Annotated in this window: 44 protein-coding genes and 1 other RNA gene (2 of these 45 running past the window's edge); 36 read left to right on the top strand and 9 right to left on the bottom strand. The window is 64.9% G+C overall.

The features are described from left to right. The 3 genes from C8348_RS09635 to C8348_RS09625 form a co-directional block, all read right to left on the bottom strand. Positions 1 to 676: the beginning of a methyl-accepting chemotaxis protein gene (locus C8348_RS09635; RefSeq protein WP_106753099.1), read on the bottom strand. It extends 1,082 nt beyond the left edge of the window; only the first 676 of its 1,758 coding nucleotides appear in the window; its start codon is at positions 674 to 676; its stop codon lies beyond the left edge, outside the window. A 272-nt stretch (positions 677 to 948) separates the two neighbouring features. Then, complete coding sequence (locus C8348_RS09630) at positions 949 to 1,281, bottom strand: hypothetical protein (protein ID WP_106753098.1); 333 nt, start codon at positions 1,279 to 1,281, stop codon at positions 949 to 951. An 85-nt stretch (positions 1,282 to 1,366) separates the two neighbouring features. Continuing rightward, complete coding sequence (locus C8348_RS09625; protein ID WP_425270815.1) at positions 1,367 to 1,825, bottom strand: winged helix DNA-binding protein; 459 nt, start codon at positions 1,823 to 1,825, stop codon at positions 1,367 to 1,369. A gap of 236 nt (positions 1,826 to 2,061) precedes the next feature. Here C8348_RS09625 and C8348_RS09620 point away from each other — a divergent pair, with 236 nt between their 5' ends. Both C8348_RS09620 and arsC read left to right on the top strand, forming a co-directional pair. Continuing rightward, the gene (locus C8348_RS09620) at positions 2,062 to 5,673 is read left to right on the top strand and encodes a hydantoinase B/oxoprolinase family protein (RefSeq protein WP_106753097.1); all 3,612 of its coding nucleotides are present in this window, start codon (positions 2,062 to 2,064) and stop codon (positions 5,671 to 5,673) included. A gap of 130 nt (positions 5,674 to 5,803) precedes the next feature. Beyond that, on the top strand, positions 5,804 to 6,220 hold the full coding sequence (arsC, locus tag C8348_RS09615; protein ID WP_106753096.1) for an arsenate reductase (glutaredoxin): 417 nt from the start codon (positions 5,804 to 5,806) through the stop codon (positions 6,218 to 6,220). Positions 6,221 to 6,229: 9 nt separating this feature from the next. Here arsC and C8348_RS09610 read toward each other — a convergent pair whose 3' ends face one another. Continuing rightward, entirely contained in the window at positions 6,230 to 8,485 is a 2,256-nt protein-coding gene (locus tag C8348_RS09610) for a putative bifunctional diguanylate cyclase/phosphodiesterase (RefSeq protein WP_106753095.1), read from the bottom strand. A 189-nt stretch (positions 8,486 to 8,674) separates the two neighbouring features. Between C8348_RS09610 and C8348_RS09605 the strand changes: the two genes are divergently transcribed. The 3 genes from C8348_RS09605 to C8348_RS09595 all read left to right on the top strand — a co-directional run bounded on the left by C8348_RS09605 (position 8,675) and on the right by C8348_RS09595 (position 11,140). Continuing rightward, on the top strand, positions 8,675 to 9,367 hold the full coding sequence (locus tag C8348_RS09605) for a J domain-containing protein (RefSeq protein ID WP_106753094.1): 693 nt from the start codon (positions 8,675 to 8,677) through the stop codon (positions 9,365 to 9,367). Further along, on the top strand, positions 9,364 to 10,125 hold the full coding sequence (locus tag C8348_RS09600) for an N-acetylmuramoyl-L-alanine amidase (protein WP_244293973.1): 762 nt from the start codon (positions 9,364 to 9,366) through the stop codon (positions 10,123 to 10,125). The genes C8348_RS09605 and C8348_RS09600 overlap by 4 nt, the downstream gene beginning before the upstream one ends. A gap of 334 nt (positions 10,126 to 10,459) precedes the next feature. Beyond that, on the top strand, positions 10,460 to 11,140 hold the full coding sequence (locus tag C8348_RS09595) for a lytic transglycosylase domain-containing protein (protein WP_244293972.1): 681 nt from the start codon (positions 10,460 to 10,462) through the stop codon (positions 11,138 to 11,140). 250 nt (positions 11,141 to 11,390) lie between these two features. Here C8348_RS09595 and C8348_RS09590 read toward each other — a convergent pair whose 3' ends face one another. Next, on the bottom strand, positions 11,391 to 12,062 hold the full coding sequence (locus tag C8348_RS09590; RefSeq protein ID WP_106753093.1) for a pyridoxamine 5'-phosphate oxidase family protein: 672 nt from the start codon (positions 12,060 to 12,062) through the stop codon (positions 11,391 to 11,393). 113 nt (positions 12,063 to 12,175) lie between these two features. Between C8348_RS09590 and pdxR the strand changes: the two genes are divergently transcribed. Further along, a complete protein-coding gene (gene pdxR / locus C8348_RS09585; RefSeq protein WP_106753092.1) occupies positions 12,176 to 13,621 on the top strand; it encodes a MocR-like pyridoxine biosynthesis transcription factor PdxR in 1,446 nt (481 codons plus the stop codon). 14 nt (positions 13,622 to 13,635) lie between these two features. On the opposite strand, the gene C8348_RS09580 is transcribed toward pdxR, so the two are convergent. Then, positions 13,636 to 14,301, bottom strand: coding sequence for a 3-oxoacid CoA-transferase subunit B (locus tag C8348_RS09580; protein ID WP_106753091.1), 666 nt, complete (start codon positions 14,299 to 14,301; stop codon positions 13,636 to 13,638). Positions 14,302 to 14,304: 3 nt separating this feature from the next. Next, positions 14,305 to 14,958, bottom strand: a complete 654-nt coding sequence (locus tag C8348_RS09575; RefSeq protein ID WP_106753090.1) for a CoA transferase subunit A — start codon at positions 14,956 to 14,958, stop codon at positions 14,305 to 14,307. Positions 14,959 to 15,157: 199 nt separating this feature from the next. Between C8348_RS09575 and C8348_RS09570 the strand changes: the two genes are divergently transcribed. From C8348_RS09570 to ligA, 23 genes are all read left to right on the top strand, one after another. Next, on the top strand, positions 15,158 to 16,681 hold the full coding sequence (locus tag C8348_RS09570; RefSeq protein ID WP_106753089.1) for an AMP-binding protein: 1,524 nt from the start codon (positions 15,158 to 15,160) through the stop codon (positions 16,679 to 16,681). Between the two features lie 670 nt (positions 16,682 to 17,351). Further along, positions 17,352 to 20,162: a DUF2339 domain-containing protein gene (locus C8348_RS09565; protein ID WP_106753088.1), complete on the top strand. Its 2,811-nt coding sequence runs from the start codon at positions 17,352 to 17,354 to the stop codon at positions 20,160 to 20,162. 32 nt (positions 20,163 to 20,194) lie between these two features. After that, positions 20,195 to 20,620: RNase P RNA component class A (rnpB, locus tag C8348_RS09560), an RNA gene on the top strand. A 373-nt stretch (positions 20,621 to 20,993) separates the two neighbouring features. Further along, on the top strand, positions 20,994 to 21,440 hold the full coding sequence (locus C8348_RS09555) for a division/cell wall cluster transcriptional repressor MraZ (protein ID WP_106753087.1): 447 nt from the start codon (positions 20,994 to 20,996) through the stop codon (positions 21,438 to 21,440). Further along, positions 21,437 to 22,477, top strand: a complete 1,041-nt coding sequence (gene rsmH, locus C8348_RS09550) for a 16S rRNA (cytosine(1402)-N(4))-methyltransferase RsmH (protein WP_106753086.1) — start codon at positions 21,437 to 21,439, stop codon at positions 22,475 to 22,477. The genes C8348_RS09555 and rsmH overlap by 4 nt, the downstream gene beginning before the upstream one ends. 3 nt (positions 22,478 to 22,480) lie before the next feature. Then, a complete protein-coding gene (ftsL, locus tag C8348_RS09545) occupies positions 22,481 to 22,864 on the top strand; it encodes a cell division protein FtsL (RefSeq protein ID WP_106753085.1) in 384 nt (127 codons plus the stop codon). A gap of 10 nt (positions 22,865 to 22,874) precedes the next feature. Continuing rightward, positions 22,875 to 24,590 (top strand): peptidoglycan D,D-transpeptidase FtsI family protein, encoded by a 1,716-nt coding sequence (locus C8348_RS09540; protein WP_106753084.1) that lies wholly within the window; start codon positions 22,875 to 22,877, stop codon positions 24,588 to 24,590. A gap of 89 nt (positions 24,591 to 24,679) precedes the next feature. Next, on the top strand, positions 24,680 to 26,173 hold the full coding sequence (locus C8348_RS09535; RefSeq protein WP_106753083.1) for a UDP-N-acetylmuramoyl-L-alanyl-D-glutamate--2,6-diaminopimelate ligase: 1,494 nt from the start codon (positions 24,680 to 24,682) through the stop codon (positions 26,171 to 26,173). After that, positions 26,170 to 27,600 carry a UDP-N-acetylmuramoylalanyl-D-glutamyl-2,6-diaminopimelate--D-alanyl-D-alanine ligase gene (locus tag C8348_RS09530; RefSeq protein ID WP_106753082.1) on the top strand — a complete coding sequence of 477 codons (1,431 nt, stop codon included), beginning with the start codon at positions 26,170 to 26,172 and terminating at the stop codon, positions 27,598 to 27,600. Before C8348_RS09535 ends, C8348_RS09530 begins: the two co-directional genes overlap by 4 nt. 9 nt (positions 27,601 to 27,609) lie before the next feature. Beyond that, positions 27,610 to 28,695 (top strand): phospho-N-acetylmuramoyl-pentapeptide-transferase, encoded by a 1,086-nt coding sequence (gene mraY / locus C8348_RS09525; protein ID WP_106753081.1) that lies wholly within the window; start codon positions 27,610 to 27,612, stop codon positions 28,693 to 28,695. Positions 28,696 to 28,702: 7 nt separating this feature from the next. Next, positions 28,703 to 30,103, top strand: coding sequence for a UDP-N-acetylmuramoyl-L-alanine--D-glutamate ligase (gene murD, locus C8348_RS09520; RefSeq protein WP_106753080.1), 1,401 nt, complete (start codon positions 28,703 to 28,705; stop codon positions 30,101 to 30,103). Then, the gene (locus C8348_RS09515) at positions 30,103 to 31,275 is read left to right on the top strand and encodes an FtsW/RodA/SpoVE family cell cycle protein (RefSeq protein ID WP_106753079.1); all 1,173 of its coding nucleotides are present in this window, start codon (positions 30,103 to 30,105) and stop codon (positions 31,273 to 31,275) included. The genes murD and C8348_RS09515 overlap by 1 nt, the downstream gene beginning before the upstream one ends. Beyond that, on the top strand, positions 31,272 to 32,372 hold the full coding sequence (gene murG, locus C8348_RS09510; protein ID WP_106753078.1) for an undecaprenyldiphospho-muramoylpentapeptide beta-N-acetylglucosaminyltransferase: 1,101 nt from the start codon (positions 31,272 to 31,274) through the stop codon (positions 32,370 to 32,372). The genes C8348_RS09515 and murG overlap by 4 nt, the downstream gene beginning before the upstream one ends. Positions 32,373 to 32,385: 13 nt before the next feature. Continuing rightward, positions 32,386 to 33,804: a UDP-N-acetylmuramate--L-alanine ligase gene (gene murC / locus C8348_RS09505; protein WP_106753077.1), complete on the top strand. Its 1,419-nt coding sequence runs from the start codon at positions 32,386 to 32,388 to the stop codon at positions 33,802 to 33,804. After that, complete coding sequence (gene murB / locus C8348_RS09500; RefSeq protein WP_106753076.1) at positions 33,801 to 34,754, top strand: UDP-N-acetylmuramate dehydrogenase; 954 nt, start codon at positions 33,801 to 33,803, stop codon at positions 34,752 to 34,754. Before murC ends, murB begins: the two co-directional genes overlap by 4 nt. A 466-nt stretch (positions 34,755 to 35,220) precedes the next feature. After that, on the top strand, positions 35,221 to 36,147 hold the full coding sequence (locus tag C8348_RS09495; protein WP_106753075.1) for a D-alanine--D-alanine ligase: 927 nt from the start codon (positions 35,221 to 35,223) through the stop codon (positions 36,145 to 36,147). After that, a complete protein-coding gene (locus tag C8348_RS09490) occupies positions 36,135 to 37,049 on the top strand; it encodes a cell division protein FtsQ/DivIB (RefSeq protein ID WP_198646985.1) in 915 nt (304 codons plus the stop codon). Before C8348_RS09495 ends, C8348_RS09490 begins: the two co-directional genes overlap by 13 nt. Beyond that, a complete protein-coding gene (gene ftsA, locus C8348_RS09485; RefSeq protein WP_106753074.1) occupies positions 37,046 to 38,368 on the top strand; it encodes a cell division protein FtsA in 1,323 nt (440 codons plus the stop codon). Before C8348_RS09490 ends, ftsA begins: the two co-directional genes overlap by 4 nt. 102 nt (positions 38,369 to 38,470) lie before the next feature. Next, positions 38,471 to 40,234 carry a cell division protein FtsZ gene (ftsZ, locus tag C8348_RS09480; protein WP_106753073.1) on the top strand — a complete coding sequence of 588 codons (1,764 nt, stop codon included), beginning with the start codon at positions 38,471 to 38,473 and terminating at the stop codon, positions 40,232 to 40,234. Between the two features lie 278 nt (positions 40,235 to 40,512). After that, positions 40,513 to 41,466, top strand: coding sequence for a UDP-3-O-acyl-N-acetylglucosamine deacetylase (gene lpxC / locus C8348_RS09475; RefSeq protein WP_106753072.1), 954 nt, complete (start codon positions 40,513 to 40,515; stop codon positions 41,464 to 41,466). A gap of 1,008 nt (positions 41,467 to 42,474) precedes the next feature. Beyond that, a complete protein-coding gene (locus tag C8348_RS09470; RefSeq protein ID WP_106753151.1) occupies positions 42,475 to 43,326 on the top strand; it encodes an outer membrane protein assembly factor BamD in 852 nt (283 codons plus the stop codon). A 38-nt stretch (positions 43,327 to 43,364) separates the two neighbouring features. Continuing rightward, positions 43,365 to 45,035: a DNA repair protein RecN gene (gene recN, locus C8348_RS09465; protein ID WP_106753071.1), complete on the top strand. Its 1,671-nt coding sequence runs from the start codon at positions 43,365 to 43,367 to the stop codon at positions 45,033 to 45,035. A 43-nt stretch (positions 45,036 to 45,078) separates the two neighbouring features. Then, positions 45,079 to 47,226, top strand: coding sequence for an NAD-dependent DNA ligase LigA (gene ligA / locus C8348_RS09460; protein ID WP_106753070.1), 2,148 nt, complete (start codon positions 45,079 to 45,081; stop codon positions 47,224 to 47,226). Positions 47,227 to 47,748: 522 nt separating this feature from the next. Here the strand turns inward: ligA and C8348_RS09455 are convergent. Beyond that, a complete protein-coding gene (locus C8348_RS09455) occupies positions 47,749 to 48,033 on the bottom strand; it encodes a GIY-YIG nuclease family protein (protein WP_106753069.1) in 285 nt (94 codons plus the stop codon). 173 nt (positions 48,034 to 48,206) lie between these two features. Between C8348_RS09455 and C8348_RS09450 the strand changes: the two genes are divergently transcribed. The 4 genes from C8348_RS09450 to C8348_RS09435 all read left to right on the top strand — a co-directional run bounded on the left by C8348_RS09450 (position 48,207) and on the right by C8348_RS09435 (position 53,786). Beyond that, positions 48,207 to 50,678 (top strand): ATP-dependent helicase, encoded by a 2,472-nt coding sequence (locus C8348_RS09450; protein ID WP_106753068.1) that lies wholly within the window; start codon positions 48,207 to 48,209, stop codon positions 50,676 to 50,678. Between the two features lie 42 nt (positions 50,679 to 50,720). Further along, entirely contained in the window at positions 50,721 to 51,482 is a 762-nt protein-coding gene (locus C8348_RS09445; protein ID WP_106753067.1) for a response regulator, read from the top strand. Further along, positions 51,479 to 52,804 carry an ATP-binding protein gene (locus C8348_RS09440; RefSeq protein WP_106753066.1) on the top strand — a complete coding sequence of 442 codons (1,326 nt, stop codon included), beginning with the start codon at positions 51,479 to 51,481 and terminating at the stop codon, positions 52,802 to 52,804. The genes C8348_RS09445 and C8348_RS09440 overlap by 4 nt, the downstream gene beginning before the upstream one ends. A gap of 88 nt (positions 52,805 to 52,892) precedes the next feature. Beyond that, complete coding sequence (locus C8348_RS09435) at positions 52,893 to 53,786, top strand: 50S ribosomal protein L11 methyltransferase (RefSeq protein WP_106753065.1); 894 nt, start codon at positions 52,893 to 52,895, stop codon at positions 53,784 to 53,786. 99 nt (positions 53,787 to 53,885) lie between these two features. On the opposite strand, the gene C8348_RS09430 is transcribed toward C8348_RS09435, so the two are convergent. Then, positions 53,886 to 54,110 carry a hypothetical protein gene (locus C8348_RS09430; RefSeq protein ID WP_106753064.1) on the bottom strand — a complete coding sequence of 75 codons (225 nt, stop codon included), beginning with the start codon at positions 54,108 to 54,110 and terminating at the stop codon, positions 53,886 to 53,888. Positions 54,111 to 54,342: 232 nt separating this feature from the next. Between C8348_RS09430 and C8348_RS09425 the strand changes: the two genes are divergently transcribed. The 3 genes from C8348_RS09425 to C8348_RS09415 all read left to right on the top strand — a co-directional run. Beyond that, positions 54,343 to 56,157, top strand: a complete 1,815-nt coding sequence (locus C8348_RS09425; RefSeq protein ID WP_106753063.1) for an aminopeptidase P family protein — start codon at positions 54,343 to 54,345, stop codon at positions 56,155 to 56,157. A gap of 127 nt (positions 56,158 to 56,284) precedes the next feature. After that, a complete protein-coding gene (locus tag C8348_RS09420) occupies positions 56,285 to 57,319 on the top strand; it encodes a phytanoyl-CoA dioxygenase family protein (RefSeq protein ID WP_106753062.1) in 1,035 nt (344 codons plus the stop codon). Positions 57,320 to 57,441: 122 nt separating this feature from the next. Continuing rightward, on the top strand, positions 57,442 to 57,671 hold the 5' end (the start) of the coding sequence (locus C8348_RS09415; protein WP_106753061.1) for an FAD-binding oxidoreductase. Its footprint extends 1,183 nt past the window's final position; the window shows 230 of its 1,413 coding nt (coding positions 1-230); the start codon lies at positions 57,442 to 57,444; its stop codon lies beyond the right edge, outside the window.

Below are 57,671 nucleotides of genomic sequence, written 5' to 3'. Positions count from 1 at the left end.
CGAGCCCGATCCCGGCGATAGACACGGTAACTAGCAGGTTGAGACCGGCGGTCTCGTGTTCGTGCGCCGATTTCGCGGCCAGTGCCGTCGCTGAACTGAGGTCGCTCATCAGGCCCATCAGCGCCGTGTCCAGACGATCCTGCTCCTCTTCAAGCTTGCGCGCCAGCGCTGTCGCTTCGGTGATCTGCCCCGCCTTGATGAAGGCCTTTACCTCGCCCGCGTGCTGTTCATAGAGCTTGTGCTCTTTTTCGATCACTTTGAGATTGCTTAGAATTTCATTGGCTCGGCGCGCATGGTCCTCATCCGGTGCGGCCTTGAGCGCGGCTTCCGCCTTTACTTCGGCGTCAAGGATCTCGCCCTCGACCTTCTTGCTGAGCTGGTCAAACTTGCGGATGTAGCTGTCCAGTTCACTCACTTCGCCGGGGATCTGCGCGATGCGCAGGATCCGCTCCATCAGCACCGCCTGCTCGAGCTGGTGCGCGGTGACATCTGTGACGGTGGCGGTGAGCGGAATGTTCTGGTCCGCGATTTCCGTCAATTCCTCTCCGATGGACGCCATCTGGAGAAGGCCGACGGTGGCAATGGTGACCATCACTCCGGCAAGGAACAGAACGATGGAGAGAATCTTGGCTGATACGGAGCGCAGTGTGGGTGGCTGCGGCAGGATGTCTTTCATTTGGTCTGAATCCCATCGGCTGCATAAAAAAAAGCCTTTTGCGCCCCGGTTTGATCGCCCTTTACGGGTGGTCAGAACAGCGGGACGCGCTTTGCCTCTTAAATATTCCGTCCTGCGAAAATAATAGATCAAGTTAATTAATAAAATTGTATCGAAATTGCCCCTCGCTGATGGTTCGTGCCCCGTTTGATTAATTTTATGTTTGTGCTCCTGAATAAAAAATGGTCGGCGCAAGTATTGCGCCAACCTGTTATTTTTACGAATGCTGTGGCTTAACGCCAGACGACATCCTTGTTGCGGACCGTGATCACGGAGCTTTCGCAGTAGTTGATGTCGGCATCGACGTAAGTATTGTCGCTGAAGTCGATGCGTGTGCGAACGGTGCACTCACCTTCGTCGGACCCGAAGTCCATGTCGAAAGTCTCGCCCGGTGCGACGTTTTCCGGCAGCCAGTTCTGGCTCCAGCTGCCATCTTCCTGGGTACGGAACGAGGTCACATGCGCCTCGGACTTGTTCTCCAGGTTGAACACCCAGCTGCCAGCAGAGGCGAGGCTGGCACTTGCCATCAGAAGAGCCACAGCGGTCCCAACGGTGACGAACTTCATTCTAATCTCCTGAATGCGAATACTCGCGTTGTCCGCGCCATGCGGACAGCCCATATAATCACATTTTGTTTTTGAAATAAGTGATTTACATCGCAGCCGCGGCGCGTGCGGCCTGCTCATAGTTGCCCGATATCGTCCGCAATGCTGCCGCCAGACGGGAAAGTTCCGCCTCGTCGAGGCCAATGGATTTCACAGGTTGCACCAATAGGGCTTCGCGCAATCTGCGATACTCAAGGCAGGCCCGTTCACCTTCCCTTGTGATGGAAACCGTTTTCTCCTTGCCGCGCTTGCCCGAGACGATCAGTCCGCCCTGTTCCAGCTTCTTCAGGGCATACGTCACCGTGTGTGTATCTTCGATGTTCAGCACCAGGCACACATCCGCCAGCGTCTTCTCGCGGCCCCGGTGATTGACCTGATGCAGCACCTGCACTTCCAGCGGGCTCATGGCCGGAACACCGGCAGCCGCCATGCAGCGCACCATCCAGCGCTGATAGGCGTTGACCATCATCGTGACGGCAAACTCGATCTCGGACAGGGCCGGCATCGCGCCTGAGGCGAGGTGCGAGGCCGATACGATGGGGCCGATCGGCGGCAGGTCGGGCTTGTCGTCTTGCTCTGTCATCGCGGTCTGGTCCGTGTCGCTGTCTGATTTGCGCATTATCGCATCTTATCGATATTTTATCGACAAATTCTTTTTGTCGCGCTACGCTCCCCTCACAATCCCGGCTGCGGGCGACGGAAGCCGCGCCGGGAAACCGGTTTTGCATTTGGGAGGATGGCATGAGCGGGCAGATCGCAGGTCAGGCTGACGGTCAGTGGGATTTCTGGATCGACCGCGGTGGCACCTTCACCGACATCGTCGGCCGGGCGCCGGACGGCAGCATCCACGCCCACAAGGTCCTGTCGGAGAACCCGGAGGCTTATCGCGATGCCGCCGTTCAGGGCATCCGCGAGCTGATGGGCCTTTCCGCCGGGGCGCCGATCCCCTCCGGCCGCATCGCCACGGTGAAGATGGGCACCACCGTCGCCACCAACGCGCTGCTGGAGCGCAAGGGCGAGCGCACGGCACTGGTCACCACGCGCGGCTTCCGCGATGCGCTGGCCATCGGCTATCAGGCCCGGCCAGAGATCTTCGCCAAGGAAATCATCAAGCCGGAGCTGCTCTACGAGCGGGTCTACGAGATCGCCGAGCGCCTGCGCGCCGATGGTACGCTGGAACTGCCGCTGGACGAGGCCGGCGCTCGCGCCGCGCTGGAGGCCGCCTTTGCGGACGGCATCCGCTCGGTCGCCATCGTCTTCATGCATGCCTATGCCTATCCGGATCACGAGCGGCGCGTTGCCGCCATGGCGCGGGCCATCGGCTTCCCGCAGGTCTCGGTCAGTCACGAGGTCTCGCCGCTGATGAAGCTGGTGGGGCGCGGCGACACGACCGTGGTCGATGCCTATCTGTCGCCGATCCTGCGCCGCTATGTGGCGCAGGTGCAGGAGGAGCTGGGCGCGGGGCCGCGTCTCATGTTCATGCAGTCTTCCGGTGGCCTGACGGCGGCAGACCTGTTCCAGGGCAAGGATGCCATCCTGTCCGGCCCGGCCGGCGGCGTGGTCGGCGCGGTCGAAACGTCGAAGCTCGCCGGCTTCGAGAAGGTGATCGGCTTCGACATGGGCGGCACCTCCACCGATGTCTGCCATTTCGACGGCACCTATGAGCGGGCCTTCGAGACGGAAGTGGCCGGCGTGCGCATGCGCGCGCCGATGATGATGATCCACACGGTGGCGGCCGGTGGCGGCTCGATCCTGCATTACCGGGACGGCCGCTTCCAGGTCGGACCGGATTCGGCCGGCGCCAATCCCGGCCCGAAATGCTACCGCCGGGGCGGGCCGCTGGCGGTCACCGATGCCAATGTCATGACCGGCAAGCTGCTGCCCGACTTCTTCCCGAAGATCTTCGGCCCCGGCCGCGACCAGCCGCTGGACACCCAGGCGGTGCAGGTGGCCTTTGCCGAGCTGGCCGAGCGCATCGGCGATGGCCGCACGGCGGTCGAGGTGGCGGACGGGTTCCTGCGCATCGCCGTCGAGAACATGGCCAACGCCATCAAGAAGATCTCGGTCCAGCGCGGCTATGACGTGACCGAATATGCCCTGACCTGCTTCGGCGGCGCGGGCGGTCAGTCGGGCTGCATGGTGGCCGACACGCTGGGCATGACCACGGTCATCGTGCATCCCTTCTCCGGCATTCTGTCGGCCTATGGCATGGGCCTTGCCGACATCCGCGCCAACCGGCAGCAGGCGGTGGTCAAGCGGCTCGATGCCGCCCTTCTGCCGGAACTCGCCCGGCTGACCCAGCGGCTCGCCTCGGAGACGGAGGCCGAGCTGGCAGGGCAGGGCGTTGCTGCCGCTGACCGCCAGACGCTGTCCCGCGCGCATCTGCGCTACGAGGGCACGGACACGCCGATGCCGGTGCTGCTGTCGTCGGTCGTGGAGATGCTCGCAGCCTTCGAGGAGGCGCACCGCAAGCAGTTCGGCTTTGCCTACGAGAACAAGCCCGTGGTGGTCGAGGCGGTTGAGGTCGAGAGCTTCGGCGGTGGCGCCGGCATTGCCGAACCCGACTGCACGCTGGCAAGTGGCACGGCCACGCCCGCCCGCATGACCCGCTTCTATGCCGCTGGCGCCTGGCATGATGCCGTTGTCTATGCCCGCGCCAGCCTTGCCCCCGGCATGAGCGTCGACGGGGCGGCGCTGATCATCGAGCCGCACCAGACCATCGTTGTCGAGCCGGGCTGGCGCGCGACCATCAACGCCAAGGACCACGTGATCCTGACCCGGGTTGTGCCGCTCGACCGGGCGGCTGCCATCGGCACCCATGCCGACCCGGTCATGCTCGAGGTCTTCAACAACCTCTTCATGTCCATTGCCGAGCAGATGGGCGTGACGCTGCAGAACACCGCCTATTCGGTCAACATCAAGGAGCGGCTGGACTTCTCCTGCGCGGTGTTCGACCGCACCGGCGCGCTGGTGGCCAATGCACCGCACATGCCGGTGCATCTCGGCTCCATGGACCGCTCGGTCGAGACGGTGATCAAGCTGAACGCGGGCAACATCCGCCCCGGCGACGTCTTTGCCCTCAACGCGCCCTACAACGGCGGCACCCACCTGCCGGACATCACCGTGGTCTCGCCCGTCTTCGATGACGAAGGCCAGGAGATCCTGTTCTGGGCCGCCAGCCGCGGCCACCATGCCGACGTCGGCGGCTCGGCTCCGGGCTCCATGACGCCGCGCGCGACCACGGTCGACGAGGAGGGCGTGCTGATCGACAACTTCAAGCTCGTCGACCAGGGCCGCTTCCGCGAGGCGGAGCTGGTGGAACTGCTGACCTCGCATCCCTATCCGGTGCGCAACGTGCACCAGAATGTCGCCGACCTGAAGGCGCAGATCGCCGCCAACGAGCGCGGCATCCAGGAGCTGCGCAAGATGGTCGACCACTTCGGTCTCGACGTGGTCACGGCCTACATGGGCCATGTGCAGGACAATGCGGAGGAAAGCGTCCGCCGGGTGATCTCGGCGTTGAAGGACAGTTCCTGCGAGTATCCGACCGACCAGGGCTCGGTGATCCGGGTGAAGATCACCGTCGACCGGGACAAGCGCGAGGCGACGGTCGACTTCACCGGCACCACCGGCGTCAAGCCGAACAACTTCAACGCGCCCGAACCCGTGACCCGTGCCGCCGTGCTCTACTGCTTCCGCGTCATGGTCGATGGCCACATCCCGATGAATGCCGGCTGCCTGAAGCCGATCCACATCATCATCCCGGATGGCTCGATGCTCAAACCGGCCTATCCGGCGGCGGTCGTGGCCGGCAACGTCGAGACCTCGCAGCATGTCACCAACGCGCTCTTCGCCGCGCTGGGCGCCATGGCCAATGCGCAAGGGTCGATGAACAACCTGACCTTCGGCAACGCGACCTACCAGTATTACGAGACCATCTGCTCCGGATCGCCGGCCGGTCCCGGCTTCAACGGCACCGACGGCGTGCACACGCACATGACCAACTCGCGTCTGACCGATCCGGAGGTGCTGGAGTTCCGCTTCCCCGTCCTACTGGAGGACTTCCACATCCGGCCGGGGTCGGGCGGGCAGGGCAAGTGGTCGGCCGGCGGCGGCACCCGGCGCACCCTGCGCTTCCTCGAGAAGATGGACTGCGCCATCCTCGGCTCGCACCGCACCCTGCCGCCGAAGGGCATGATGGGCGGCGCTGACGGCACGATCGGGCGCACGGAGGTGCGGCGGCTGGATGGACGCATTGAGGTGCTGGCGAGCTGCGACCAGACGGTGCTGGAGGCCGGCGATGCGGTCACCGTCATCACGCCGACGGCTGGCGGCTGGGGCGCGGCGGACTGATCCGCCGCCAGCAACACACATTCTTCAGCCTGTTGCGTCGGCGTGGCAGGCTGAACTGTAGCGTGTTTGACGTTCTTGTCTGCTAAGGGCCTGTGATTGGAGAGCAACCGGTCGCTGGAGGCCTTTGCAATTGACCATCACCATCTACCACAATCCGGCCTGTGGCACGTCGCGCAACACGCTGGCGATGATCCGGCGCTCAGGCGAGGAGCCGCGCATCGTCGAATATCTGCAGACGCCGCCGGATCGGGGCGCGCTGGTCGACCTGATCCGCCGGGCTGGTCTCTCGGTCCGCCAGGTGCTGCGCGAAAAGGGTACGCCCTATGCAGAACTCGGCCTCGGTGATCCGAGACTGAGTGACGATCACCTGCTGGATGCCATGATGCAGCATCCGATCCTGATCAACCGGCCGCTGGTCGTAACGCCGAAGGGCGTACGGCTTTGCCGTCCGTCGGAAGTGGTGCTGGAAATTCTACCAAATCCGGCCATCGGCACCTTCATCAAGGAGGATGGTCAGGTGATCGAGGCCCCGAGGCACGGCGGCTGACCGGTCACGTCACTGCAGCGCGGATGTTTTCGCCAGTGCTTCGTCGACCGTCTCCGGCAGCGGCGCCAGGATCGTGCCATCTGAAGCGATGCCTGCGTCATCGGCGTCAACCACTGTTGTCTTCGCTGAAATCTCAAGCGTCCACTCACGTACGTCGGCGTCCTCGGCAACAGTCTCGCTGTCCGATGGGGTCGAGAAGGCGCGTGACAGCGGCGCTTCGGCAGCGCTCATGGTTGATTGTCCCTGGCGCACGGCGCCAGGCCGGCCGAACAGGAAACCCTGCACCAGATCGCAGCCCGCAGCACGCAGGAGCGTCACCTGGTCCTGGTTCTCGACCCCCTCCGCCGTGATTTCGACATTCAGCGACCGGCCGAGCCCGATGATCGAGGTAACGATGGCATCCGTGCCGATGTCGCGCCCCAGATTGCGGATGAAGCTGCGGTCGATCTTGATCTTGTCGAACGGGAACCGGCTCAGGTAGCTGAGCGACGAGTAACCCGTGCCGAAGTCGTCCATGGCGATGGTGACGCCGAGTGCATGGATCGCCTCAAGCGTCTCGACGACGGCTTCGGTGTCGGCAATCAGCAGGCTTTCGGTAATCTCGATTTCCAGCCGGCGCGGGTCGATACTGGACTCGGCAATCGCCTTGGCCACCTTCTTCTGCGTTTCGCCGGCCCGGAACTGCGCGGCCGAGAAATTCACTGCCACGCGCAGGCTTTTGTCGTCCCAGGCAGCGGCTTCCTTGCAGGCGCGGCGCAGCACCCAGTCGCCGATGTCCTCGATGAGGCCGGTGTCCTCGGCAACCGAAATGAACACATCGGGTGCAATCGTGCCCTTGGTCGGATGTTCCCAGCGGATCAGCGCCTCATAGGCCTTGAGGCGATTGTCATGCAGGGAGAACTGCGGCTGGTAGACCAGCTCGAACTGATCGAACTTCAGCGCCTTGATGAGACCGGCCTCGATTTCCTTGCGGCGCTGGGCTTCGGCGTCCATCTCCGGATTGTACCAGATGAAGGTCGAACGGCCCGAGTGCTTGGCCCGGTACAGTGCAAGGTCGGCGCAGTGCAGGAGACGCGAGGCCCGCCAGCTGCCGTCATTGGCGCGCGCCAGGCCCATCGACAGCGAAATCTGGATCTCGATGCCGTCGATGACGCAAGGGGCCTTGGTTGCCGCGATCATGTCGCCTGCCATCTTGGTCATCCGCGCCACGTCGGAATGGCTTGTGACCATGACCGCAAATTCGTCGCCTGACAGGCGCGCCACCAGATGCTGGCCGAACACCGAGCGCAGCCGGTCGGCGATGATCTGCAGAAACACATCGCCGGTGCCATGGCCGTAGGTGTCATTGATGGCCTTGAACTTGTCGACGTCGATCAGCACCACGGCGATGTTGCTTGCCTTGGCATGGGCAAGCCGCAGGGCTTCGTTCAGCTTGGCGCTGAAGACGGCGCGGTTCGGCAGCCCGGTCAACGGATCATGGTGGGCGAGAAATTCGATATTCTGGTTGGTGCGCACGACATCGCGAAACCGGACCCACAAGACGAAGATCGCCGAACAGAAGGACAGAGCGCTCAGCGTCGCCATGATGGCGCTGACGGTCAGCACGAGCCGGTTGGCCGAGGCGATTACAGGAGAGACATCCAGCAGCAACAGACCGCTGCCATAGAGGTGACCGGCGCGGCGCAGCGGCGTTGCAATGATCGCCAGCGGCTCGACCCCGCCCCACCAGGTGCGGAATACGGTGAGGCGCGGCGTTCGGGCTTCGTGCAACTGCAGGAATGTTTCGGTCAGTTGCTGCTGCGTCACCGGCGGCACCAGAAACGCCTCTGGCAACTGGGCCGTCATTTCAGCCGCGCGAGCGCTCGACCAGGCCATCATGTCGGGGAACAGGATCTGCGCCCGGGCCCGCAGGCTGTCGGAACCGATCTCCGCCGTTGCTGCGTTGGCAATGCGGTCAAGATAGGCGGTGCCATTTTCGAGCAATGGGCTTGCGGCCGCGTCCTGCGGGATCTGGGCATAGGTCTCGGACAGGGTTGTCAGCCGCAAGCCAAGGCCGGACACGGACAATGCATCATCCGTCCCGGTTGTCCCGCCGAGCCCGACGGAGACCTGGCTCCAGCCTGTAAGAGCCGATTCGAGGCTGTGGACAACCAGCCAGCGCGCCAGCAGCCGGTTGCTGGCAAACAGCCCTGCGGCAAGCAGGGTCGTCAGGAGCAAGAGGGCAACGACCATGGCGAGATTCCGCCGGCGGGAAAGCTGGGTCATTGTCGGGAAATCGCCTTTTCTCACGTCCTGTTTGGCGGCACTTTAGTCATGAGAGGTTTCAGCCAAGTTTATGCAGCCTGTCCGGTGACGGCCGGGACTTGCGAAGGAACGGCAAGTCCCTGTAGTCCATGGGTGTTCGGGTCGGTGCTTGTGCGAAGGCGTCCGTCCCTGAAGGAATGGAGCAGGCGGTTGAACATCTGGAGCAGCATCGGCGCCATCGTGTCTGCCATCGGCGCAGGTGGGGCCCAGCTCATCGACCGACTGGTGCAGCTCGTTCTGGCGCGGCCGGAGGGCACCAGTTCCGTCGGCTTCACGGTCGCGATGATTGCGCTTTCGGCCAAGATGGCCAAGGCGGACGGGGTGGTGACCACCGATGAGGTGCTGGCCTTCCGCGACCTGTTCGAAGTGCCCGCCGGCGAGGAGGCCAACGTCGCCCGCCTGTTCGACCTCGCCAAGCAAGACATCGCCGGCTTCGAGACTTACGCCAAGAAGCTGGCCGACCTGTTCCCTTATGACCGCAAGACCCTGCTCGACATCCTCGATGGCCTGTTCTACATCGCCAAGGCGGACGGGGTCGTGCATGAGGATGAGCTGAGCTTTCTGGAGCGGGTCAGCGAGATTTTCGGCCTCGATGCGCGCGAGTTTTCCAAGGTGCTGGCCCGGCATGTGCGCGAGCGCGGCAATCCCTATGCGGTTCTCGGCATCTCTCCCGATGCCAGCCCCGAGGACATCAAGGCGCAATACCGCCGCGAAGTCCGCGAGACGCATCCGGATGTGATGATCGCGCGGGGTGTCCCGGAAGAGTTTGTTCGTATCGCCAATGACCGGCTGGCTGCGCTCAATGCAGCCTATGCCCAGATCAATGCGGAGCGTGGCCTGTGAGTGTCCGGACAGATTGCAGCGTCAGCGCGAAGGTGCATCCCTCTCCCAATCACAATGAGCGGCGCGATGCGGCGACCATCGACATGCTGGTGCTGCATTACACCGGCATGCAGGACGGGACCAGCGCGCTGCAGCGCCTGTGCGATCCGCGTGCCGAGGTCTCGGCGCATTACCTCGTCGAGGAGGATGGCTCGATCCTGCAATGCGTGCCGGAAGCCCGCCGGGCGTGGCATGCGGGCAAGTCGTTCTGGAAGGGTGTCACCGATATCAATTCCTGTTCCATCGGCATCGAGATCGTCAACCCTGGCCACAACTGGGGCTATCGGCCCTTTCCCGAAGCCCAGATCGCAGCCGTGATCGCGCTGTGCGCTGACATTTGCGCCCGTCACCGCATCACGCCCTGGCGGGTTCTTGCCCACTCCGACATCGCGCCCGAGCGGAAGGAAGATCCGGGTGAACTGTTCCCCTGGGACCGTCTCGCTGCCCATGATATTGGCCATTTCGTCCCGCCTGTTCCGGTGACCGGCGGACGCTTCTTCCAGCAGGGGGAGAGCGGACAGCCCATTGAGGCGTTGCAGTCCATGCTGGCAATCTACGGCTACAACATCGCCGTGAATGGCGAATACGACGCCCAAACCACGACCGTCGTCACCGCGTTCCAGCGTCATTTCCGGCCCGAGCGCGTCGATGGCATCGCCGACGCCTCGACGATTGCGACCCTGCATGCGCTGCTGACGAGCCTGCCTGATCTTGGCTGACGTGCGCTCGTGACGATCTGTCCCGTCTGTCTGTCTGCTCCGGCGCAGCGCAACGTACCTGGCGTCAGACCGGCAACCTGAAATCTCCGGAAGTCAAAAAAGGCGGGTTTCAGGCTGTCCTCATCCCTGCCGCAATAAGTCACAGTATTGCCCGATTTTCGCCAAACTTCGCAGAAAATGACGAAAAATTGCCAGTGATTTCGTAGTAATAGAGTTAATAGCTGTAACATTTCGTGATTGATCCGGGCCCATTCTGGCCCCAGGTCGCCGTCATTTCTCTGCGCCTCGTTTTTGCCGATGGCTGACAAAGAACAACAAGACGGAGTTTGACCGCATGTCTCAATCGCGCACACCATTGCGCCGGGTGGCTTTTGCCTTTTTTGCCCTTCTTATTTCTTTGGCTGCGTCAGCCTCACCAGGTCTCGCCAGTGGCGGCCGCGTGCTGCTGCCCAAGCCGGGCGCCGAAGCCAGCAAGAGCAAGGACAAGCCCGAGATGCGGGAAGTGCTGGTCGAGGATGATTCCGGCCTGCTGCGTCCGGCCTGGCGCCCGGTCGATGAGCCGGTGGCCGCTGGTCTGCTCATGCCGCGCAAGGGCAAGAGCCCTGAGGCCTCTGTCACGGCCAAAGCGGCAGGTTCCTCGCAGGCCCGGTTCAAGGACCTGATCGACGCCGCCGCGCGCAAGCACGGTGTTCCGCTCGCGCTGGCCCATGCCGTCGTCCGTGTGGAAAGCAATTACAACCCGGGCGCCCGTGGCAGTGCCGGTGAAGTCGGGCTCATGCAGATCAAGCCGGCGACCGCGCGCGGTCTCGGCTTTCGGGGGTCCGTCAAGGCGCTCTACGATCCAGCAACCAACCTGGAATGGGGCATGCGTTACCTTGCTGCCGCGCACAAGCTCGCCTCGGGCGACACTTGCGGCACCATCCTGCGCTACAACGCCGGCCACTTTGCCAAGCGCATGAACCCGGTCAGCAAGCGTTACTGCGGCAAGGTCAAGGTCATCCTCGCCTCGGCCTGATCGACGGGGGGACTGCCACCGGTCCTCTGCACCGCTATCGAACCAGCCCTCTGCAGCCACTCTGGCACATCCTCCACTTGGGCACGCACGCTGACACGCACGTCTCACCGTGCTGTCCCGGCCTTGAGCCGGGACCTGTAAGGTGTGATCGCAGAAAGGCGGCTAGGTGGTTCGGACGCATGACAGGTCCCGGCACAAGGCCGGGACAGCGCGAAACCGGCCTGTCAGCCCTTTAACCCAACCCGTGTCCTCACAGGAACTTGCGCCGGCTTGCTGTCAGCGATGCCGGCACGCGAACCTCCGGGCGGGTGGTGCTGTCGGCAAGGGGCACGCCAACGGCGGTCATGACCGGGACCACGCCGGACCAGATCGGCAGGTCGAGATCGTCCTTGTCGTCAACGGGCGGGCCAGCCCGGTGCTTGGCTGCGGCATGTTCCACCTCGATGGCGACAATGCCTGTGGCCTTCAGTTCCTTTTCGGTCATCTTGCGGCTTTCGGCCCAGCGGCCGGGCAGCAGGTGATCGGTGATGACCGCCAGCGCGGTTTCGGCCTCCTGCAGCTCCGTCACCGGCCGGGCACGGCCGTGCACCACCACCGAACGATAGTTGACCGAGTTGTGGAACGCCGAACGGGCGACGACGAGGCCGTCGATGATGGTCACCGTCATCGTCACCGGTGCGCCCTCCGGCAGCGCCTTGACGATCCGCGCGGCGCTTGCCCCATGGATGTAGATGGTCTCGCCATCGCGGCCATAGGCCATCGGGATCACCATGGGCCGGTCCTCGCTGATGAAGCCGACATGGCCGACCATGCCGGCATCCAGCACCGCATGGACGGCATCCCGGTCGTAGTCGGCGCGCAGGCCGTTGCGGATCCTGGCGTGGCGGGGCAGGGACTTCGGGTCGAAAACGATATCGTTCATGGCAGGTGTCTGTCCGGTTGGGCCTCAGCGAAGCGGGCTTTTCGCGTGTGATCAGGATGTGCTATCGACTGGAGCCTTGCCAGAGCCACTCCTGCGCAAAATGAGAGGTCCAGTTGCTCGACGCCCTGATCACCCTCGATCGCACATCGCCGCGCAGCCTGCCGCAGCAGATCTATGCTGCCCTGCGCGTCGCCGTGCTCGATGGCACGCTGAAGGCGGGTCTGCGCCTGCCGTCCTCGCGGCAGCTGTCCGACGCTCTCGAGGTGTCGCGCAACACCGTCAATCTCGCCTATGAGCTGCTGGCAGCCGAAGGCGTCATCGAGGTCCGCCCCGGCGCCGCGCCCCGGATCAGCGGTCCGGTGCGGCCCGAGGGCTCGGACAAAGTTGCCACGCCCGCGGCCCGCCCCGTCGCCCTGTCGGCGCGCGGCGTGCGCCTGACCACCGATCCGCGTGGCCCGGACTGGATCACCCGCCGCGGCGCGCTGCAGGCGGGCCTGCCGGATCCGGCCCTGTTTCCGACCGAACTCTGGGGCCGTGCCCTGCGCCGGGCCGCAAGGTCGCTCCGCACCGGCATCCTCTACGACGAGGCTGCCGGTCTTCCCGTGCTGCGCGAGGCGCTTGCCGATTATCTCTCCGCCGAGCGCGGCGTCCGGGCGTCGCCGTCACAGATCGTGATCGTCTCCTCGATGCAGGCAGCCCTTTCCGCCCTTGCCCAGGCCTTCGCCGATCCGGACGATGCCGCGCTGATCGAGAATCCGGGCTACATCGGTGCCCGCACGGCGTTTCTCGGGGCTGGCCTCACCGTGCATCCCCTGCCGGTGGACGAGCGCGGCGCCGATATCTCACGCCTTGCGCCCGGCACGCCCGCGCCGCGCCTCATCTATGTCACCCCGTCGCAGCATTACCCGCTCGGCGGCCGCATGACCCTTGACCGCCGCCTGGCCCTGATCGAGGCGGCGCGGCAGGCGGGGGCGCTGATCCTGGAAGACGACTACGACAGCGAGTTCCTGTTCGAGGGCCGGCCCATCGCCGCGTTGCAGGGCCTGGCTGACCAGGGCGAGGTGATCTATCTCGGCACCTTCTCCAAGAGCCTTTTGCCCGGTTTGCGGATTGCCTATTGCGTTGTGCCGGAAGCGATGGCGCGGCCGCTGACCCTGCTGCTGCGCAACACCGGCCGCCAGGCAAATGCGCATGTCCAGGCGGCGCTGGCCGATTTCTTGAGCGAAGGGCATCACCGTGCCCATCTCAAGCGCGTGCGCGAGGTCTATGCCGGGCGCGGCCATGCGCTGCATGCGGCACTGACGGCGCGGCTGGGCAACCGCATCCGCGTCGCCCCGCCCACCGGCAACATCCAGCTTGCCCTGCGCTTCAACGAGCCGGTGGACGATCAGTGGCTGGCCGGCGCGCTTCACAAGCGCGGCTTTGCCCCGTCCGCGCTCAGCTCCAGCTATCTCGGGCCGGAGCGCGAAAGCGGGCTGATCCTCGGCTACGCCAGCGCGACGCAGGCGGACATCGATCGCTGCGTGGCCGCCATCGATGACCTCCTGCGCAGTCTCTGACGACCCGATCCTGATCAGGCCAGCCGCATTTCCGGCACGGTCCCGGCCGATCCGCCGGGGATGATCAGCGGCGCGCCGGTTGCCGCCAGGATCGTGTCAACATCGACCCCCGGTGCCCGTTCGCGCAGTTCGAGGCCCGCGTCGGTCGGTGCTATGACGGCAAGGTCGGTGACGACCAGATCCACCCGGCGCATCGCGGTCAGCGGCAGGCTGCATTCGGTCACCAGCTTCGGCTCGCCCTTGGCGCTGTGGATCATCGCCACCACGACGCGCCGCGCCCCGGCGACGAGATCCATCGCCCCGCCCATCCCCGGCACCATCTTGCCTGGCACCATCCAGTTGGCGAGATAGCCGCGCGCATCCACCTGCAGGCCGCCCAGCACGGTCATGTCGAGATGCCCGCCGCGGATCAGGCCGAAGCTCATGGCGCTGTCGATGGAGGCGGCCCCCGGAACGGCGGTCACAAAGCTGCCGCCGGCATCCGTCAGGTCCGGATCCTCCATGCCTTCCTCCGGCCGCGAGCCGAGGCCGATGACGCCGTTTTCCGCCTGGAAGAACACATGCACGTCCTTCGGCAGGAAATTGGCAACAAGGCTGGGCAGGCCGATGCCGAGATTGACCAGCGTGTTCGGCTTGACCTCCAGCGCCACGCGCCGGGCGATGAGTTCCTTGGCGTCCATGGCTCAGACCTCCCGTGCCAGAATGTGATCAACCAGAATGCCCGGGGTCTTCACCGCATCCGGCGGAATGACGCCAACGGGCACGATCACCTGCGGTTCGGCGATCACCAGCGTGGCGGCCAGCGCCATGATCGGGTTGAAGTTATGGGCGGTCAGCGAATAGTCGAGATTGCCGACGTAATCGGCCTGACGCGAGGCAATCAGCGCCACATCGGCATGGATCGGGCGCTCCAGCAGGAAGGGGCGGCCATCCACTTCGATGACCTCCTTGCCCTCGGCCACCAGCGTGCCGATGCCGGTCGGCGTCAGCACGCCGCCGAGCCCGGTGCCGCCGGCCCGGATCCGCTCCACCAGCGTGCCCTGCGGCACCAGCTCCACCTCCAGCGTCCCGGCGATCATCTGCGCCTGGGTCTCCGGGTTGAGGCCGATATGCGAGGCGATTACCTTGCGCGCCGCGCCGGCACTGATCAGCTTGCCGATGCCCTTGCCCGGCATGGCGGTGTCATTGGCGATGATGGTGAGATCCCGCGCGCCGCGCGCCACCAGAGCGTCGATGAGGCGATGCGGCGATCCGACGGCCATGAAACCGCCGATCAGCACGCTTGCGCCATCGGGAACCATTGCGGCCGCTTCCTCGGCCTTGATCGCATGTTTCATGGGTTGCGCCAGCTCCCTGCTGCCCGCTGCCCCTTCGGCAGCCCGTGGACGCTACCGCTTTGCAAACCGCTGAACCAATGAAGTTTTTGCGACGCAGCATCTCCTGTCCTACCTCCTAGCCTCATCCTTCGAGTGACTTGCCAGCGGCGGCAAACCGGGCTTGTCTGGGACAAAATCGCCAGAGCCCGGGGGAGGAGACATGAACGTTGCCGAATGGCTGGCCCGCGCGGGCCGGGTGATGCCGGAGCGGCCAGCGCTCTATCAGGGAACCCGCCTTGTCGCCAACTACGCCACCTTTGCCGCAAGGGTGCGCCGCCGCGCCTTTCACCTGCGGTCCGTTGAAGGGCTCAAGCCCGGCGCGCGCGTGGCGATCTTTACCGAGAACTGCCCGGCCTACCTTGAGCTTCTCTACGCCGGCTGGCACGCGGGCCTTGCCATGGTGCCGGTCAATTACAAGCTGCATGTCCGCGAGGCGGCCTTCATTGCCCGCGACAGCGGTGCCGACCTGATGCTTGTCGCCGATCCGGGCGACACGGATCTTGCCGCCGCGCTCCTGGAGGCTGGAGCCGCCACCCGGCTTGCCGGCCTTGATCTCGGTCTGACCGCCGATGACGACCATGCCAGCCCTGCGCCACGCGGGCGCGATGATCTCGCCTGGCTGTTCTACACCTCCGGCACCACCGGCAAGCCGAAGGGGGTGATGATCACCCACGGCAACCTGATGGCCATGACGCTCAGCTACTTCTGCGATGTCGACGAGGTCCGGCCCGAGGACGCCGCCCTTTATGCCGCGCCGATGTCCCACGGCGCCGGCATCTACAACTTCATGCATGTCATTCGCGGTGCCGGCCATGTCGTGCCGGACAGCGGCGGCTTCGAGCCTGCGGAGATCCTGGCGCTGGGCCGGGCCTTCGGCAGCCTGCACCTCTTCGCCGCCCCCACCATGGTGCGCCGGCTGGTGGAGCGCGCCCAGGCCGACGGCGTCACCGGCGAGGGCCTTCGCACCATCGTCTATGGCGGCGGGCCCATGTATGTCGCCGACATCGAGGAGGCCGTGGCGGTCATGGGGCCGCGCTTCGTCCAGATCTACGGCCAGGGCGAGTGCCCGATGACCATCACCGCCTTGCCGCGCCATCTGGTGGCAGACCGCAGCCATCCTTCCTGGCGCGAAAGGCTTGGCTCCGTCGGCACGCCGCATTCCTGCGTCGAGGTGCGCATCGCCGGTCCGGACGGGGCACCGCTCGGGCCGGGAGAGGACGGCGAGATCCTGGTTCGCGGCACGCCCGTCATGGCCGGCTACTGGAACAATCCGGAGGCAACGGCCAAAACCCTCGCCGGCGGCTGGCTGCACACCGGCGACGTCGGCCGCCTGTCCCCCGACGGCTTCCTGACGCTCACCGACCGCTCCAAGGACGTGATCATCTCCGGCGGCAGCAACATATATCCGCGTGAGGTCGAGGAGGTGCTGCTCACCCATCCGGCTGTGCGGGAAGTCTCGGTCATCGGCGCTCCCGACCCGGACTGGGGCGAGGTGGTGGTGGCTTTCGTGGTGGCTGATCCAGGCGTCACGGTTTCCGATCTCGACGCCCACTGCCTAGCCGCGCTCGCCCGTTTCAAGCGGCCAAAGGCCTGGCACTTCGTCGCCGAATTGCCCAAGAACGCCTATGGCAAGGTCCTCAAGACCGACCTCCGCCAGCGTCATGCGGCAACCGGGCCGGACTGACAACCCGCCCCCCTGCCGTCAACATCGCCCCCGTACCCCCCCGCCGTCATGCCATGACTTGATCATGGCATCCATGCCGTTCCCTCTCGGTCCGCACGGACCCGAAATAGGCCACCCGACCAGCCGTCCACATGGATGCCAGTGCCGGGCCGGCAGGTCACGGCATGGATGCCATGGTCGAGCCATGGCATGACGAAGAAACTGTTGCTGTATATGGCGCTGCCGCTGTTCTGCCCGGTCCGACAGGAGTTCCGGCCCCGTACCCCCTGCCGTCAACATCGCCCCCATACCCCCTGCCGTCATGCCATGACTTGATCATGGCATCCATGCCGTTCCCTTTCAGCCTACACGGACCCGAAAAAGGCCACCCGACCAGCCGTCCACGCGGATGCCGATGCCTGACTGCCAGGTCACGGCATGGATGCCATGGTCGAGCCATGGCATGACGAAGAAAATTTCAGCCGAGCGTGACATCCGCTGCCACAGGTTTCCTGATCCGGCTGCAGAGCCGCCCCTCGGTCCGGCCGTCGTTCAGGCCCCCGCCCCCCTGCCGTCATGGCATGACGAAGATAACTGTCCCTCTCGTCGTCCATGGCATCGCGCTGCTGCATCCTGTAGGACTCTGGCAGTGCGGGTGTCCTGCACCTGAGGCCCGGATCAGGAGAACGACATGGACGAGTTGGCTACCCTTGCAATTCTCGGCCTGGGCCTCGGCTTCATTGCATTCGTGCTGCCGATCATCCTTTATTTCCGGGTCAGTGAGTTGAAGCGACGCGTTGCCACGCTCGAACGCGCGCTGACGCCCGGGCTGGATGTCCGCTCGGTCGCGCAGACCATTCCAGGTCCCGATGGCGAGGTGGAGGATTATTTTCTGTCCGCCGCGCCTGAAGACAAGACACCGGCGGAAGCAGCCACCGGAAGCCCCGCATATGCCGCCGCTGAGGCTGCCGACCTGCCGCAACCCGATGCAGATGCGCCCCTGTCCGGCCCCTTTGCCCATCTGCCACGCCGCGACGAGGCCCCGCAGGCAAACCCGGTGGAACCATCGACCAGACCCGCCATCGACCGGGAACGCGAGATTGGCGGCAAGTGGACTGTCTGGGCCGGGGGCATCGCGCTGGCCATCGGCGGCGTGTTCCTCGTCAAATACGCGATTGATAACAATCTCTTCGGTCCTGAGGTGCGGATCCTTCTCGGGGCAATCCTCGGGCTTGGCCTGATGGCAGCGGGCGAGTTCACCCGGCGCTGGCCGAGTGTCTTCTCCGTTCCAGGCTTTGAGACAGCCAACATTCCTGCAACGCTGACGGCCGCCGGCAGCCTGACGCTGTTTGCCGATCTTTATGCTGCCCACGCGCTCTACGGCTTGCTTGGTCCGGCATCGGCCTTTGTCGCGCTTGGGGCCGTTGCAATACTCACGATGCTCGCGGCGCTGCTGCACGGGCCGGCACTGGCCGGGCTGGGCGTCGCCGCCAGCTACGCCGTGCCGCTGCTGGTGTCCTCGCGCGAACCAGCGCTTGTGCCGGCCATGACCTATGTCCTATTCGTCTCGGCAGCCGCCATCGGTATCGGCCGCACGCGGTTCTGGCTCTGGCTCGCCGGCCTTGCCGTCGCCGGGCTCTGCGCCTATGGCTTCCTGTTCGGCTTTGCGGCCGGGCAGGGGGACCGGCTGGCGCTGGTGCTCTATCTGCTGGCGGCAACGGCTCTTGTCCTCGCCGGCTTCGTCTATCGCCTGCACCGCAATGCCCCGGCCTTCCCGGTTTCCGTGGACTGGGTTGCCACTGCTGCGCTCTCCACCGTCCTGCTGCCGCTCGTCCTCACCTTGCAGTTCCCGACTAGCCTGGGGTTCAGTCTGGTCGAGGCTGGCCTGTTGCTTGTCCCGTTCGTACTCGCCTGTCAGGCACCGGCGCTGCGCTATGCCGTCATTGCGCCGCTCCTGGTGCTGCTGCTGCTCGCCTTCGGCTTTGGCGAGGGCCTGAGGCTGGATGACCTCACCCGCATGACGCTGACGGGCGATGCGGCGGCGGTGATCACACCAGTGCCGGCGGAGGCGACCGAACGGCTCGCCACATTCCGCCTGCTGATCGGCATCGAGGGCCTGGTGCTGTTTGCGTTGGCGTTTTACGCCTCGCTGCGGTCGGCTGCGCGTGGCCCTGTCACCGGCGCGGCGCTCGCAGGCGTCGTCGGCCTTGTCGGCATCGCCTGGATCCGTCTTGAAGACTGGCAGGTTTCGCTGCGCTTCGGTCTGCTCGCCTTGTCCCTTGCCTTGCTCTGCCTTGCCATGGCCGAGCATTTCACCGCCCGCTTCGGTCGGCGCCAGTCGTCTCAAGCCGCGCCCTTTGTTCCGGGCGGCGAGGCGGCCCTGGCCGGCTGGGTCATTGCCGGCCTCACCCTCGCCGTGCTCGCCGCCTGTTTCAGCCTTGGCTCGGCCGCGCTCACGGTCGCGCTGGGCCTCTTGCCCCTGATCGTCGCGGCAACCGGACTACGGCACAGGCTTGTGGCGCTGCGCTGGCTGGTTCCGCTCAGCGTCCTTCCCTATGCCGCCCGGCTGATGTGGGATCCTTTCATCGTCGGCGATCAGCTCGGGACGACGCCGCTGTTCAATGCCTTGCTGCCGGGTTACGGCCTGCCAGCGCTTGGCCTGACCGGTGCGGCGGTGCTCCTCAGCCTTCGCGCCCGTGACCTGCCGGCGCTGGGCACCCAGGCGCTTGCGATCCTGTTTGGCGTTCTTGCCCTCGCCATGCTGGCGCTGCATGCCGTGGATCCGGTCTTCCGCTTCTCCGGCAATGGCATGGAACTGCAGGCCAGCGCCGTGCTGGTGCTGATCGGCGGCGCGGTTGCCCTCGGTCTCACCCGGCTCGGCCGCAACACGGTGTCTCCGGTCCTTACCTGGGGCGCCATGGCGGTCAGTCTCGCCGGCATGGGATTTGGCGCTATGAGCCTCGCCGCGCTGGTCAATCCGTTGATGACGGGTGAATCGGTCGGGACGGGACGTGTCTTCAACTGGGTGACCTATGCCTACGGGCTTCCGGCGCTGCTTTACGCGGTGCTGGCTGTCGCCGCGGCCCCGGTGCGCCCGCGCCGCTATGTCCAGGTCACAGCGCTTTTTGCCGCCCTTCTTGGCTTCTGGTTCGTCAATCTCACCATTCGTCAGGCGTTCAGTCCGGACTATCTCGATGCAGCCCCGGTCAGCGAACTGGAAACCTATGTCACGTCGCTGGTCTGGCTGGTGATCGGCGTCGGTCTGCTCGGCTTCGGCTTCCTGCGTGCCTCGCTTGGTCTGCGCAAGCTGTCCGGCGTGGTCATTGCCGCCGTGGTGCTGAAGGTATTCCTGATCGACATGGCCTCGCTCGAAGGTGTCATGCGGGCGCTGTCCTTCGTCGGTCTTGGCCTCACGCTGATGGGGATCGGCGTTGCCTATCAGCGGCTTGTCCTGCGGCTGCCGGCCCCGCCGCCTGCAGCCGATGACACCGCTCGTCCTTGACCCGGCTCCGTTTCGTCCGTAAGGGGGGCGGGTCAGTCGGCCGGACGGCTGCTGCCGCGAGACCCGAAAGGGTGCGGGAGAGGAAAGTCCGGGCTCCAAGGAGACACGGTGCCGGGTAACACCCGGCGGGGGCGACCCCAGGGAAAGTGCCACAGAAAGCAAACCGCCTTCGTCCCCCGCGTCCCCGGATGCGGACCAGGGCCTGAGGTAAGGGTGAAAGGGTGGGGTAAGAGCCCACCGCGCGACCGGTAACGGAAGCGGCACGGTAAACCCCACCGGGAGCAAAACCGAATAGGGATGGCGCAGGTTCCCGCAAGGGCGCCGGGTTGGTTTCCAGGCCGGCCATCCGGGTAGGTTGCGCGAGGCGTCTGGCAACAGGCGTCCCAGATGAATTGCCGTTACGTGGGCCGGTTCGCCGGCCTGCCTTACAAAACCCGGCTTACAGGCCGACTGACACCTTTTCCCCTTCCTTCGCTCAAGCCACGCCGCCCGACCGGCGCCGGTTCGCCCTGTCGTGCCGGCTGAGACCGGCTCTGCGACATGGATCCCAGACCTGCCAGTTCAGCCCCGGTAACACTCGCTTAACCCTGCTGATGTTTCTGGGGACAGGCGGTGTCATTGCGGGACGCCATGGGCTGTATGGCGGGTGATTCCATTGACGCCCATGCCATCCCATGGTATCCCATAATGACCCGGAAATGATGGATGGACCGCGGTTTTCCGCGCCACGTGAATGTCCCCGGCATGGGACGGCACGCAGTGTCATTTGAGTTCATTCAGTGATTTCCGAGGGTTCGGGGCTCACGCCAGAAGGCGTGTTGAAAGGGAATTATGGCCGGCTTCGTCTCGCATTTTGTCAACCGGCTGGATTCGAAGGGTCGCGTGTCCATTCCCGCGCCGTTTCGGGCTGTGTTGGCGCGGGATGGTTTCGAGGGGCTGTACTGCATCGCCTCTCCCCACGCTCCGGCAGTTGATGCGGGTGGCAATGCGCTTGTTGGCGAGATCGAGACCCGCCTTGCCGGCTTTGCCAAGCTGTCTGCCGACCATGATGCGCTGGCCTTTGCCCTGTTCGGCGCCAGCGAGACGCCGAAGGTCGACGCGGAGGGCCGCATGATGTTGAGCGACATGATCCGCGAGCAGACCGGCATCACCGATGAAGTCGCCTTCGTTGGTTTGGGCTACAAGTTCCAGCTCTGGCAGCCGCAGGCGTTCCGCGCCCATCGCGCCGAGGCGCAGAAGCGCGCGCTGGCCATGCTGACGGCAGGAGGTCCGGCATGACGGATGATCTTTCAGCCGTGATCGACGAAGCCTCCGGCGCCCCCGTGCGCCATGTTCCCGTTCTACTGGACGCCGTGCTTTCCGCCATGGCGGCTCAGCCCGGCGAGCTGATTGTTGATGGCACCTTTGGCGCTGGCGGCTATTCGCGGGCGCTGCTGGCGGCCGGGGCGCATGTCATCGGCATCGACCGCGATCCGGATGCGATTGCCGGCGGTCAGGCGCTGGTCGCCACCGCCAAGGGCGCGCTTCGTCTGGTGCCGGGCCGCTTTGCCGATCTTGCCTCCCATATCGAGGCTCTCGGCGTCGAGGCGGTCGATGGCGTCGTGCTCGATCTCGGCGTTTCCTCGATGCAGCTGGATGAAGCCGATCGCGGCTTTTCCTTCATGCGCGACGGGCCGCTGGACATGCGCATGGAACAGGCGGGTCCCTCCGCCGCCGATGTGGTCAACACGCTGCCGGCGCGTGACCTGACCCGCATCATCGGCCTCCTTGGCGAGGAAAAGCGCGCCGGTCAGGTCTCCCGCGCCATCGAGGCCCGGCGCAAGCTGGAGCCGTTCACCCGGACGTCTGATCTGGCGGCGCTGATCGAGAAGGTCGTCGGCCGTTCGCCGAAGAAGATGCACATCCATCCGGCCACACGCACCTTCCAGGCGCTGCGGATCTATGTGAACAGCGAGCTGCATCAGGCCGCCGAGGTGCTTGCGGCGGCTGAGGCGGTCCTGCGTCCCGGTGGCCGGCTGGTGGTCGTCAGCTTCCACAGCCTCGAAGACCGCATCGTCAAGAAATTCTTTGCCGACCGCTGCCGCGTCACGGCTGGCGGCTCGCGCCACATGCCGGAGCAGGACGTGCCGCCGGCGACATTCGAACTGCTGGTCAAGGGTGGCCAGGAGCCGGACGAGGCCGAGACGGCCGTCAATCCGCGCGCGCGCTCGGCGCGCCTGCGCGCTGGCCGCCGCACCACGGCCCCGGCCCGCAGCCTCGACATTCACGCGATCGGCGTGCCGCATCTGGCGGCATTCCAGGGACTTGGAGGATAGGCAATGCTTGGCCGCTATCTCAATCTTGTCTTCGTGATCGCCGTCGTGATCGGCGCTGCCACCGTCTTCGACATGAAGATGGCAGCTGAGCGCTCGGCCGAGCGAGTGGCTGAACTCAAGCGCAAGATCGAGGATGAGCGCGAGGCCATCCGCCTTTTGCGGGCCGAATGGAGCCTCCTGAACCAGCCGCAGCGACTGCAGGGGCTGGTTGAGCGCTACAGCGACTTCCTTCAGCTGCAGCCGCTGGAGCCGAAGCAGATCGTCAGTCTCGATACGCTGCCTGTGAAGCCGGTGATGCTGGAGCCTGTCGGTATCGACAGCCTCATCGACGGTTTTGCTGCGGCCCCGGTTGCCACCACCACGGCTGCAACCGCAACCATCCAGTAAGGGCAAAGCCATGAGCCAGGCGAGCGAGCCTCTGTCCTTCCTGCAGTTCCAGCGCAGCCAACCCAAGCCGACCTACGGCTCGGTGTCGACCGGGACCGTCCGCTCGCGCGTCTATCTGTCCATGGTTGTCTTCGCGCTGATCTTCTCCGTCATTACAGGCCGGCTTGCCCAGCTGGCGCAAATGGAAGAGCAGCCGACCAAGGAGTTCATATCGGCGCAGGATGCGGTCGCCGCCTCCCGTCCAGATCTTGTCGATCGCAACAGCGAGATCCTGGCCACCGATATCAAGACCGCCTCGGTCTATGCCGAGCCACGCAAGATCCTGGATGTCGAGGAAGTGCTTGAGGGCATCGGCAGCGTCTTCCCGGATCTGAACAACGAAACCATGCGCAAACGCCTGTCCAGTCGCGCCGGGTTCATCTGGCTGAAGCGCGAGATCACGCCGGCACAGCATCAGGCAATCCACCGCCTCGGCCTGCCGGGCATCGGCTTTCTCTGGGAGAAGCAGCGCTTTTATCCGGGCGGGCCGATTGCGTCCCATATCGTCGGCTCGGTCAATATCGACAACCAGGGTATCGCCGGCATCGAGAAATACGTCGATGACGCCTGGTTGGCCGACTTGCAGAAGCTCGGTTTCGCCTCGGACCGCTCGATGGAACCTGTCAAGCTGGCGGTTGACCTGCGGGTCCAGCATGTCGTGCGTGACGAACTGCAAAAGGGCATCGAGCGCTATCGTGCCATTGCCGGCGTTGGCATCGTGCTTGACGTGAACACCGGTGAAGTCGTCGCCATGGCCTCGCTGCCGGACTACGATCCGAACAACCGGGGCGAGGCGCTGGAAGCAGACCGGATGAACCGCGCCACTGGCGGTACGTTCGAAATGGGTTCGGTGTTCAAGGGCTTTACCACGGCCAATGCCTTGGCCTCCGGCAAGGTCTCCATGTACGACAGCTTCGATGCCACCCGCCCGATCCGGGCTGGCGGGCGAACCATTTCCGACTTCCACGGCAAGAAGCGCATCCTCTCGGTCCCGGAAATCTTCATCTATTCCTCGAACATCGGCACAGCCAAGATGATGCTGACCACAGGCATCGAGGAACAGAAGCGCTTTTTTGGCGATATAGGCTTTACCTCGCGCACGGTGACGGAACTCCCCGAAAATGCCGCGCCCCAGGTCCCCAAGCGCTGGGGTGAACTGGCTGCCATCACCATGTCCTTTGGTCATGGCATTTCGGTGACGCCGATGCAGACGGCGGTTGCGGCTGCGGCGCTGGTCAATGGCGGCCGCTATATTCCGCCGACCTTCCTGCCTCGTGACGAGGCCACCGCAAACAGCCTTGCGCGTCAGGTGATCCCGCCGAAGGTCAGCCAGGCTCTGCGTTATCTCTATCGTCTCAACGTCATCAGCGGGTCAGGCAGGCGGGCGGATGTTCCCGGCTATCTGGTCGGCGGCAAGACCGGCACGGCCGAGAAGGTCGAGAAGGGACGCTACAATCCGAACAAGCGCCGCAATTCCTTCCTGTCCGCATTCCCGATGGACGATCCGCGCTATGTGGTTCTGGTCGTCCTGGATGAGCCCAAGCCTGAGAAGGAGGGGATGGCCGCGACCGCCGGTCTCAACACGGCCCCGATGGTTGCAAATATCGTTCGTCGTGCCGCTCCCATGCTGGGCGTGATGCCCCGGCCAATTACCGAAGGGACACAGACGATCGAAATAGCCTATTAAGGGCCGCTGCGGGGAGAATACGGGATGGGGTCGCAGCCAGTTTCCCGCTCTCGCCGAATCCGACGACGCACAAGCGAACCTGGGATGACATGCATCTGAGCAACCTGATGGCGGACCTTGCCGGTCTTGCCTCCTATTCTGATCTGACGATCACCGGCCTGACCTCGGACAGCCGCGCGGCCCGTCCGGGTTTTCTGTTTTTCGCCCTGTCTGGCGTCAAAGTGCATGGCGCAACGTTTGCGGCCAGGGCCATCGCAGAGGGCGCGGTCGCGGTTGTGACGGACGCAGCCGGGGCAGAGCTGCTGGCGGCGCAGGCGGTGGCGGGTCCGGTTTTCGCGGTCCCTAACCCGCGTCTTGCGCTGGCGCAAATGGCCGCGCGCTTCCACGCTCCGCAACCCGCCACAATGGTCGCGGTCACCGGAACGGCCGGAAAGACCTCCGTCGCCCATTTTGTCCGCCAGATCTTTGAGCGCTGCGGCCATGCAGCCGCCAGCCTCGGCACCCTTGGAACCATCACCTCGAACGGCAAGAGCTATGGCGGGCTGACGACGCCGGATCCGGTGACGCTGCACCGGGACCTCGCACGCCTTGCCGCCGATGGCATCACCCATGCGGCCATGGAAGCCTCAAGCCATGGGCTCGACCAGTTCCGCCTCGATGGCGTGCAACTGGCTGCCGCCGGCTTCACCAACCTTGGCCGGGACCACATGGACTACCATCCGACGGTCGAGGACTATCTCGCCGCCAAGCTGCGCCTGTTCACCGACCTGTTGCCAGCCGGCGGCATCGCGGTCGTCGATCCGCTGGAGCCGTATGCCGACCGCGTGGTCGCCGCCTGTGAGGCGCGCGGCCTCAAGCTGCTGACAGTCGGCGAGCGCGGCGTCGACCTGCGCCTCACCGGACTGAAGCACAGCGGCTTCAGCCAGGTCCTGACCATTGCCACCGAGCGAGGCGATTACAAGGTGTCGCTGCCGCTCGCCGGCCGCTTCCAGGTCTCCAATGCCCTGATCGCCGCCGGCCTTGCCATCGCCGCCGGAGAGCAGCCGGGTGCCGTCCTGCGGGCGCTCGAAGACCTTGAAGGCGCACCGGGCCGGCTGGAACTGGTCGGCCACAAGGAAAACGGCGCGCTCGCCTTTGTCGACTATGCCCACAAGCCGGACGCGCTCGACAATGCGCTGGCGGCACTGCGTCCCTTCACCAAGGGCCGTCTTGTCTGTGTCGTTGGTGCCGGCGGGGACCGCGATCCCGGCAAGCGTCCGATCATGGGTGAGGTCGCCACACGCCGTGCCGATGTCGTCATCATCACGGACGACAATCCTCGGACCGAAGATCCCGCCCTGATCCGCAAGGCCATGCTCGCCGGGGCCCCTGGGGCGCTGGAAATTGGTGATCGTCACGAAGCCATCGAACGGGCTGTGGCGATGCTGGAAGACGGGGATGTCCTTTGTGTTGCGGGCAAAGGCCACGAAACGGGCCAAATCGTCGGTGACACGGTGTTGCCCTTTTCAGACCACGACGCAGTTCGCGCTGCGCTCGGCCATGCGGTGCCTGACGCCGCGCGCGACAGGAGAGACCCGGCATGAGCCTGCCGCTCTGGACCCTTGAAGAATTTGCCACTGCCGTCAGCGGTTCTGTCGTCGGCACACCCACCGAGGCGATCACTGGCGTTTCCATCGACAGCCGCACGCTTCAGCCCGGCGAAGCCTTCATCGCCATTGCCGGCGACAGGTTCGATGGCCATGACTTTGTCGAGGCCGCTCTCAAGGCCGGTGCATCGCTGGCCCTCGTCGCGCGTGATCGCCTGGCCAGCCTGCCGGCCGATGGCCGTTACGTGGTGGTGGACGATGTTCTGGAAGGCCTGCGCTGCCTTGGCCGCGCCGCCCGTGCCCGCGTCAATGCACGGATTGTCGCGGTTACCGGCTCGGTCGGCAAGACCGGAACCAAGGAGGCGTTGCGCCTTGCCCTGACGCGGGTCGGCAAGACCCATGCCTCTGTCGCCTCGTTCAACAATCACTGGGGCGTGCCGCTGACGCTGGCGCGCATGCCGAGGGATGTCGACTACGGTGTCTTCGAGATCGGCATGAACCACGCCGGCGAGATCACGCCTCTGGTCCAGATGGTCCGCCCGCATGTCGCGATCATCACCACGGTTCAGCCGGTTCATCTCGAGTTCTTCGATTCTGTCGAGAGCATTGCCAAGGCGAAGGCAGAGATCTTCGCCGGACTGGAGCCGGGCGGTGTGGCCATTCTCAACCGCGACAATGACCAGTTCGATCTCCTGACCTTCCTTGCCAAGACCGCCGGCGTCCCGACCATCCGCACCTTTGGCGAGACGGCCGGCGCGGATGGCAAACTGCTTAAACTCGTCACCCAGACCGGAACGTCGGTTGTCCAGGCCCGCATCCTGGGAGAGGAGATCACCTACAAGATCGGCGCGCCGGGCCGGCACTTCGTCATGAACAGCCTCGCGGTCCTGCTCGCCATTGTGGAAATGGGCGCGGATCTCGCCTTGGCAGGACTGGCGCTCGCCGAACTCTCCGCTCCAAAAGGACGCGGTGCCCAGACCCGTCTGACGCTCGCTGGCGGACCGGCCATTCTGATCGACGAGAGCTACAACGCCAATCCGGCGTCCATGCGTGCGGCGCTCAGCCTTCTGGGGGACGCGCAAGTAAGTGTCCCCGGACGCCGGCTCGCTGTTCTTGGCGACATGCTGGAACTGGGCGCGACGTCGCCGGCACTGCATGCCGAGCTTGCCCAGCCGATCGCGGCCGCAAAGGTCGACGCCGTTTATTGCTGCGGTCCGATGATGCATGAACTGTGGCAGCGTCTACCGGCAGGCCAGCGCGGGCTCTACGCAGACACATCCGCCGGTCTTCTCGATCGACTTCGCGAAGATATCCGGCCGGGAGATGTCGTCATGATCAAGGGATCTCTGGGCAGCCGGATGGGCCCCCTTGTGGAAGCGCTCAAGCAGGACTATGCGGCAGCGGATGAAACCGTAGCGGTTTAAGGATTCCCCATGTTCTATCTTCTCGGCGAACTCTCCGGCCAGTTGTCTGCGCTCAACGTGTTCCGCTACATCACCTTCCGCACGGGCGCGGCCATCATGACCGCGCTGGTCTTCGTGTTCCTGTTCGGGCCGAAGATCATCTCCAGCCTGCGACTGCGTCAGGGCAAGGGCCAGCCGATCCGCGAGGATGGTCCGCAGAGCCATCTGCTGACCAAGAAGGGCACGCCCACCATGGGCGGCCTGATGATCCTGTCCGGCATGATTGTCTCGACGCTGCTGTGGGCGGACCTGCGCAACCCTTATGTCTGGATCGTGCTCTGGGTGACCGTTGGTTTCGGCCTGATCGGCTTCTATGACGACTATCTCAAGGTCACCAAGGCGACGCACAAGGGCTTCTCGGGCCGCGCCCGGCTCGGCATCGAATTCCTGATCGCCGGCTCCGCCGCCTTTGCGGTGACGATGCTGGATAACGGGCCCTTTGCCACCTCCATTGCCTTCCCCTTTCTCAAGGACCTGCTGCTGAACCTTGGCATCGTCTTCATCCCTTTTGCCGCCTTTGTCATGGTCGGTGCCGGCAATGCCGTGAACCTGACGGATGGCCTGGATGGTCTCGCCATCGTGCCGGTGATGATCGCGGCCGGGTCCTTCGCCATCATCGCCTATCTGTCGGGCAATGCGGTCTTTGCGGACTATCTGCAAATCCACCACGTCTCCGGTACCGGCGAACTGGCCGTGCTCTGCGGTGCGGTCATTGGCGCGGGGCTTGGTTTCCTCTGGTTCAACGCGCCTCCTGCCGCCATCTTCATGGGCGACACCGGTTCCCTGTCGCTGGGCGGCATGATCGGCGCAGTCGCGGTCGCCACCAAGCACGAGATCGTGCTCGCGATCATCGGCGGTCTGTTTGTGCTGGAAGCCGTCTCGGTGATCGTGCAGGTCGCGTCCTTCAAGCTGACCGGCAAGCGCGTATTCCGCATGGCGCCGATCCATCACCATTTCGAGCATCTCGGCTGGACCGAGTCCCAGGTCGTGATCCGCTTCTGGATCATTGCCGTGGTTCTCGCCCTCATCGGCCTTGCCACCTTGAAGCTGCGGTGAGGCCCGGATGATCCCGATCACCAGTTTTGCCGGACAGACAGTCGCCCTCTTCGGGCTCGGCGGCTCCGGCATGTCCAGCGCTCTGGCGCTGAAGGCCGGCGGCGCCGAGGTCCTCGCCTTTGACGATACCGCTGCCCGCAACGACGCGGCCCGGGCGCAAGGCTTGACGGCGGTGGACCTCAGCCAGATCGACTGGAGCAGCGTATCGGCCCTCGTACTGTCGCCTGGCGTGCCGCTGACCCATCCCGAGCCGCACTGGACCGTCCAGCTTGCCCGCAACGCCGGTGTCGAGGTGATCGGCGACATCGAACTCTTCGCCCGTGAACGCCGCCGCCTCTGCCCGGATGCGCCCCTGATCTGCATCACCGGCACCAATGGCAAGTCGACGACCACCGCTCTCGTCACCCATCTGCTCGCCAGCCTCGGCCTCGATGTGCAGATGGGCGGCAACATCGGCACGCCGGTTCTGGACCTCGAGCCGCTGGCGCCGCATCGCCATTATGTCGTCGAGTGCTCGTCCTACCAGATCGATCTGGCCCCCAGCCTTGACCCCACTGTCGGCATTCACATGAACCTGTCGCCGGATCATCTCGACCGGCACGGCACCATGGAGAACTACGCCGCCATCAAGCAGCGCCTCGTCGCCGGCAGCCGCTCCGCCGTCATCGGCGTGGATGACCCGATGAGCGCTGCGATGGCGGACCGGCTGGCACTGGCTGGCCGGCGGGTGCGCCGCATTTCCGGGCATCTGCCGCAGACCGATGGCGTCTATGGCGACGGCACGGGCCTGATGATGGCTGACCTTGGCACCCAGACCCGTCTGGCTGATCTCACCGGCATCGACGCCCTGCGCGGTCGCCACAATGCTCAGAATGCCGCTGCCGCCTGCGCCGCGCTGCTGGATCTCGGCCATGCGCCGGAGCGGATCGCCGCCGCACTGAAGACCTTCCCGGGTCTCAGGCACCGCATGCAGGTGATCGCGCGGCGCAATGGCGTGCTCTTCGTCAACGACAGCAAGGCCACCAACGCCGATGCGGCCGCCTGGGCGCTGGCCAGCTACAAGCGGATCTACTGGATCGCCGGTGGCAAGCCGAAAACCGGCGGCATCGAGCCACTGGCCGAGTTCTTCCCCCGGATCGCCCGCGCCTATCTGATCGGCGAGGCTGCCGAAGCCTTTGCCCAGACCCTCGCCGGCAAGGCACAGGTGGAAATCTGCGGCACCATGGACGTCGCCGTCGCACGGGCCGCCGAGGACGCGGTCCATGATCCATCGCCTGAAAAGGTCGTCATGCTGTCGCCAGCCTGTGCGTCCTTTGACCAGTATCCGAATTTTGAGGTCCGTGGGGACGCGTTTGTCGCAGCTGTCGAGGCGCTGGATCGTGCCTCGGGGACAGAAGGAAATGCCTGATGGTTTCGCGCGCCGATCGTGGTCCGCTGGCTGAATGGCTGTGGACGGTTGATCACTATCTTCTGGCTGCCTTTGTGCTTCTTGCTATCGGCGGCGTGGTCTTGTCCTTCGCCGCCAGCCCGCCCGTGGCTGAGCGGCTCGGCGTGGAGAGCTTCTATTTCGTCAAGCGGCAGGCGGTGTTCCTGCTCCCGGCGCTCGCAATGATGATCGGCCTGTCGCTGATGTCGCCCCGCATCATCCGCCGCGTGGCCCTTCTGTTCCTCATCGGTTCCCTTGCCATGATGGTGGCGACGCTGTTCCTCGGCGTCGAGGTCAAGGGTGGGCGTCGCTGGATCAATCTCGGCTTCACGACGCTGCAGCCTTCGGAGTTCCTCAAACCCGCCTTCGTCGTCATCGTCGCCTTCCTCCTGTCGGAAAGCGGCCGCCGCCGCGAAGTTCCCGGCGCGCTGTTCTCGGCGCTGATCTTTGCTGTTGCCGCCATGCTCTTGATCGCACAGCCGGACTTCGGTCAGACCATGCTGCTGGCCCTGGGATGGGGGGCGCTGTTCTTCATCAACGGCTTGCCTTGGATTGCAATCATTGCCCTTGCAGTCGTCGGACTTGTCGGGATGAGCTCGGCCTACTTCCTGTTGCCGCACGTGACATCGCGCGTGAACCGCTTTCTGGATCCCGGTTCAGGTGACACGTTCCAGGTCGACACGGCGCGCGAGGCGTTCCTGTCCGGCGGCTGGTTCGGCAAGGGGCCGGGCGAGGGCATCGTCAAGCGCATCCTGCCCGACAGCCATACCGACTTCGTGTTTTCTGTCGTGGCCGAGGAGTTCGGCATCATCGTCTGCATGCTGATGGTGGTGCTGTTCAGTTTCATCGTGCTGCGCGGCCTGCGTAACGCCGCCCGCGACCAGGACGCCTTCTCGCGCCTTGCCACTTCGGGCCTGGTCATCATGTTCGGCCTGCAGGCGACCATCAACCTGATGGTGAACCTCAACCTGATCCCGGCCAAGGGCATGACGCTGCCGTTCATCTCCTACGGCGGCTCGTCGCTGTTCTCGACCGCGCTCACCGCCGGCTTCATCCTGGCGCTGTCCCGCCGCAAGCCGCGTCCGGTGCACAGCGAAAGCGTGATCGTCTCGCGGGTGTCGCCATCCAGCCTGATGCAACCGGGTATCCGATGACCAAGACCATCCTTCTCACTGCCGGCGGCACTGGCGGCCATCTGTTTCCCGCCGAGGCGCTGGCAAGCGAACTGGTGCGCCGCGGCTGGACCGTGGATCTGGCCACCGACGAGCGCGCCGACAAATACGGCAGCCGCTTTCCGGCCCGCGAAGTCCACATCATCGCCTCGGAGACCCTGCGCTCCAAGTCGCCGGTCGCCATCCTGAAGACGATCTTCAGTCTGGCCCGCGGCACGTTGCAGGCCCTCGGCGTGGTGCGCCGGGTCAAGCCGTCCGTGGTCGTCGGTTTTGGCGGCTATCCGACCTTTCCGCCCATGCTCGCCGCGCGCCTTGCCCGCGTGCCTTCCATCCTGCACGAAGCCAATGCGGTGATGGGCCGGGCCAACCGGATGCTCGCACGCGGCGTTGACGCGGTCGCCACCAGCGTTCCCATCGCCGGCCTTGATCCGGCCATTGCCGCCAAGGCCCGGGAAACCGGCAATCCCGTGCGCCCGATGGTCATCGAGGCGGCCCGCGTTGCCTATCCGCCGCTGCAGGAAAATGGCCCGTTCCAGTTTCTCGTCTTCGGCGGCTCGCAGGGCGCGCGCTTCTTCTCCGACCTGATGCCGGAGGCACTCGCCCTCCTGCCAGCCGGCAAGCGCGCCCGTCTGCGCCTCGTCCAGCAGTGCCGGCCCGAGGATCTGGACCGGGTCAAGACCCGCTACGAGGAGCTTGGCGTTTCAGCCGAACTCGCCGCCTTCTTCACCGATCTGCCGATGCGCCTCGCCAGCGCCCACCTGATCCTGTGCCGCTCCGGCGCGTCCTCGGTCAGCGAATTGGCCGTGATCGGCCGCCCGTCGATCCTCGTGCCGCTGCCCCATGCGCTCGACCAGGACCAGAGCGCCAACGCCCGTGTGCTGGAAGCCGTTCGCGGTGCCTGGCCGATTGAACAGAAAAACCTCACACCTCAGGCGCTGGCCGGCCGGCTCGGCAGCCTGATGGATGAACCCGAAACCCTTGCCGCTGCCGCCCGTGCCGCCGCCGGACAGGGCAAGGCCGACGCGGTTGCGCGCCTTGCCGATCTGGTCGAGCAGGTGGCCGCGCAATCGAAGTCGTGAAAGGAGACCGGCGATGAAGATGCCGCGTGAACTGGGTCCGGTGCATTTTGTTGGCATTGGCGGGATTGGCATGAGCGGCATCGCCGAGGTGCTGCACATGCTCGGCTACACCGTCCAGGGCTCGGACATGTCCGAGAGCGCCAACGTTCAGCGCCTGCGCGAAAAGGGCATTCCGGTCTTCATCGGCCATGCCGCCGAAAACCTCGGCGCGGCCGAGGTTCTGGTCGTGTCCTCGGCCATCAAGCGCGACAATCCGGAGCTGATCGCGGCCCGCGAAAAGCTGATCCCCGTCGTGCGCCGCGCCGAAATGCTGGCCGAGCTGATGCGGTTCAAGCAGTCGGTGGCCATCGGCGGCACCCATGGCAAGACCACGACAACTTCCCTGATCGCCGCGCTGCTGGAAGCCGGCGGGCTTGACCCGACCGTCATCAACGGTGGCATCATCAACGCCTATGGCACCAATGCCCGCATGGGCGCCGGCGACTGGATGGTCGTGGAGGCGGACGAAAGCGATGGCACCTTCGTCAAGCTGCCCGCCGATGTCGCGGTCGTCACCAACATCGATCCCGAACATCTCGATCACTATGGCGACTTCGCCGGCGTGCGCGCCGCGTTCCGCAACTTCGTCGAGAACGTTCCCTTCTACGGCTTTGCCGTGATGTGCCTCGATCACCCGGAAGTGCAGTCGCTGGTCGGCCAGATCGAGGACAAGCGCATCGTCACCTATGGCACTAACCCACAGGCAGATGTCCGCTTCGTCGATGTGCGGATGGAAGGCGGCAAGGCGCATTTCAGCGTCCGCTTCCAGAACCGCCGCTCGGGCACCAGCGAGGCCCTGGACGACCTCGTCCTGCCGATGCCGGGCCTGCATAACGTCTCCAACGCCACCGCCGCCATTGCCGTCGCCAACCGGCTCGGCATCGCCGGGACTGCCATCCGCAAGGGCCTTGCCGGCTTCGGCGGCGTGAAGCGCCGCTTCACCCATACCGGCACCTGGAACGGTGTCGATATCTTCGACGACTATGGCCATCACCCGGTGGAAATCCGCGCCGTGCTGAAGGCTGCCCGCGACACCGCGAAGGGCAAGGTCATCGCCATCGTACAGCCGCACCGCTATTCGCGCCTTGCCAGCCTGTTTGACGACTTCTCCACCTGCTTCAACGATGCCGACACCGTCATCGTTGCCCCGGTCTATGCGGCCGGTGAGCAGCCCATCGAGGGCGTCAACCGCGACACGCTGGTCAGCGGCCTCAAGATCCATGGCCACCGTTCGGTTCTGGCACTGGAGGGCCCGGAAGCCCTCGCCGGTCTCGTTGGTGGCATTGCCCAGCCGGGCGATTATGTTGTCTGCCTGGGCGCGGGCAACATCACCCAGTGGGCGCATGCGCTGCCGGGCCAGCTTGCGGCGCTGGGGCAGGGGGCCAAGGCGTGAGTTCGGATAATCTCCTGATCCGCCTCGGCGCCTCGATCCACGGCATTCGTGGCCGGGTATCCAGCGATGCACCGCTGTCTGCCGTCACCTGGCTGCGCGCGGGCGGCCCGGCCAGCGTGCTGTTCCAGCCGGCCGATGAGGCCGACCTTGCCAGCTTCCTGCAGCAGCTGCCGGCGGATGTGCCGGTGCTCGTCATTGGCCTTGGCTCCAATCTCCTCATCCGCGACGGCGGCTTTGACGGCGTTGTCATCCGCCTCACCGGCAAGGGCTTCGGTGCCATCGACCGTGTTGGCGAGACGGGCATTCGGGCCGGTGCGGCTGTTCCTGACAAGCGCCTGGCCGAATTTGCAGCTGAAGCCGGGCTCGGCGGCTTTGCCTTCTACGCCGGCATTCCCGGTGCCATCGGCGGCGCGCTGCGCATGAACGCCGGTGCTCATGGCGCCGAGACCCGCGACCGGGTCGTCGAGGTCACGGCGCTTGACCGCAAGGGCGAACGCCATGTGCTCAGCAATGCTGATCTCGGCTATGCCTATCGCCACTGCAGTGCTCCGAAGGACCTGATCTTCACCTCCGCCCTGTTCGAGGGCATCCCGGCCCCGGTCGAGCAGATCCGCACCGAGATGGCGGACGTCACGGCCCACCGCGAGAAGGCGCAGCCGATCCGCGAGAAGACCGGTGGCTCCACCTTCAAGAACCCGGACGGCACCTCCGCCTGGAAAGTGATCGATGCCGCCGGCTGCCGTGGCCTCACCATCGGCGGTGCACAGATGTCCGAGATGCACTGCAACTTCATGATCAACACAGGCACCGCCACCGCCCACGATCTGGAGCTCCTCGGCGAAACCGTCCGCCGCCGCGTCCGCGAAACCTCCGGCATCCTCCTCGAATGGGAAATCAAACGCCTCGGCGACTTCACCCCCGGCCAGGCCATCACGCCGTTCCTGGATTGAAGGATATGCCCGCGTTCGTTCCCCTCGTCGCCCCTGCGCAGGCAGGGGCCCAGTAACCGAGGCGGGCAGATTCCGCGCACGGTCGGTAACCCGCGCTGTACTGGACGCAGAAACACTTGCTGGCATTACCAATCCACACAGGGGCTACTGGGCTCTTGCCTGCGCAGGAGCGACGAGAGTTAGTTTGCTGCCAGTGCATCTTCTCTGCTCCCACCGCCACCCCTCCTTCGTCGCTCCTGCATAGGCAGGAGCCCAGTAACCGAGGCGGCCAGATGCGGCGCACGAACAGCAATCCACACGACCTGAACGACACCTGTTCCATACCGCAGGCTTAAAAAATGTTGCGCCGCGGCAACACTCCGCCCCGCCCATTCGTAAACACAATCCTTAACGCCTTGGTTAACGATTCTTTACCAAATTGCTGCGCATTGTCGGCGGGAAACACGTGTTCGGGTGAGTCGCGGCAATGACGGGTAAACATGTAGCGGTGCTGATGGGTGGGTGGGCGCATGAGCGGCCCGTGAGCCTGTCCACCGGCAAGGAATGCGCTGATGCCCTTGAGGCACGGGGCTTTCAGGTTTCCCGGGTGGATGTTGACCGCAATATCGCTGCGCGCCTGGCTGAACTGCGTCCTGATGTCGCCTTCAATGCCCTGCATGGCCCGTTCGGCGAGGATGGCTGTATCCAGGGCGTTCTGGAAATCCTCGGCATTCCCTACACCCACTCCGGCGTGATGGCGTCGGCGCTGGCCATGAACAAGGTCAAGGCCAAGGCCGTGATGGCCGCCGCCGGCGTTCCGGTGACGCGCCATGTGGTGGTCAACCGTCACGAAATCGGCCGCGATCATCCGCTGCCGCCGCCTTATGTGCTGAAGCCGATCAACGAAGGCTCCAGCTTTGGCGTCCTGATCGTGAAGGAGGATGCCGCCCATCCGCCGCAGGAGCTTTACCGGGCGGACTGGCCCTATTCCGACGTCCTGATGTGCGAAACCTATATTCCGGGCCGCGAACTGACCTGCGCGGTTATGGGTGACCGGGTGCTTGGCGTTATCGACATCGTGCCAAAAGGGCACGGCTTTTATGATTTTGATGCCAAATACGCGAAAGGTGGGTCTGACCACATCCTTCCTGCAAATCTTTCATCCTTTGTTTACCAAGAAGTACAGAAACTTACCCTGATGTCGCATCAGTCTCTCGGGTGCCGGGGTGTTTCGCGGGCGGATTTCCGTTTTGACGAAAAGCCCGACGGCACCGGGACGCTGATCTGCCTGGAAGTGAATACACAACCCGGAATGACACCGACCTCTCTGGTCCCGGAACTCGCCGCCCACGAGGGCACGAGTTTCGGAGATCTCGTCACCTGGATGGTGGAGGACGCAAGTTGCTCTCGCTGAGACGCAAGGCCAAGGAAGAGACCGCCTTTCCGCTGGAAGCGGAGCTCGCACCGCGCGGGCGTGGTGTCGCACGCCTGCATCAGCGCCCGCTCTGGCGCCAGGCGGGGCGGCTCGCCGAGCTGCCGCGCGGAACGGGATCTGTTGCGGCCGTGGCCTTTCTGGCGGCGACGATCACCTATGGCGTCATTCTCGGCGGCTACGGACGGATGGTGTCGGAGTCTCTGATCAGCGCTGCCGGCTTCGGCATCGAGACCGTCAAGCTCTCCGGCCAGCGCGAGACCTCCGACTACCAGATCCTGTCTGCGCTCGGCATCGAGGAGGGGACCTCCCTGTCCTTGTTTGATGTGGACGGTGCGCGGGAACGGCTGACCTCGATTGCCTGGATCAAGAATGCCTCGGTGATGAAGCTTTACCCGAATACCTTGAAGGTGACGGTCGAGGAGCGAATTCCGTTTGCGCTGTGGCAGGACGGCGATGTCGTCTCGATCATCAACGAGCAGGGTGACATCATTACCCGCGAAGTTGACGGCCGTTATGCCAACCTGTTGCTGGTGGTCAACGATGGCGCGCAGAAGCGGGCAGGTGAGATCATTTCGGCGCTGGAAGAGGTGCCCTCGCTGCGTCCGCGCGTCCGGGCGGCCTTCCTCGTCGGCCATCGCCGCTGGGATCTGATGCTGGAGAACGGTATTACCGTTCGCTTGCCGGAAAACGGCATGTCTGCAGCGATGGTCGAGCTTTTGCGTATGGATGCCGACAACGCGCTGCTGACCCGTGACATCTCCGCAGTCGATATGCGCCTGCCCGACCGGGTCGTGGTGCGCTTGACTGACGAGGCGGTAAAGCGGCGTGAGGACGCCCCCAAGGGACGCGACAAGGTCGCGAAACGGGGGGCGAACACATGAGCCGTAACGGCACAGCCCTGTACTTGCCGCGCATGCGCCCCCTGCCGGGACGCCGCGCCGTCGTCATGTCCGTCCTTGATGTCGGCTCGACCAAGATCTGCTGCCTGATCGCCAAGCTGACCCCGCGCGAGGGCTCCGATGTGCTGGCCGGCCGCTCGCATGCCGTGGAAGTGCTGGGCTATGGCTACCAGCGTTCGCGCGGCATCAAGTCCGGCGTCATCGTTGACATGGATGCGGCCGAGCAGGCGATCCGCCTTGCCGTGGATGCGGCCGAGCGGATGGCCGGCGTGACGGTTGAATCGGTGATCGCCAATGTGTCCTGCGGCCGACTGCAGAGCGAAATCTTCAGCGCCACCGTGCCTTTAGCCGGCGAATCTGTCACAGAGGCAGACATCCAGCGCGTGCTGGTGGCCGGGTCGTCCCATTCCGCTACGGATGGCCGGGCCGTGACGCATGCGCTGCCGATTTCCTATTCGCTGGACGGCAACCGCGGCATCCGCGATCCGCGCGGCATGATGGGCCTCAAGCTCGGGGTCGACATGCAGGTGGTGACGACGGAAGTTCCTCCCGTCCGCAATCTGGAGCTCTGCATCAATCGCGGGCATCTCCAGGTGGAAACGCTGGTGGCGACGCCCTTCGCCAGCGGCCTCTCGACCATTGTGGACGACGAGGCGGAACTGGGCGTGGCCTGCATCGACATGGGCGGTGGCACAACCACGCTGTCCGTGTTCGTTGAGGGCCAGATGGTCCATCTGGATGCCATCGCCGTGGGCGGGCAGCATGTCACCACCGACATCGCCCGTGCCTTTGCCACCCGGCTCACCGATGCCGAGCGGCTGAAGACCCTGCACGGGTCGGCGCTGGCCACCAGTGTTGATGACCGGGACATGCTGACCATTCCGCCCGTCGAGGGCGAGGGCGATCTGCCGAACCAGATCCCCCGGTCGGCCCTGACCCGCGTGATCCGCCCCCGCGTCGAGGAAATCCTCGAGCTGGTGCGGGACCGGCTGACGGCGTCCGGATTTGCCGGACGTGTCGGCAAGCAGATCGTTCTGACCGGCGGAGCGAGCCAGCTCACCGGTCTCAGCGAAGTGGCACGCCGGGTGATCGGCCGGAACGTCAGACTGGGCAGGCCGCTCGGTGTGGCGGGACTGCCAGAGGCGGCCAAGGGACCGGCGTTTGCCGCCTCCGTTGGCCTTCTCATCTATCCGCAAGTGTCCCAGATCGAGCAATTCCAGCCGAAGTACAAGCGCTCCGGCTGGGGTGGCAATCAGGGATATCTCGCCCGGATGGGCCAATGGATCAGGGAAAGCTTCTGACGCGGGACGCCGCGTCGGACTGAAATGCCGGCAACGGCGCACACACAAGGGAAGAACTGGGCCCCCGAGAATCGGGTGCCCTTAGAGGGTCGCGAGGAACTTATGACCATCAACCTGAAGATGCCTGACATTCAGGAGCTGAAGCCGAGAATCACGGTCTTCGGCGTCGGCGGTGCTGGCGGCAATGCCGTCAACAACATGATCTCGGCCGGCCTCCAGGGCTGCGATTTCGTGGTGGCCAACACCGACGCGCAAGCTCTCGCCATGAACCACGCCGAGCGCCTGATCCAGATGGGCGTTGCCGTGACCGAGGGCCTTGGGGCCGGATCGCAGCCGGAAGTCGGCTCTGCGGCCGCCGAGGAAGTGATCGACGAGATCAACGATCACCTGTCTGGCTCGCACATGGTGTTCATCACCGCCGGCATGGGCGGTGGCACCGGCACGGGCGCTGCCCCCGTTATTGCACGGGCGGCCCGCCAGCAAGGTATACTGACGGTAGGTGTGGTGACCAAACCGTTCCAGTTCGAAGGCTCGCGCCGCATGCGGATCGCTGAAGCCGGTATCCAGGAACTGCAGCGGAACGTCGATACGCTCATCGTCATTCCGAACCAGAACCTGTTCCGCATCGCCAATGCCCAGACCACCTTCGCCGATGCCTTCGCGATGGCCGACCAGGTGCTGTATTCGGGCGTGGCCTGCATCACCGACCTGATGGTCAAGGAAGGCCTCATCAACCTCGACTTCGCCGACGTGCGCTCGATCATGCGCGGCATGGGCAAAGCGATGATGGGCACGGGCGAAGCCTCCGGCGACAAGCGCGCCCAGCAGGCTGCAGAAGCCGCCATTGCCAATCCGCTGCTCGACGAGACCTCGATGAAGGGCGCCAAGGGCCTCCTGATCTCGATCACCGGCGGCACGGACCTGACCCTGTTCGAAGTCGATGAAGCCGCCACCCGCATCCGCGAGGAAGTGGATTCGGACGCCAACATCATTCTCGGCGCGACCTTCGACGAAAGCCTCAACGGCATCATCCGGGTGTCGGTCGTTGCCACCGGCATCGACAAGGAACAGACCCTGGGAAACGCTGACATGAACGTCATGCTGACCCAGCGGGTGGACAGCGTGCAGAAGCCGGTCGTCACGCAGGCAGCCCGCCCGGCTGACACGCGTCCCGCCGCGCCGGTCAGTTCCTTCCAGCAGGATGCCGCTTCCCGCGCTCTGGCCAGCCTTGAACGTGAACTGTCGATCCCCGAGCCGGTCGCGGTTGCCGCCGCAACGGATCCTGATGTCCAGATCAAGGCCTTTCGCCCGGCACCCGACCTGATGACCACCAAGGTTCCTGCCGCCGATCTCGGCGAGCCGGTCCAGGTGCCGCTGGCCGCCGAAGGCCCGGTCAGCCGTCCGTACATCCCGCCGGTCGCCGAACAGCCGGTCGCCAACCCGCGCATGCCGCGCATGGAAGACTTCCCGCCGATCGCCCAGCGTGAAATGCGCGCCCAGGCGGCCCGGACCGAGGACGTCGTCCCGCAGGCCGCACCGGTCCAGCATGCAGTTGAGGACGATCACGGTGACGACCGCCGTCCGATGGGTCTGCTGCGCCGGCTGGCCTCCGGCCTGTCGCGTCACGTCGAGCACGAAGACGTCGCTCCCGAGCCGCAGGTGCAGCCGCGTGCGGCCGCTCCGGTCGCTCAGCAGCCGCAGATGCGTCCGGCTCCGCGCATGCCGCAGATGGCTCCGGCTCCCCGTCCGCAGATGGGTGCTGCCGGTCAGCTGGATGCCACCGGCCGGGCCCCGGCCCGTCCGCAGGCCCACAGCGAGGAAGACCAGCTCGAGATCCCGGCGTTCCTGCGCCGCCAGTCGAACTGAGTCGTCCAGACCAGCGCTGACACTCTTCCCTTCGGAGCGGCCCGGTGGTTTCACCGGGTCGTTTCCGTTTGTAACATTGCGGCAAGCCGCTCACGGTATCGCAACGATATCAATGTCTTATGTTGGTGAAGGGCGTTACAAAGCGTAATAAAGCTTTATTTCGGTCATAGATCGCCCGGGTCTATTGTTCGGCCAGATCGCAGAGCGTTAACAGACCCTATCAAGCTTGCGTAAAGCTTGCGGTTCTTGAGGCGCCGGACCGAAGCAAGGCATCGTTCATGACCCACCGCACCGACTTCCAGACGACCCTGGCCGATCAGGTCACCCTTACCGGGGTTGGTGTCCATTCTGGCAAGCCGGCGAGTGTCACCCTCCTTCCTGCAGATGCGGGAACCGGGATTGTCTTCACCCGCTGCGATGCGCAGGACAGTGCCCGGGCCATTCCCGCCCGCTGGGACCAGGTGACGGCCACGGCGCTGTGCACCGTGATCGCCGATCCGGCCCGCAACGGCGTCTCCACGGTCGAGCATCTGATGGCTGCGCTCATCGCGCTCGGCGTTGACAACGTGGTGGTCGAGATGGACGGCCCGGAAATGCCGATCATGGACGGCAGCAGCGCTCCGTTTGTCGAGGCCATTGACCAGGTCGGTCTGAAGCGCCTTGATCGCGGCCGCCGCTATCTGCGGATCAAGAAGCCGGTGCGGATCGACGCCGGTTCGGCCTGGTGCGAGTTGCTGCCCTACGACGGCACCCGCTTTGAAGTCACCATCGAATTCGACGGCGCCCTGATCGGTCGCCAGACCTTTGCCCGCGATCTCACCCCGGACGTTTTCCGCAAGGAACTGGCCCGTGCGCGCACTTTTGGCCAGGTCAAGGATGTCGAGAAGCTCTGGGCCATGGGCTTTGCCCTTGGCTCGTCGCTGGAGAATTCAGTCGCTATCGCCGAAGACCGCGTGCTCAACCCGGAAGGCACCCGCTGGCCGGACGAATTCGTCCGCCACAAGGCGCTGGATGCCGTGGGTGACCTCGCCCTTGCCGGCCTGCCGATTCTTGGCATCTACCGCTCCTTCAAGGGCGGCCACAAGATGAACCACGCCATCCTGGAAGAACTGTTCACGCGCGCGCCCAAGGACAGTTTCGAGATCGTCGAAGCCCCGGTCTGGCGCGACAACAGCCAGTCCGCCGGCCGCCCGGCCCTCGCCGCCGCCGCCTTCGGCCCCGACGTCTCCTGATCGACTGACCAGCCCCCTCCGCCGTCATGCCATGGCCTGGCCATGGCATCCATGCCGTGTCCTCTCCACACGATCGGCTTCGCCCAGTTGCTCCTGCAGCCCGCCTCGTTAGGCTCCCCGTGCATTCAGGCAACGGCATTGATGCCATGATCAAGTCATGGCTTGACGACGGAGGGAACACGGGTCCCCATCCGCCCCCGGACGCCGATCCGCCCAGCACACCCAGCCTGCAAGGCTCCGCAAGCTGAGCCCCCAGCAACACCCCATCCTTCGTCATGCCATGGCCTGGCCATGGTATCCATGCCGTGCACTCTCCACACGATCGGCTTCGCCCAGTTGCTCCTGCAGCCCGCCTCGTTAGGCTCCCCGTGCATTCAGGCAACGGCATTGATGCCATGATCAAGTCATGGCTTGACGACGGAGGGAACACGGGTCCCCATCCGCCCCCGGACGCCGATCCGCCCAGCACACCCAGCCTGCAAGGCTCCGCAAGCTGAGCCCCCAGCAACACCCCATCCTTCGTCATGCCATGGCCGGGCCATGGCATCCATGCCGTGCCGTCTCCACACGATCAGCTTCGCCCGGTTGCTCCTGCAGCCCGCCTCGTTAGGCTCCCCGCGCATTCACGCAACGGCCTGGATGCCATGATCAAGTCATGGCATGACGACCGGGGGAACGCGGGCCTGCGTCCGGCCCCGCAATCGGGCAAATCGGCCCGCGCTGCCCGTTCGCCACAAAAAAGCTTCAAAAATTGAACACATGGCGTGGCAGGTCCCGTCGTGATCCGGTAAAAGCCTTGCCTTGGAAAAGGGTTGGCATTTGCCACGCGGCAGCTTAAGCCTTGCCTGACTGGCGAGATGAAATCTGCCAGATCGATTTCCGCTCCGGTGCTGGCACCTGATCGGCAATCGATCACGCATCAATACGACGGAGCCGTTCCAGTCCGGTCAATGTGGCCGGTTCGCGGGCGGGGTCCTGGGCAAGGAGTTGGAAGGCGTGCTGGACAACATGGCGACCGGGACAGGCAAGCGTCCGCGCAGGAAGACGATCCTCCTCCACTCCCTGCTGTTGGCCACCGCCCTGGTGCTGACGGCCTGTGCATCGAAAGATGACGATGACCTGGCCCTTGATGACACGCCGGCCGAGGTCCTGTTCAACGAAGGCCTTGCCTTGCGCAATGCTGGCCGCCTGTCGGATGCCGGCAAGAAGTTTACCGAACTCGACAAGCTTTATCCCTATTCCGAGTTCGCCAAGAAATCGCTGATGAACCTGGCTTTCATCAACTTCTCGCTGGGCCGTTACCCGGAAGCGATCACAGCCGCCGAGCGGTTCAACACGCTCTATCCTGGCAGCGCGGATATGCCTTATGCGCTCTATCTTATCGGTCAGTCCTACTACCGCCAGATCCCGGATATCTCACGCGACCAGCGCATCACAGAGCGGGCTGCGTCCGCGCTTAATGAACTGGTGACCCGCTATCCTGACAGCGAATACACCGCGGACGCCAAGTCGAAGCTGCTGGTTGCCTATGACCAGCTTGCCGGCAAGGAAATGCAGGTCGGGCGCTACTATCTCGAAAAGCGCAACTACATTGCGTCGATCAACCGCTTCAAGTCGGTCGTGATCAACTACCAGACCACGCGTCATGTCGAGGAGGCGCTGGCCCGCTTGACCGAGTCCTATTACGCGCTTGGTGTTGTAACTGAAGCGCAGACTGCGGCTGCAATTCTCGGTCACAATTATCCCGATAGCCAGTGGTACAAGGATTCCTATTCGCTGCTGCAGAAGGGTGGCTATGAGCCGTCAGAAAATCGCAGCAGCTGGATCAGCAAGGCGTTCCAGGGCGTCAAGCTGTTCTGATTTAGGACGTCTGGGACTGAAGGGGCGGGGCACCTTCCATGCTGGCGACACTCTCGATCCGCGATATCGTTCTGATCGACCGGCTCGACATCGATTTCTCCGCCGGCATGACTGTGCTGACGGGCGAGACCGGTGCGGGCAAGTCCATTCTGCTTGATGCCCTGACGCTCGCGCTCGGCGGGCGCGGCGATGCCGGGCTTGTCCGCCATGGCGAGCCTCAGGGCCAGGTCGTCGCCGTCTTTGACGTGGCGGGCGCCCATCCCGTCCGTGCGCTCCTGCGCGAGAACGATGTTCCCGATGATGGCGACGTCATCCTGCGCCGCATCCAGACCCAGGATGGCCGCAGCCGCGCCTTCATCAACGATCAGCCGGTCAGCGTCGGTCTGCTGCGTCAGGCCGGCCAGATGCTGGTCGAGGTGCATGGCCAGCACGACGAGCGCGCGCTTGTTGATCCGGAAAGCCATCGCCTGCTGCTCGACAGCTTCGGCCGCCTCGACGGGGACGTTGCCGCTGTCGGTGAGGCCTATGGCCGCCTGCGCGCCGCCGACAAGGCGCTGAAAGACCACAAGGCACGCATTGAGGCGGCGCGGCGCGAAGCCGATTACCTGCGTGCCGCCGTTGACGAGCTGACCCGCCTTGCCCCGAAGCCGGGCGAGGAAGCCGAGCTTGCCGAACGGCGCGCGGCCATGATGCAGGTCGAGAAGATCGCCGGCGATCTCAACGAGGCCTATGAAACGCTGAATGGGTCGGCCTCGCCGATCCCGGAACTCGCCAGCCTGATGCGGCGGCTCGAGCGCAAGGCCGATCAGTCGCCGCAGATGCTGTCCGGCCCGGTGTCGTCCCTTGGGACTGCGCTTGATGCGCTGGAAGAGGCCCGCGCCGGGCTTGAGGCCGCGATCCGCCAGACGGATTTCGATCCGCGCGAACTGGAAGCAACCGAGGAACGACTGTTTGCCCTGCGCGCCGCCGCGCGCAAGTTCTCGGTGTCGGTGGAAGACCTGCCGGCGCTCACCGCGCGCATGGCCGGCGACCTTGGCGATCTCGATGCCGGCGAGGAAAAGCTCGATGCGCTGGCCGCCGCGGCCAACACCGCGCGCAAGGCTTTTGATGTCATCGCCAGCAAGCTGACCGCCGCGCGGGCCGCAACGGCCGCCAAGCTCGAAGCAGCCGTCGCTGCCGAATTGCCGTCCCTGAAGCTGGAACGAGCCCGCTTCCTTGTCGAGATCACCAGCGACGCTGAAAACCGCACTGCGACCGGCGTCGACATGGTCGAATTCTGGGTCCAGACCAACCCCGGCACCCGGCCCGGCCCGATCATGAAGGTCGCTTCCGGCGGCGAGCTTTCGCGCTTCCTGCTGGCGCTGAAAGTGTCGCTGGCCGACAGCGGGTCCGTCCCGACGCTCGTTTTCGACGAGATCGACACCGGCGTTGGCGGTGCTGTTGCCGAAGCCATCGGCTGGCGTCTTGCCCGTCTAGCCCGCAGCGTCCAGGTCCTGACCGTCACCCATGCGCCGCAGGTGGCCGCACGTGCCGATGGACACTTCCTCATCGCCAAGGAAGAAGTTGCCCCCGAGCGTGTCGCCACCCGCATCACGCCGATTGACGAGGCCCATCGCCGCGAGGAAATCGCCCGCATGCTGGCCGGCAGCGTCATCACCGACGAAGCCCGCGCCGCCGCCGCTCGGTTGCTGACAGTCAGCGAAAGCTGAGGCACTCTCGTCGCCGATCCGTATTCACAAGGACCATCCGGCCATGACCGAGCCCACGCGCCCTGATGCCGACCGCCTGACCCGCGAGGAGGCCGCTGCAGAACTGGAGCGTCTGGCCGCAGAAATCGCCGGCCATGACCGGCGCTATCATGCCGAAGACGCCCCGACCATTTCCGATGCCGACTATGACGCCCTGCGCCGGCGCAATGCCGACATCGAAGCGCGGTTCCCGGATCTGGTGCGCCCCGACAGCCCGTCCCTACGGGTGGGCGCTGGCGTTGCCGACGGTTTCGGCAAGATCACGCATCAGGTTCCGATGCTGTCGCTCGACAATGCCTTCACCGACGAGGACGTGCGTGATTTTGTCGGCCGCGTCCGCCGCTTCCTCAAGTTCGATCCGCTGATGGGCGATCTGGTGGTGGTGGCCGAGCCGAAGATCGACGGCCTGTCCCTGTCGCTGCGCTACGAAAACGGCGTCCTGGTGAGTGCCGCCACCCGCGGCGATGGCACGGTCGGCGAGAACGTCACGGCCAATGCCCGCACCATTGCCGACATCCCGCACCGTTTGCCCGACGGCGTTCCGGCGGTGGTCGAGGTGCGCGGCGAAGTCTACATGTCACACGCTGATTTTGCCGCGCTCAACGCGCGCATGGCGGCCAATGGCGGCAAGACCTTCGCCAATCCGCGCAATGCCGCTGCCGGCTCGCTGCGCCAGCTCAATCCCGAGATCACCGCCTCGCGGCCCCTGCGCTTCTTCGCCTATGCCTGGGGCGAGATGAGCGAGGTGCCGGCGGCGACCCAGTTCGACATGGTGCGCCGCTTTGCCGACTGGGGCCTTGCGGTCAATCCGCGCATGCAGCGCTGCGCCCGCGTCGAGGAGCTTCTGGCCGTCTATCACGGCATCGAGGAGGACCGCTCCGGCCTTGGCTATGACATCGACGGTGTCGTCTACAAGGTCGACCGGCTCGACCTGCAGCAGCGCCTCGGCTTCGTCTCCCGCTCGCCCCGCTGGGCGATCGCGCACAAGTTCCCGGCCGAAAAGGCCTATACGGTGCTGAAGGACATCGAGATCCAGGTCGGCCGCACCGGCGCGCTGACGCCGGTGGCCAAGCTCGAGCCCGTCACCGTCGGCGGCGTCGTCGTCTCCAACGCCACACTGCACAACGAGGACTACATCAAGGCCATCGGCATGGACGGCGAGCCGATCCGGGGTGGGAAAGACCTGCGCATCGGCGACACGGTGATGATCCAGCGCGCCGGCGACGTTATCCCGCAGATCGTCGACATCGACCTTGCCCGCCGGCCTGCCGATGCGCAGCCTTACGTCTTCCCCACCGTCTGCCCGGCCTGCGGCAGCCATGCGGTGCGCGAGGAAAACGCCAAGACCGGCCGGCTTGATTCGGTCCGCCGCTGCACCGGCGGCCTGATCTGCCCGGCGCAGGCCTCGGAAAAGCTGAAGCACTTCGTCCAGCGCAATGCCTTCGACATCGAGGGCCTCGGCGACAAGCAGATCGATGCCTTCTTCGCCGAAGGGCTGGTGCGCACGCCGGCCGACATCTTCACGCTGGAGGCGCGCGACAAGGCGGCGCTCACCAAGCTGCGAAACCGCGACGGCTGGGGCGCGGTCTCGGCCAAGAACCTGTTCGAGGCGATCAACGCCCGCCGCCGCATCGACCTTCACCGCTTCATCTTCGCCCTCGGCATCCGCCATGTCGGCGAGGGCAACGCCAAGCTGCTCGCCCGCGCCTATGGCTCCTGGGGCGCCTTCGAGGCCGCGATGACGGCCGCGCTCGATCACGCCAGCGACGCCTGGGCCGATCTCAACGCCGTCGACGGCATCGGCGAGACGCTGGCCGAAGCCGTGGTGCAGTTCTTCGCCGAGGACCACAACCGCGAAGCCCTTGCGGCCCTGCTCGCCGAGGTCACCCCGCTGGACGCCGAGAAGATCGACGCCTCCGGTTCGCCGGTGGCCGGCAAGACCGTCGTCTTCACAGGCTCCCTCGAACGCATGACCCGCGACGAGGCCAAGGCCATGGCCGAACGGCTCGGCGCCAAGGTTGCTGGGTCTGTCTCCAAGAAGACCAACCTCCTCGTCGCCGGCCCCGGCGCCGGCTCCAAACTCAAGACCGCCCAGGACCTCGGCATCGAAGCCATCACCGAGGACGAGTGGTTCGACCTGGTCGGCGGGTGAGGGACTTGATCGTCTTCGCCGTTCAAGCCTCTCCGGCCATCCCGCTCTCCGTGTCACCCCGGCCCGCGCAACTCCTCTCCGTGTCACCCCGGCCGAGCAACGCGAGAGCCGGGGCCTACTCGCTTCCAGAGCGGTGCTGCGTGTACTTCAGCGTTGCAACGGCAGAGCGTATCCTCTCGGTAGCTTGTTGCGCGACTGTGCCCGTCTCCATTGCTCTGCAAACGAGTAGGCCCCGGATCTCCGCTTCGCTCTCGTCCGGGGTGACACTTCGGTCAGGGGCATTCTCGGCGCGACGGCACATGCCGCATGGGAGCGACACCCTCTCCGTGTCACCCCGGCCGAGCAACGCGAGAGCCGGGGCCTACTCGCTTCCAGAGCGGTGCTGCGTGTACTTCAGCGTTGCAACGGCAGAGCGTATCCTCTCGGCAGCTTGTTGCGCGACTGTGCCCGTCTCCATTGCTCTGCAAACGAGTAGGCCCCGGATCTCCGCTTCGCTGCGTCCGGGGTGACACGGAAGGTGGATTACATGTTCAGCTCAAGAGAGAGGTCCTTCCAGAGCGGATTGGTCCGCTCGACCAGCTGAACCTTCCAGGCCCGATGCCATCGCTTCAACCGCTTTTCGGCAGCGATTGCGGCCTCCACATCCTCGAAGCCTTCGTAGAAGACGAGCCGTGAGACGCCATGCTCCCGTGTGAAGCGTGAGCCCACACCTTGCCTGTGCTCGTCCACGCGGCGTGGAAGATCATTCGTCACGCCGACATAGAGCGTTCCATGCATGCGACTGGCGAGAATGTAGACGTGATACATCACGGATCCCTGCCGATAGCCTCTCTGCAATCTTGTCGTGCCTTTCGTGTTTGTGCACGTTCCATGCAGTCCACCACCCCCGTCACACCACGGGAAAACACACCCAGCCGCCTCGCTCTTGCCGTCATTGTTGCTATATTGTTCTCCACAGGTAACCACATGCGGCGGGATGGATGAGCGTGCCCACGGGATTTTCCGACGACTGGAGCGAAATCGACGCGGCCTATGACCAGGGTCCGTCAGCGCCCGCGCCCGCCCATCGGCCACAGGGCGGCGGCATTGCTGCCCGGGCGCTCGCGGCGCGGCAGGCGACGCCCCAGGCGGCGGCCGCTGACTATCTTGCCGGTCTCAATCCGGAACAGCGGCTGGCGGTGGAAACCGTCGATGGCCCGGTTCTGGTGCTGGCTGGCGCCGGCACCGGCAAGACCCGGGTGCTGACCACCCGCATCGCGCATATCCTTGCCACCCAGCACGCCTGGCCGTCGCAGATCCTCGCCGTCACCTTCACCAACAAGGCCGCGCGGGAGATGAAGGAGCGCATCGCCCATTACATCGGCCCGGGCGTCGAGGGCATGGCCTGGCTCGGCACGTTCCATTCGATCTGCGTCAAGATCCTGCGCAACCACGCCGAGCTGGTCGGCCTCAAGTCGGGCTTCTCGATCCTAGACACCGATGACCAGCTGCGCCTGATGAAACAGGTGATCCAGGCCGAGGGCCTCGACGAAAAGCGCTGGACCGCGCGCATGTTCGCCTCCGTGGTCGACAGCTGGAAGAACCGCGGCCTGACGCCGAAAGACATCCCGGAGGGCGAGGCGCGCGCCTTCGGCAATGGCAAGGGCCGCAAGCTCTATGCCGAATACCAGGACCGCCTGTCGGTGCTGAACGCGGCCGATTTCGGCGACCTGCTGCTGCATTGCATCACGCTGTTCAAGACGCAGCCGGACGTTCTGAAGGACTACCAGCGCCGCTTCCGCTACATGCTGGTCGATGAGTACCAGGACACCAACATCGCCCAGTATCTGTGGCTGCGACTGCTGGCGCAGGGCAATTCCAACGTCTGCTGCGTCGGCGACGACGACCAGTCGATCTACGGCTGGCGCGGCGCGGAAGTGGACAACATCCTGCGCTTCGAGCACGACTTCCCCGGCGCCGTCGTGGTCCGCCTCGAGCGCAACTACCGCTCCACCAGCCACATCCTGGGCGCGGCCTCGCATCTGATCGCCCACAACGAGGGCCGTCTCGGCAAGACGCTGTTCACCGACGACAAGGACCCGGAAGCCGAAGCGGTCACGGTGGCCTCGTCCTGGGATTCGGAAGAGGAAGCCCGCTCCATTGGCGAGGAGATCGAGGCGCTGCAGAACCAGGGCCATTCGCTCAACCAGATGGCCATTCTTGTGCGCGCGTCGTTCCAGATGCGCGAGTTCGAAGACCGGTTCGTCACGCTCGGTCTCAACTACCGGGTCATCGGTGGCCCGCGCTTCTATGAACGGCTCGAGATCCGCGATGCGATGGCCTATTTCCGCTGCGTGGTGCAGCCGGCGGATGATCTGGCCTTCGAGCGTATCGTCAACACGCCGAAGCGTGGCCTCGGCGAGGCCAGCCTCAAGCTGGTGCATGAACTGGCCCGCGCCAGCCGCATCCCGCTGCTGGAGGCCGCCACGCAGCTCTGCCGCACGGAAGAGCTGAAGCCGAAGGCACGCAAGGCGCTGTCCGATCTCATTGCCAGCCTCGACCGCTGGCGGGCGCAGCTTGTTCACATGAAGCACTCGGAACTGGCCGAGATCATCCTGGACGAGAGCGGCTACACCGAGATGTGGCGGCTGGACCGGTCTGCCGAAGCGCCGGGCCGTCTCGACAACCTGAAGGAACTCGTCCGCTCGATGGAGGAGTTCGAGTCCCTGCCGGGCTTCCTTGAACACATCGCGCTGGTGATGGACCGGGATTCGGCCGATGCCGCCGATGCGGTCTCGATCATGACGCTGCATTCGGCCAAGGGGCTGGAGTTCGACACCGTGTTCCTGCCGGGCTGGGAGGAGGGGCTGTTCCCGCATCAGCGCGCGCTGGATGAAAGCGGCAGGGCCGGCCTCGAGGAAGAGCGGCGTCTGGCCTATGTCGGCATCACCCGGGCGCGCAAGCGGGCCAAGATCTGGTTTGCCTCCAACCGCCGCATCCACGGCTCGTGGCAGTCCGGCATCCCCTCGCGCTTCCTGGACGAGCTGCCTGAAAAGCACGTCGAGGTGGTCGAAAGTTCCACCCGCTATGGTGGCTACAGCGGTGGCGGCTATGGCGGCGGCAACGCCTATGGCGTCTCCCGCTTCGATGCCCGCGATCCGTTCCAGAATACCTACTCGACGCCTGGCTGGCAGCGGGCGCAGCGTGCGCGTGAGGCGGGCAGCCAGGACCATGGCAACCGATCCGACATGCGCTCTTCCCGCACGAGGGCGCAAGGGCCTCTGACCATCGAGGGGCAACTGGTTGCCCGCTCCACATCCGAGACCCCGTCGAGTTTTGAAAAAGGCGAGCGGGTGTTTCACATCAAGTTCGGCTATGGTCGCATCACGGCCATCGAGGGCAACAAGCTCACGATCGATTTCGAGAAGGCCGGCGAGAAGCGGGTGATTGACAGTTTTGTCGAGCGCCATTGAGCAAAGGCCGACGGAAGCGCCGGCGACGTTTGGATCTGTTGCATGAAAGACGCCGTCTCCCTTCAGGTTGCCCGGTCGGGCGCGGCCCATCAGGTCAGTCAACATGTGCTGATCGTCGAGGATGATCCCGAAATCGGTTGTCTGATGGAGCAGCATCTGACGGCGCATGGCTGGCGCGTCTCGCTCGCCCGCAATGGCGTCGAAATGGAACGGCTTATGGAAACGAGCCGGGTCGACCTCGTCGTGCTCGACCTGATGCTGCCGGGGGAAGACGGCCTCAGCATCTGCCACCGCCTGCGCGCCTCCAGTGCCATCCCGATCATCATTGTCTCGGCCAAGTCCGACGACTTCGACAGGGTGATCGGGCTTGAGGTCGGCGCGGATGACTATCTTGCCAAGCCGTTCAACCCCCGTGAACTGATCGCTCGCATCCGTGCCCTGTTCCGCCGGATGGAGCTCGGCTCGGTTGCGCCCTCGCTGCATGCGCGAAAGCTCGGGTTCGATGGCTGGGTGCTCGATTGCGTCGCGCACAGCCTGCACAACCGGCAAGGGGCCATTGTGACCCTGACCCCGGCCGAGCTGGCCTTGCTTCAGGTGTTCTGCGAGCGCCCTGGCCGCGTGCTCAGCCGCGAACAACTGGTGGACCTGACGACAGGTGTGAACATCAGTTCGACGGGCCGCAACATCGACATTCTTGTCAGCCGCCTGCGTTCCAAGCTCGAACCCTCATCGAGCGGCGGTCAATATATCCGGACGGTGCGGGCCGGCGGTTATGAATTTGTCGCCGAAGTGAGTGTCGCGTGAAGCCGCTGAAGGAGTATTTCTGGCCGGATCGCATCGCCTCTCAGGTCATGCTGGTGATGATATCCGCCTTGGTGCTGATCACTACCTTTGTTTTTGCGTTTTTTGTTTTGCTTCGGCCCGTACCCCAGCACGCCCGGTCTATTTCCGAGCTTTTGATGCTCGGGAGTGCGTTGCAGACACTGAACGAGGCTGCTCAGGCCGAACGGCCGGGCCTTGTTGATGCGTTGAATGCGGCCAACCGGCACTTTCACATAGACCTCGTGCCGCCTGGAGATCCGGTGCTGGGCGTTCCGGAGGGCATTTTGCTTCATCCTCTGGTGCCGGTGGATCTGACAAACGGCATGCGACTTCTCGGCGCTCAGCCGCTGGGACAGGAAAAGGAACTGGTGGTTGAGATTGCCCTGGACGATGGCAGCCGGATCCGGGCGGATCATCTGGCCAAGCGCGGCGGAGGGCTTCTGGGCAATCCGTTCCTGCAGATCCTGCTGTTTCTTGCCCTCAGCCTGGCCATGCTTCTGGTCTGGGCTGTCCGCACCCTGGTTCGTCCTCTATCGGAGCTAGAGCGTGCCGTCTCTGTGTTCGGCGAAGGGCCGGGGGAACCGGTAGCGCTGACGGAAAAGGGCCCCCGCGAGGTCCGGGCCGCCGCCGCCGCCTTCAACCGGATGCAGGTGCGCATCCGCGATCTCATCGAGCGCCGCACGCGGATGCTGGCGGCGATCGGGCATGACTTGCGCACGCCCCTGACGCGTTTGCGTTTACGCCTCGACCTGATGCCGGAGGGAGACCTCAAGAGCCGAAATCTGGCCGATCTGTCCGTCATGGAGGGGCAGATCAACGGGGCATTGACGTTCCTGCGCGAAGGACGCACCGGAGAACGCACGGCGCCGGTTGACCTTCCCAGCCTGCTGCTGTCGGTGCAGGACCAGTATGAGGACATGGACATCGCGCTCGGGCTGCATTGCGCATCGGGGCTCGTCGTCAATGGCCGGGTCAGCGAGCTTGTGCGGGCGGTGTCCAACCTGATCGACAACGCCCATCGTCATGCCGGCGGTCTCGACGTCAAGGCCTCAGGCAAGGACGGTCTGGTCGTGATCGAGGTCGTTGATCATGGGCCTGGCCTGACGCGCGAGGAAATGAACCGCCTGATCGAGCCGTTCGAGCGCGGCGATGCGGCCCGCACGATGGGAGAGGGGCAGGGCACTGGCTTCGGCCTTGGTCTTGCCACAGCCCGGGCCATTGCCGAAGGCCACGGCGGACGGCTGGATCTGCTGGATACGCCCGGTGGCGGGCTGACCGCACGCATGCAACTGCCGGCAGCGTGACGCTGTTGCATCTGCCGGCGCTTTGGGCTGGCTGTTTTTCAGGGGGGCGGTTATATCGGCGCTTCCCTTGCTACACTCCGAGGACAGAATGCAGACGGTCAGGGTACGGATCACCGCCGACGAACAGGAAGCCAAGCGCATCTATGGCGTGATCGAGCAGGCCTTCGAGGACGAGGGTAACCCGGTCACGGTCTATGAGTTCACCCCGGACGGCAAGACCTGGGCGGTCGAGATCCTGATATTCGGCATGGAGCCGGACGAGGCGATTGCCGAGCTGCTGGCGACGGTCGGGGCTGATGCCTTTGACGCCGTTCCACAGGCGGAGGTGCTGGAGGACCTCAACTGGGTCGAGAAAAGCCTTGAGGGCCTCGCCCCCGTCGCAGCTGGCCGTTTCCTCATTCACGGGGCGCATGACCGCGACAAGCTGCGCTCGGGCATGATCGGTATCGAGATCGAGGCAGCGCTTGCCTTTGGCACCGGTCACCACGGCACCACTGAAGGCTGCCTGCGCGAGATCGACCGGCTGGTCGGCCGCTGGCGCTTCGACCGGATCCTGGACCTTGGCACCGGCACCGGCGTGCTGGCGATTGCCGCCGCCAAGCTTGCCCGTCAGATTGTTGTCGCCACCGATATCGATCCGGTCGCCACGCAGACAGCACAGCAGAATGCGGTCCTCAACGAGGTCCCCCACCTCATCCGCACCTTCACGGCAGCGGGCGTCGAGGACCGGCGCTTTGCCGAGTTCGGTCCGTTTGATCTGGTCATCGCCAACATCCTCGCCCGTCCGCTGATGCAGATGGCGAAGTCGATCTCGGCGCGGATGACTGCCGATGCGACGCTGATCCTGTCAGGTCTGCGCATCGAGGATGGCCCGCGCATCCTGTTTGCCTACAGCACTCAAGGCTTCCGTCTGGCGCGGCGCTGGGAGAAGAACGGCTGGATCACGCTGACCCTGGTGCGCGGCGGCGTCCACGCGCACTGACGTCGACCCGTCACGGGCAAAGAAAAAGGCGGCTGCGGTTCGAAAACCGCATGCCGCCTGTTTTGTCGGATCAAGCCGAACTGATTGCCTGAGTGAACCTCAGAGCAGGGTGCTGGCTGCGCCCTGACGCTTCAGTTCTTCACGGTCATAACCGTAATGGGCCAGCGTGGCGTCGTCGAGCGACAGCAGGTAGCTGTTGACATGGCGCATGGCCTGCTTCTGGCGGGCAGCGATCATGTGGTCGAAGGCGCGACGGAACAGGCCACGGGCCGGGCGGCGACCTTCACCGATAAGACCAGTCGAGGTAGCGGTCGAGAGAGCCATGGTAAAACTCCGTTCTTTCAAGAGGAGCCGGATTACCCGGCCGTTGTTGACCTGAATATGCGCCTCGACCCGTTCTGCGAAAAGGCACGGTTTCGCATGACTGCCCTGCGGATTTCGCATGTGCGAATTGGCTGCATTGCGCTGCAGCAGAGAACTGATTCTTAACCATTTCCCGGTCGCGCTGCTGTGCATTTGGATTGCGCGGCGCGGCGCCTCTGGCTAGTCTTCGGCCATGTTCCAGACCTTTGACACCCCCACCGATCCGAGCGTTGGCCGCCCCCGGCTTGCTGCGCTCAAGGCCGAACTTGCCCGCCGCGGGCTGGATGGCTTCCTCATTCCCCGCGCCGATGCGCACCAGGGCGAGTATGTCCCGCCCTGCGACTGCCGCCTGCAATGGCTGACCGGCTTTGCCGGCTCGGCCGGTGTCGCGGCCGTGCTCGGCGATGCGGCCGCGATCTTCATCGATGGCCGCTACACCCTGCAGGTGCGCGACGAGGTCGACTGCGCCCTGTTCGAGCCGCATCACCTGATCGAGGCGCCGCCGGCCGACTGGCTCGCCGCCCGTCTCAAGCCGGGCATGAAGCTTGGCTTTGATCCGATGCTTCACACGCGGAACGGCACCCGCCGCCTGCGCCAGGTCTGCGCGGCCGCCGGGGCCGAACTGGTGGCGGTCTCGGACAACCCGGTCGATGCGGTCTGGGCCGATCGCCCCGCCGCGCCGATCGGTGGCGTCAGCCTGCAGCCGATGGACAAGGCCGGCGAGGAGGCGAGGGACAAGATCACCCGCATCGCCGCAGCGGTCGCCAAGGCCGGCGCCGATGCCGTGGTCATCACCCAGCCTGATTCCATCGCCTGGCTGTTCAACATCCGCGGCTCGGATGTCATGCACACGCCGATCCCGCTGTCCTTCGCCGTGCTGTCGGCCAAGGGCGAGGCACAGCTCTTCATCGACGGCCGCAAGCTGTCCAACACCGTCCGCGACACGCTGGCCACGCTGACGGATATCGCCGAGCCCTCCGGCTTCTTGGCCGCCCTGTCGGCGCTGGGTGCGGCCGGCCAGAGCGTGCTGGTCGACCCGGATCTCGCCGGCGAGGCCATCGCCACCTGCATCACATCGGCTGGCGGCAAGCTGGTCGAGGGGCCGGATCCGGTCCTGCTGCCCAAGGCGATCAAGAACCCGGTCGAGATTTCTGGCGCCCGCGCTGCACATCTGCGCGATGCTGCCGCCTTCGCCCGGTTCCTGTGCTGGCTGGATGACCACGCCCCGTCCGGCACCCTCGATGAAATCTCCGCTGCCGAAGCCCTGGAACGCTTCCGCGTCGACACCGGCGTGCTCAAGGACATTTCCTTCGACAGCATCTCCGGCGCCGGTGCCAATGGCGCGATCTGCCATTACCGGGTCAACCGGCAGAGCAACATCAAGATCCCCGTCGGCCGGCCGTACCTGATCGATTCCGGCGGCCAATATGAGGATGGCACCACCGACATCACCCGCACCATTGCGGTGGGCGAGATGACGGCAGAGATGAAGCGGCATTTCACGCTGGTGCTGAAGGGCCATATCGGCATCGCCACGGCCCGCTTCCCCGTTGGCACCACCGGCGCGCAGCTCGATACGCTTGCCCGCATCGCCTTGTGGAAGGCCGGTCTCGACTATGACCATGGCACCGGCCACGGCGTTGGCTCCTTCCTGTCCGTGCATGAAGGGCCGCAGCGGATCGCCAAGACCGGCACCCAGCCACTGCGCCCGGGCATGATCCTGTCGAACGAGCCCGGCTATTATCCGGCTGGCGCGTACGGCATCCGCATCGAGAATCTCGAGCTTGTCACCGAGGCGCGCGACATCGCCCACGGCGAACGTCCGATGCTCGGTTTCGAGACGCTGACCCTCGCCCCCATCGACCGCCGCCTCGTCGAGCCCGCGCTCCTGACCGCCGAGGAGCGCGACTGGCTCAACCGCTACCACGCCCGCGTCAACGAGGAGGTCGGCCCCTACCTCGACGCCCGCACCCGCATCTGGCTCGAGGCAGCAACCAAGCCGGTCTGATTGACGACCGGGTGACATCAGGCACCAATGCCGTGGCCACTTCTGCATCTGGAGGTGGCCGCTTGTCTTTTTTACGTCACGAATGAATGGTTGGTACCGGTATGTCTTTTGCTGTCCCGGTGCAGTCATGCGAATGATGTCAGTCCTCAAGGCGCCTGTGTGGGCGCTTGAATTGGCCACGGGTGCCAAGTCCTTTATCGACAACCCGATCCTGGGCAGCCGTGTTCTCAACGAACGTGGCCTTCACGTGAACCGCGTTCGTTTGGCACAACGCATGTCGGCCTGGCGGCGGCGGCGTCTGGCTCATCTCGTCTCGCCGGACGAACAGGCGGCCTATGCCAGAGAGGGCTTCGTTGTCCGTGGCAATGTCTTGCCTGCGGACGGGTATGCAGCCTTGCGGGCGGAGGTGGACTCGACGCTGTTCGACGCCTGGGAAATGCGGCAGGGCAATGCCGTGACCCGGTTCATTCCGCTGCCGCCGGAGGTGTTGACTCATCTGCCCCACCTTCGAGCCTTCGTCACTGGGGCGCCGTTCCAAAACACGCTGAAATATGTTGCCTCAACGGCTGGTGACCCGATTGTCTATTTGCATGTTGTTCTTACCGTGCCGGATGTCGGAGCGCCGGATCCGCAAACCCATTTCCACTCCGACACGTTCCAGCCCACAGCCAAGGCCTGGTACTTTCTTCAGGATGTCCATGAAGATGAGGGCCCCTTCACCTATGTTCCAGGTTCGCATCTCCTGACACCGCAGCGGTTCGAGTTCGAACAGCAACAGAGCCTGCTGGCCGCCAGTCATCCTGACAGGCTGCACGCCCGTGGCTCGTTTCGCATTTCGCGCGAGGAGCTGTCCTTGCGCGGCTTTGCACAACCCGTCAGTTTCGCAGTTCCGGGCAACACGCTCGTCGTTGCAGACACCCATGGCTTCCATGCGCGCGGCGCGAGCCTCAGGCCTTCAGTCCGGATCGCCGTCTACGGCTCGCTTCGGCGCAATCCGTTCCTTCCTTTCACCGGGCTCGATCCGCTGTTGTTGCCAGGGCTAGCCGGACGACAGGGGCAGTTGCATGTCCAGATCATGGACCTGAAGGAGCGACTGACCGGAAAACCCACGTCACACCGCCATGTTGGCAAGGTGAGGGTCGCAGAACCGGCGCGCATCTGAGGCGCGTGCGGCGGTATGACTTTTCACGCCAGATTGACATGAAGCCTTTGGTGCTGCGGAGGGATTTGCTAGGGTTCGCCCGGTTCCCTGGAAACGGGGCAAAAAGACTGAAGGAGGATCCGATGTCCCTGGCAGCCATGCAGGTGCTTGTCCGTCGCAACGAGGCCGGAATCGAGGCCGCCGGTGCGGCACTCTCCGCCCGGTTTCAGGATCGCTGTGCCCGTTCTTCCGCCATCCGCGAGCAGCACGGCCACACCACGTCCTGGCTGCCGAATCAGGCGCCGGACATCGTCGTCTTCGCCGAAAGCACCGAGGAAGTCGCCGAGATCGTGCGCATCTGCGCCGAGCACCG

The organism is Pannonibacter carbonis (assembly GCF_003012935.1).
Classification (GTDB): Bacteria; Pseudomonadota; Alphaproteobacteria; order Rhizobiales; family Stappiaceae; genus Pannonibacter; species Pannonibacter carbonis.
This window is presented reverse-complemented; position numbering and strand designations above follow the sequence as displayed.

Coding starts and splice junctions, on each gene's coding strand:
- C8348_RS09630 (WP_106753098.1), bottom strand. CDS start 1,281: ATGAAGTTCGTCACCGTTGGGACCGCTGTGGCTCTTCTGATGGCAAGT.
- C8348_RS09625 (WP_425270815.1), bottom strand. CDS start 1,825: ATGCCGGCCCTGTCCGAGATCGAGTTTGCCGTCACGATGATGGTCAAC.
- C8348_RS09620 (WP_106753097.1), top strand. CDS start 2,062: ATGAGCGGGCAGATCGCAGGTCAGGCTGACGGTCAGTGGGATTTCTGG.
- C8348_RS09610 (WP_106753095.1), bottom strand. CDS start 8,485: ATGACCCAGCTTTCCCGCCGGCGGAATCTCGCCATGGTCGTTGCCCTC.
- C8348_RS09595 (WP_244293972.1), top strand. CDS start 10,460: ATGTCTCAATCGCGCACACCATTGCGCCGGGTGGCTTTTGCCTTTTTT.
- C8348_RS09590 (WP_106753093.1), bottom strand. CDS start 12,062: ATGAACGATATCGTTTTCGACCCGAAGTCCCTGCCCCGCCACGCCAGG.
- C8348_RS09580 (WP_106753091.1), bottom strand. CDS start 14,301: ATGGACGCCAAGGAACTCATCGCCCGGCGCGTGGCGCTGGAGGTCAAG.
- C8348_RS09575 (WP_106753090.1), bottom strand. CDS start 14,958: ATGAAACATGCGATCAAGGCCGAGGAAGCGGCCGCAATGGTTCCCGAT.
- C8348_RS09570 (WP_106753089.1), top strand. CDS start 15,158: ATGAACGTTGCCGAATGGCTGGCCCGCGCGGGCCGGGTGATGCCGGAG.
- C8348_RS09565 (WP_106753088.1), top strand. CDS start 17,352: ATGGACGAGTTGGCTACCCTTGCAATTCTCGGCCTGGGCCTCGGCTTC.
- C8348_RS09555 (WP_106753087.1), top strand. CDS start 20,994: ATGGCCGGCTTCGTCTCGCATTTTGTCAACCGGCTGGATTCGAAGGGT.
- rsmH (WP_106753086.1), top strand. CDS start 21,437: ATGACGGATGATCTTTCAGCCGTGATCGACGAAGCCTCCGGCGCCCCC.
- ftsL (WP_106753085.1), top strand. CDS start 22,481: ATGCTTGGCCGCTATCTCAATCTTGTCTTCGTGATCGCCGTCGTGATC.
- C8348_RS09540 (WP_106753084.1), top strand. CDS start 22,875: ATGAGCCAGGCGAGCGAGCCTCTGTCCTTCCTGCAGTTCCAGCGCAGC.
- C8348_RS09535 (WP_106753083.1), top strand. CDS start 24,680: ATGCATCTGAGCAACCTGATGGCGGACCTTGCCGGTCTTGCCTCCTAT.
- C8348_RS09530 (WP_106753082.1), top strand. CDS start 26,170: ATGAGCCTGCCGCTCTGGACCCTTGAAGAATTTGCCACTGCCGTCAGC.
- mraY (WP_106753081.1), top strand. CDS start 27,610: ATGTTCTATCTTCTCGGCGAACTCTCCGGCCAGTTGTCTGCGCTCAAC.
- murD (WP_106753080.1), top strand. CDS start 28,703: ATGATCCCGATCACCAGTTTTGCCGGACAGACAGTCGCCCTCTTCGGG.
- C8348_RS09515 (WP_106753079.1), top strand. CDS start 30,103: ATGGTTTCGCGCGCCGATCGTGGTCCGCTGGCTGAATGGCTGTGGACG.
- murG (WP_106753078.1), top strand. CDS start 31,272: ATGACCAAGACCATCCTTCTCACTGCCGGCGGCACTGGCGGCCATCTG.
- murC (WP_106753077.1), top strand. CDS start 32,386: ATGAAGATGCCGCGTGAACTGGGTCCGGTGCATTTTGTTGGCATTGGC.
- C8348_RS09495 (WP_106753075.1), top strand. CDS start 35,221: ATGACGGGTAAACATGTAGCGGTGCTGATGGGTGGGTGGGCGCATGAG.
- ftsA (WP_106753074.1), top strand. CDS start 37,046: ATGAGCCGTAACGGCACAGCCCTGTACTTGCCGCGCATGCGCCCCCTG.
- ftsZ (WP_106753073.1), top strand. CDS start 38,471: ATGACCATCAACCTGAAGATGCCTGACATTCAGGAGCTGAAGCCGAGA.
- lpxC (WP_106753072.1), top strand. CDS start 40,513: ATGACCCACCGCACCGACTTCCAGACGACCCTGGCCGATCAGGTCACC.
- C8348_RS09470 (WP_106753151.1), top strand. CDS start 42,475: ATGGCGACCGGGACAGGCAAGCGTCCGCGCAGGAAGACGATCCTCCTC.
- recN (WP_106753071.1), top strand. CDS start 43,365: ATGCTGGCGACACTCTCGATCCGCGATATCGTTCTGATCGACCGGCTC.
- ligA (WP_106753070.1), top strand. CDS start 45,079: ATGACCGAGCCCACGCGCCCTGATGCCGACCGCCTGACCCGCGAGGAG.
- C8348_RS09455 (WP_106753069.1), bottom strand. CDS start 48,033: ATGTATCACGTCTACATTCTCGCCAGTCGCATGCATGGAACGCTCTAT.
- C8348_RS09450 (WP_106753068.1), top strand. CDS start 48,207: ATGAGCGTGCCCACGGGATTTTCCGACGACTGGAGCGAAATCGACGCG.
- C8348_RS09445 (WP_106753067.1), top strand. CDS start 50,721: ATGAAAGACGCCGTCTCCCTTCAGGTTGCCCGGTCGGGCGCGGCCCAT.
- C8348_RS09435 (WP_106753065.1), top strand. CDS start 52,893: ATGCAGACGGTCAGGGTACGGATCACCGCCGACGAACAGGAAGCCAAG.
- C8348_RS09430 (WP_106753064.1), bottom strand. CDS start 54,110: ATGGCTCTCTCGACCGCTACCTCGACTGGTCTTATCGGTGAAGGTCGC.
- C8348_RS09425 (WP_106753063.1), top strand. CDS start 54,343: ATGTTCCAGACCTTTGACACCCCCACCGATCCGAGCGTTGGCCGCCCC.
- C8348_RS09420 (WP_106753062.1), top strand. CDS start 56,285: ATGCGAATGATGTCAGTCCTCAAGGCGCCTGTGTGGGCGCTTGAATTG.